This is a genomic window from Mesorhizobium sp. M0590, from assembly GCF_040320905.1.
Taxonomy (GTDB): domain Bacteria; phylum Pseudomonadota; class Alphaproteobacteria; order Rhizobiales; family Rhizobiaceae; genus Mesorhizobium.
In genome coordinates, this window is the sequence record NZ_JAMYQN010000002.1 from 115344 (window position 1) to 172370 (window position 57027).

Below are 57027 nucleotides of genomic sequence, written 5' to 3' on the forward strand. Positions count from 1 at the left end.
CCGGGAGACGCCGACCGGCAGCGTGACGTCTCGGTCAGCCACGATACGATAGGCGACCTGCTGCGCGAACGCGGCGACGCCGCCGGGGCGCTGGCGGCCTACAAGGAAGGTCTGGCGATCGTCAAACAACTGGCGAAACGCGATCCGGACGACACCGAGTTGAAGCGCGACCTGTCGGTCGGCAACGCCAAGATCGGCAATGCGCTGAGCGACCAGCAGAATTGGCCGGCGGCACTTTCGGCTTATCGTGAGGCACTTTCGCAGGCCAGCGCGCTCGCCGCCGGCGACCCGAACAACACCGAATGGCAGCGCGACCTGTCCGTGTGCATCGAGAAAGTCGCCGGCGTCCTGGCGATACAGGGCGACCACAAAGGCGCGCTGAAAGCCTATCTGGACAGCTACGCGATTGCGCAGAGGCTGGCCAAGCTCGATCCCGCAAATTCCGACTGGCAGCGGGACTTGTCGATAACGCTGTCCGAAGTCGCCACGCTGCGCCTCAGGCAGCGCGACGTCAGGGGCGCCCGGCAAGCCCTTCAGGACAGCCTGGCCATTCGCGAGAAACTTGCCCGGTCCGATCCGGACAACGCCACCTGGCAGCGCGACCTGGTGGTCGCCTATATCGACTACGCCCAAGTCGCAAAGGACCCGAAGGCTGTGCTTTCCAAGGCGCTCGACATGACGCTCGAGCTCGACCGGAGCGGGCGGTTGGCACCGCGCCACAAGTTCATGATCAAGTTTTTACGTGAGCGGCTGGCCAGGATCGAAGCCAGGCGCCGGTAGCCGGCTCACGCGATGGTCATTCCGTTCCGAAATGCCTGCAAACCTTGGAAAAACCGCCTTTTGCGCCTATATCTACGACATTAGAAATGCGCGATTCGAAGCCGATTTTTCGCGCTCTGCACACGGCATCAATCAGACAGGTTTTCATGAGCGACCAGACCGACATCGCCAACGGCGTTGAAGCCGAATACGGCGCCGATTCCATCAAGGTTTTGAAGGGCTTGGATGCCGTTCGCAAGCGGCCGGGCATGTATATCGGCGATACCGACGACGGCTCGGGCCTGCACCACATGGTCTACGAAGTCGTCGACAACGCCATCGACGAAGCACTGGCCGGCCATGCCGACCTGGTGACGGTGACGCTCAATCCGGACGGATCGGTGACGGTCATCGACAATGGCCGCGGCATTCCGACCGATATCCACACCGGCGAAGGCATTTCGGCGGCCGAAGTGATCATGACGCAGCTGCATGCCGGCGGCAAGTTCGACCAGAACTCCTACAAGGTGTCAGGCGGCCTGCACGGCGTCGGCGTGTCGGTCGTCAACGCCCTGTCGGCCTGGCTGAAACTGAAGATCCGCCGCAACGGCCAGATCTACGAGATGAGTTTCACGCATGGCAATGCCGACGCGCCGCTGCGCATCACCGGCAGTTATGAACAAGACAAGGTCCCCGGCACCTATCAGGGGCGCAGCGGCAGCGAAATCACGTTTTTGCCGTCGTCCGAGACTTTCACCATGGTCGAATTCGACTACGGTACGCTGGAGCATCGGCTGCGCGAACTCGCCTTCCTGAACTCCGGCGTGCGCATCGTTTTGACCGATGCCCGCCATGCCGACATCATGCGCCATGAATTGCACTACGATGGCGGCCTCGAAGAGTTCGTCCGATATCTCGACCGGACGAAGAAGCCGTTGCTCGACAAGCCGATCTCGATCCGCGCCGAGCGCGACGGCATCACGGTCGAAGTCGCCATGTGGTGGAACGACAGCTACCATGAAAACGTGCTGGCCTTCACCAACAACATCCCGCAACGCGACGGCGGCACGCATTTGGCAGGCTTCCGCGGTGCGCTGACGCGCCAGATAACCGGCTATGGCGACTCCTCGGGCCTGACCAAGAAGGAAAAAGTGGCGCTGATCGGCGATGATTGCCGCGAAGGGCTGACCGCGGTGCTGTCGGTCAAGGTTCCCGACCCGAAATTCTCCTCGCAGACCAAGGACAAGCTGGTGTCGTCCGAGGTCCGCCCGGTGGTCGAAGGGCTTGTCAACGAAGCGCTCGGCACCTGGCTCGAGGAGCACCCGACCGAGGGCAAGGCGGTCATCGAGAAGGTCATCCAGGCCGCTGCCGCGCGCGAAGCCGCGCGCAAGGCACGCGACATCACCCGCAAGAGTTCGCTCGGCGTCACCTCGTTGCCCGGCAAGCTGGCCGATTGCCAGGAGCGCGATCCGGCGAAATCCGAGATCTTCATCGTCGAGGGCGACAGCGCCGGCGGCTCGGCCAAGGGCGGCCGTTCGCGCCAGAACCAGGCCATTCTTCCGCTGCGCGGCAAGATCCTCAATGTCGAGCGCGCCCGCTTCGACCGCATGCTCGGCTCCGACATGATCGGCACGCTGATCACCGCGCTCGGCACCTCGATCGGCAAGGACGAGTTCAACGCCGACAAGCTGCGCTACCACAAGATCATCCTGATGACCGACGCCGATGTCGACGGCGCCCACATCCGCACCTTGCTGCTGACCTTCTTCTTCCGCCAGATGCCGGAACTGATCGAACGCGGTCATCTCTACATCGCGCAGCCGCCGCTCTACAAGGTGACGCGCGGGAAGAGCTCGCAATACATCAAGGACGAAGCCGCCTTCGAGGAATTCCTGATCGGCTCCGGGCTGGAAGAAGCGTCGCTTGCGCTCAGCACAGGCGAGGTGCGGGCCGGGCAGGACCTGCGCAGTGCCATCGACGACGCCTTGGCTGTCCGCCAGCTCATCAACGGATTGCACACGCGCTATAACAGAGGCGTGGTCGAGCAGGCAGCGATTGCCGGCGCGCTCAACCCGGAGATCTTCACCGACCTCCGCCGCGCCAACGAGACGGCCGAGCGTGTTGCCCGTCGTCTCGACATTATCGCCGAGGATACCGAGCGCGGCTGGATCGGCCGCATGTCGACCTCGAACGAGGGCATTGGCGGCTATGTCTTCGAGCGAACGGTGCGCAGCGTCAAGGAGTTCGCGCATCTCGACCTGGCGCTGATCAATTCCGCCGACGCACGCCAGCTCGACCGCTATGCGCCGCGCCTGGCGGAAATCTACAGCGAGCCGCCGGTGCTGCGCCGCAAGGATGTCTCGGAAACCATTTCGGGGCCGCTGGCACTGCTCAACGCCGTGTTTGCCACCGGCCGCAAGGGCCTGACCATGCAGCGCTACAAGGGCCTTGGCGAAATGAACGCCGAGCAGCTCTGGGAAACGACGCTCGACCCGAATGTGCGCTCGCTGTTACAGGTCAAGGTTAATGACGCGACTGATGCGGACAGCTTGTTTTCACGGCTGATGGGCGACGAGGTCGAGCCAAGGCGCGAATTCATCCAGGAAAACGCGCTGTCGGTTGCCAATCTGGACATCTGAGCCGCCATCCAGATACCCAGCCAGCAGGCATGAAGTGTATTGGTGCGCCTTGGCGCACCAATACGACTGCTGCAACGCAACAAAGATCACCAGGACCGCCGGAACGGAAAGGCTTTCAAGGCATTGTAGTTGATCACAATCGCCGCAGGAGGCATCCATGGGACGTGGCATTTTGCTCTGGCTTCTCGGAGTCCCAATTCCGATCATTATTCTGATCATGCTGTTCGCACGGTAGGGAGGCTTCGATGCAGTCCACCGTAACAGCTGTCGACGTTTCCGCCCCGACGGAATCCGCTTCCACTGCTGTCAGCTGGGGGCCAATCGTCGCCGGCGCCTTTGCTGCGTCAACGCTTACCTTCATCTTGATGCTGCTCGGCTCCGGGCTTGGGCTGAGCATGGTGTCGCCATGGTCCGGCTCGGGTGCGTCAGTCACCACTTTCGCCGTTTCCACCGCCGTCTGGCTGATCGTCGTGCAGTGGCTGTCGTCGGCCCTGGGCGGCTACCTCGCCGGACGCCTGCGCACCAAATGGGTCGGCATCCACACCGATGAAGTCTTCTTCCGCGATACCGCTCACGGCTTCCTGGCCTGGGCGCTGGCGACGCTGCTCGTCGCCGGCGTGCTCGGCACGGCGCTTTCGGCCGCGATAGGTACCGGTGTCCAGGCTGCTTCGACTGTGGCATCGGGCGCGGCAATGGGCGCTTCGGCAGGTGCTGCTGCAAACGCGGGTAGCGCCTCGACTGACAACGCCACATCGTATTTCGTCGATACGCTGTTCCGCCCGGCCGATCCGGCAAGGCTCGCTGCCGCCAATCCGGAGAGCGACGCTGCGGCAACGGCGCAGGCATCGCGCATTCTAATCGCGAGTGCCACAGCAGGCGAAATATCGGCCGACGACAAGACCTATCTGTCGCGGCTGGTGGCCGCCCGCACAGGCCTGTCCGAAGCGGATGCCACCGCTCGCGTCGATACGGTAATCGCCAGAGCGCAGGACGCCAAGGTCAAGGCCCAGCAGGCGGCCGACACCGCCAGAAAGGCAGGCGCCACCTTCTCGCTGATTGGCGCGCTGTCGCTGGTCGTCGGGGCCTTCATTGCCAGCGCGGCTGCAGCACTTGGCGGCAGGCAGCGCGACGACGAGGAAGCGATTTTCCTGACCAATCGTTGATCGGTGACTAAGTGAACTCGGTCCGCTTCGGGAAGATTACGCCCGAAGGGGACCTTGCTTTGAACTGCCGCCGCGGCATTGTCGTGCGCTGCTCGCCGCCTACAGCTCAGCTTCCAGTTTGCGGCCGAGATCGACCGCATCGCGCAGCACGGCAAGGTGCGAGCGCGGCTGTACGCCGGCCGGCGCGTTGACCTCGACGCCGCTCGCCGTCAGCGACCAGTAGAGCCTGTGCGTGAAGACGCGGCCGCCCGAGCCGCGCAGCTCGACCTGGATGTTTTCCACGCCGGGACCAAAATTTTCCGTCATCCGCCCTGAAATCGGGTCGCCGGTCAGCCAGCCATTGCCCCTGTCGAAAATATTGGTCCAGCGCGTCGCGGCAAACACCGCGCCATGATGCACCGCCCGCTGCGGCTTGCCGGAATGGCTGCGCCCTTCCTGGTAGAGCATGGTCCCGCCCGCCGCCCTGTCGGCGATCGGCGGGCATGCCGAAAACAGGCGCTCGGCGATGCCGCGCCTGAATTCGGCGAGGTTGTAGGTCACCAGAAACTCGCTGTGGGTCAGCGGACTGCCGAGCGTGACGAAATCGCTGATCTTCCACGGCAGCGGATGATCGGCGTCGCCGACGCGAAGCTGCCGGTAGAGCTCCCATTGGCTGCGCCGGAATGCGGGGAGGTCATCGAGGCTGTCGGGCCAAGCGGAGGCATCGGCGGCCAGCGTCGCCTTGTCGACGGCGTGGATCGCCTTCAGCCTCGCTTTGTCGCGAATGGCTTCCAACTTTCTAGGCCTGAAATCGGCCCACAATATCTGCAACAGATCATAGGCGATGATCGACCCGAGGCTGTGCGAGACCAGCACGATGCGGTCATAGGCATCGTCCATCATGAGACGCTTCAGCAGCTTGAGGCCACGCTGGCGGACCAGCGCCCGCTTCTCGACCGTTGCCGCTTCGGCCCGCACATAGGCGGCGACGTCGCCGAAATAAGGCAAGCCAAACTGGTCCACCGACCAGATGACGAACGACGCCAGAACCGTGACAAGCACACCGGTCGTCCAGGAGATGTAGCCTTGCCAGGTCGACGTTGCGAGCGCCAGCGCCGCGCCGAGGACGACGATGGTGGCCAAAAGCGTGACGACATAGAGTTTGAGCACATCGCGCGGAATATCGGCCGGCTTCCGCCAGAGCAGGGTCGTCACCCAGGCAGCAAGGCGGCTTCGGGTCGTGCCCTGGGTGATGTCGGCCCAGTAAAGCTCGTAGAAATCGGTGCGGCGGCCATCGACATCATAGGGCGTGGTGATCCGGCGGAGTTCGTGCGAATTGGTCCGGCTGTCGGGCGTGATCCAGCTCTGGTTGATCTTCGCACCCATCGGGTCGGCCGGATCGGGGACATGGGCATAGAACGGTGCACGGGCCGGATCGTGGCTCCATACGGCCTGGACAAATTCCCTCAACGTGTCCATGGGCCGCTGCTCGCCCATGCCGTGCACGACCACTACCGCCTGGCTGCGCTTGCGTGGCGCCTTCTCTGCTGCGGTCAGATCGGCGGCCGGCGATGCAGCAGAACCAGGGTCGGGCACCAGCACCTCCACGATGACGCCGTTAGCAAGACAACGGGTCGGCATCGTAGCTTCAGAACCGGTAACAGCCAAGAAAAAGCCCGGCGCGGAGCCGGGCTGTATTCGACGATCGGCAGTGAGTTGGCAGCGACGCCGTTTCAGTGATCCATCGCTTTGACGATCTCCTCGGTCATCTTCTTGGCGTCGCCGAGCAGCATCATGGTGCCGTCCTTGTAGAACAGCGTGTTGTCGATGCCGGCATAGCCGGAACCGAGCGATCGCTTGACGAACAGGCAGGTGCGCGCCTTGTCGACGTCGAGGATTGGCATGCCGTAGATAGGTGAGGACTTGTCGTCACGAGCCGAGGGATTGGTGACGTCATTGGCCCCGATGACATAGGCGACGTCGGCCTGCGCGAACTCAGAGTTGATGTCCTCCAGCTCGAACACTTCGTCATAAGGCACGTTGGCTTCGGCCAAGAGCACGTTCATGTGGCCGGGCATGCGGCCGGCAACCGGGTGGATGGCGTATTTGACGTCGACGCCGTTGGCCTTGAGCTTGTCGGCCATCTCGCGCAGCGCGTGCTGCGCCTGGGCGACGGCCATGCCGTAGCCCGGCACGATGATGACCTTTTGCGCATTCATCATCAGATAGGCGGCATCCTCGGCCGAGCCCTGCTTGACCGTGCGCTCGATGCCGTCGTTGGCAATGGCTGATGTCTCGCCACCGAAGCCGCCGAGGATGACCGAGATGAAGCTCCGGTTCATGCCTTTGCACATGATGTAAGACAGGATGGCGCCCGACGAGCCGACCAGCGCGCCGGTGATGATCAGCGCCAGATTGCCGAGCGTGAAGCCCAGGGCGGCCGCGGCCCAGCCCGAATAGGAATTCAGCATCGACACGACCACCGGCATATCGGCGCCACCGATCGGGATGATGAGAAGCACACCCAGCACCAGCGAGGCGGCAACGATCAGCCAGAACACCACCTTGGACTCGGCGGTGACCAGCAGCACGATCAGCACGATCAGCGCAATGCCCAGGGCCGCGTTGATGAAGTGGCGGCCACCGATCATGATCGGCTTGCCCGACATGCGGCCGTCGAGCTTCAAAAAGGCGATGACCGAGCCGGTGAAGGTGATGGCACCTATGGCAACGCCGAGGCTCATCTCGATCAGTGCCTGGGCATGAATATCGGCGACGGTGCCGATGCCGAAGCTTTCCGGTGCATAGATGGCGGCGGCCGCCACCATGACCGCGGCAAGACCGACCAGCGAGTGGAAGGCGGCGACCAGCTGCGGCATCGAGGTCATGGCAATGCGCCGTGCCGTGACCGCACCGGCCGAGCCGCCTATCAGCAGCCCGAGCACTATGAGGCCGAAGCGCCCGGCCGAAGGGGTCGCCAGCGCCAGCGTCGTGGCGATGGCGATGCCCATGCCGATCATGCCGTACATGTTGCCCTGGCGGCTGGTGGTCGGATGCGACAGGCCGCGCAATGCCAGGATGAACAGGATGCCGGAGACCAGATAGAGGAAGGAGGCGAAGTTGGCGTTCATAGCGGCCTACTTTTCCTTCTTCTTGTACATGGCCAGCATGCGCTGGGTGACGAGAAAGCCGCCGAAGATGTTGACCGATACCAGCATCAGCGCAACGAAGCCGAAGCCGGTGGCAAGCCCTGAGGCCGAGATGCCGACGGCCAGCAGCGCGCCGACGACGATGACGGAGGAAATGGCGTTGGTGACCGCCATCAGCGGCGTGTGCAGTGCCGGCGTGACGGACCACACGACGTAGTAGCCGACGAAGATCGCCAGGACAAAGATGGCGAAGCGAAAGACGAAGGGATCGATGGCACCGCCGGACAGCGCGTGAGCGGCGTCACCCGCCGCCTCGGTGCCGGGCGCGGCCGCCAGGTTCTGCACCGCGAGCCGCACGGCAGCTGTCGCCTGGTCGAGCTGGTCGAGGGCTTTCTGCAGAGTCTGATCCATCACGCGATCCCTCCGGTGGTCTTGGGCTTCCTCGAAGCGGCCGTTTTCTTCGCAGCCGGCTTCGCCGAAGCCTCGGCAACCATCGTCCTGGCCGGAATGGCCGGTGGTTCGACATATTGGCCCTTTGGCGGCTCCTGCTCAGCCTTTGCGAAAGCCGGATGCACGATCTTGCCAGCATCGGTCAGCATCGTCGCCTTGACCAGTTCGTCGTCGTGGTTGATGGCAAGCGTCTTCGCCGCCTTGTCGACCAGCGTCTCGAGGAAGGCATAGAGGTTCCTGGCATAGAGAAGCGAAGCGGAGGCGGCGACGCGACCGGGAACGTTGAGATGGCCGACGATCTTTACCCCGTTGGCCGTGGTCACCACCTTGCCGGCTTCGGCGCCCTCGACATTGCCGCCGCGCTCGACCGCGAGGTCGACGATCACCGAGCCGGGTTTCATCGAAGCGACCATCGCTGCAGAAACAAGCTTCGGCGCCGGCCGGCCGGGTATCAGCGCGGTGGTGATGACGATGTCCTGCTTGGCGATGTGCTCGGCGGTCAACGCCGCCTGCTTGGCCTGATACTCCTTCGACATTTCCTTGGCGTAGCCGCCGGCCGTCTCGGCCGCCTTGAACTCCTCGTCCTCGACGGCCAGGAATTTTGCGCCGAGCGAGGCAACCTGCTCCTTGGCAGCCGGGCGCACATCGGTGGCGGTGACCACGGCGCCGAGGCGGCGCGCGGTGGCGATGGCCTGCAGACCGGCGACGCCGACGCCCATGATGAAGGCCTTCGCCGCCGGTACCGTGCCGGCGGCCGTCATCATCATCGGCAGTGCCCGGTCATATTCGGCAGCCGCGTCGACCACTGCCTGATAGCCGGCGAGGTTCGCCTGGCTGGACAGGACGTCCATCGACTGGGCACGGGTGATGCGCGGCATGAACTCCATGGAAAAGGCAGTAACACCAACCTTGGCCAGCGCGGCGACGGCAGCATCGTTGCCATATGGATCCATGATGGCAATGACGGCAGTGCCCGGCCGATAGGCTTTCAGCTCGGCATCGCTCGGCCGGCGCACCTTCAGCACGACATCAGCCCTGGAAACATCGCCGGCCTTGCCGATCGCGGCGCCGGCCTTGGCAAACTCCTCGTCGGGAATGCGCGAAGCAGTGCCTGCGCCGGCTTCGACGACCACGCCGAAACCCAGCGCCGCCAGCCGTTTCACCGTGTCGGGCGAGGCCGCGACGCGCGGCTCGTTCGCGTCGAGCTCACGAGGGATGAAAACCGTCTGTCCCACCGCATGATCCTTTCGGCCGGAACCCGTTACCCAAGACGCCGGCCGGCCACCGGCGGCGCCCTCGACAAAGGTTGGAGGAGTCTATCGGAGAATAAAGGCGCCGACGGCCAGGATCAGCACGAACAGGATAGTCCCCGAGAAGAAGCCGCCCACAAAGAAGCCGAACGCCATGGCCAGAAGCACGGCGGCGCAAAATAGCGACCCATATTTGGCCAGCATCACAAAGCCGGCATAGGTGCGGTCGTGCTCGGCATAGTCCATCTTCGCGCCCAGTTCGACAGGACCGGTCGGCGTGTGTTCAGCCATAGGAATACCCCTTCGAAGACATCTTTCAGGCACATAGCGAAAAGCCGCGTTAAGGGCAATGGCGCTATTGCCGCATCGCCGCAGCCAACTGTCTCAAGCGAAACTGGAAATCGCTGCGTCAATGATGTGGCGCAACATGCGCAGCGGTTATGACTGACCCGAGCCTGAAAACGAGGCGGAGCGGAGCGCGGCGATACCAATCACAATGGACGGCAGGTCCGCTATTGCCAATGTCGTTAGCCGGCGAGATGCGGGAACAGACCGAGCAGGCCGACAACGATCAGATAAAGGGCGACGATATAATTGAGCAGCCGCGGCATCACCAGGATCAGCACGCCTGCAATCAGCGAGATAAGCGGGGTAAGGGCGAGCGTGGAAATGGTCATATCGGTTCCTTTGATCGGATCGCTATCGAAGCGATGCTTGGCGGACGCCGGCGATGCCGACCTACCACCAGCACCCTTGCCCAGAACGCCGAAGCGACCGGAAGGCTCCATGGGCTCGTTCAGGCGGCTTCGCGAAAATACTTGGCGGTGGGCAGGATGGTCAGCGGGGCGAGTTCGCCGGCACCGGGCGTATCGAACAACATGCGCTGCTCCATTGGCGTCGAACGGAAGAACGGAAAGCGAGCGTAGGTTTCATTCTTGATCGCCAGGACATCGGCTTGATAAAGCAGCGCGAAACAGTTGATCACGCCGGCATAGGGCCGCGCATCGCCGATCGGTCGCGCCCGATAGATGCGCTTGTAGAAAGCCGCATGGTCCTCGCGGATCATGGATATGCAATAAGGCGCGCCGAAATGGAAGCAAGCCATGCCCGCAAGGCGCAGCGTCACATACGGGATCTGCGGGTAAAGCCGTGACCATTCGGCGTCCACGGCAAAACGGCTCGGGTCGATAAAGACTTCGCCGGCCGCCAGACGCGGCATCAACAAGTCCTTGTAGACGCTGAGCGCTGGTGATGTGGCGTTATCAGCAGACACGTTATGCAGGCGCATTGTGCTGACCAGCCGCCCCTCGATGTAGATTCCGAACGTATGGCAATTGGGCAGTTCGTCAAACTCGTCATGGACCTGACGGGACGCATTCTCGGGCACGAGATCGTTCATCCGATAGGAATTGTAGCGCAGCCTGTAAATGCTTTCGAAGTCCTCGCCGCTTTCACAGCGTCGGTACTCCGTCCGGTCAAGCAGCGCATAAACATGTTGCGCGAAGCTGGACATGGTCTCGGACGCATCTTTCCCACCAGCGCCCGCCGCATGGCCGAGCGAACTCAACTGGGCACACATGAACTCTATTCCCCGCGATTACCGCCACCAGCCGACACTACGGACGGGTCATGAGATGTAAAGATGAAAATAAGTAGGAGCTCGTTTACCGGTCATTAAGGTTAACAATTAATAAAATTATACTAAAATACGCGGTCTTTCAGCGCGAAGTCAGCGCCGCGGCGCCTTCCTTGCCGTCTGGATGTCCTTGGCGAAGGGCCAGACGGTGCTCGACATCGTCTCGATGCCGGACGCGCTGAGTGCCGACCCGAACAGAAAGCCCTGGACCAGGTCCGGCTTGACCTGCAATGCCAGGATCTTGAGCTGTTCGAAGGTCTCGACACCTTCGACGGTAACCGAAAGTCCCAGCGGCCGTGACAGGTTGACGATGCCCTTGAGCAATTCGAGCGACCGGCTGTTCTGAGTGACATCCATCAGGAACGAGCGGTCGATCTTGATTTTGTCGAGCGGCAGTTTGTGGAGATAGCTGAGGCTCGAATACCCGGTACCGAAATCGTCGAGCGCAATGCGCACGCCGAGCCGCTTCAACTCCTCGATATATTGGCGTGTCAGCGACTTGTCGTCGAGCAGCGCCGTCTCGGTGACCTCGATCTCCAGACGTCCGGCGGAGAGACCGGATTCAGCCAGCGCGTCGCGAACCTTCTGGATGACATCACGGTTGCGGAAATCCTTGGCCGAGAGATTGACCGACACGCTGGTCTGGGCCGGCCATTTGGCGCATTCCGTGCAGGCCGCATGCAGGACGAAGGTGCTGATGTCGGAAATAATCCCCATTTCCTCCGCCAGCGGAATAAAGATACCGGGGGAAATCGGCCCGAGATCGGGATGATCCCAGCGGCACAGCGCTTCGCAACTGGCGATACGCATCGTGCTCATCGCCACGATCGGCTGATAGACCACCCGCAATTCTTTGTTTTCCACGGCGCTGCGCAGGTCCGCCTTCATCAGCTGACGGCTGCGGAAGGCAGCATCCATGGAGGCCTCGAACAGCCGCCAACCGTTCTTGCCAAGCTCCTTGGCCTTGTAGAGTGCAAGGTCGGCTTTGACGATCATGGCGTCAACGTCGGTATCCTTGACCCGCGACAGCACCGCGCCGCCGCTGGCCTGGATGCGTAATCCGTGGCCGGCGACATCGACCTCGCCCTGTAGATTGACAAAGATCTCATCAACCTGGCCGGTCAGGTGGCTTTCATCCTCGATGCGCTCGAAGAAGATCATGAACTCGTCGCCGCCAAAGCGGCTAACGGTGATGCCTGGCCCAGCGACTGCCGCCAGCCGCTCGGCAACGGCGTAGATCAATCCGTCGCCGACCGGATGGCCGAGCGTGTCGTTGACGCTCTTGAAATCATCGAGATCGAGCACCACCAGCCCGCAGAGACGCTCGGGATCCCCTGAGGCCATGGCTTCCACCACCAACTCGTGGAAGTAGGCGCGGTTGGGCAGGCCGGTGAGACTGTCGTAGCGCGCCATGAAGCGGATCTTGTCTTCCGCCTCGACCCGGGCGGTCACATCCTCGAAAGTGACGACGCCCAGTTCCTGGCTGCCTTCGCGCGCCGAAAATTCATAGTGCTGGCCGTTGGTGAGCGAGACCAGGACCTTGCGGTCGCGGCCCTCGCGCAACGCACGCGTCAGCTGGGCTTCGATGTAACGGCAATCTTTCGGCGCCAGCATGCCGCCTGCAGCGCCGCGCATCAGCAGACCGTGGATCGAGCGGCCTAGCAGCGCATCGGCCGATTTGAGCGACATCAGGTGCGCGGCTTCGGCATTGGCCACCGCCACCCGGCCGTCGGGACCAAGCATGACAAGGCCATGCGACATGGTGTTGAGCGCGCGGTTGAAACGCTGCGCGATGCGGTTCGCCTTCTTTTCCTCCGACAGGGCGGTAAACAGGACTTCGCGGACGATGTCGGCGAACCGCTTGATCGCAAACAGAAAAGGGGCCGACATCAGACCGAGGATGATGTGGTAGATATCGCCGCGCAGGATAAAGCCAAGCGATATGGGCCATGTGGTGGTTATGATAAAAATCATAACCATGCGCGGCGACCCATAATTGCGGCCGGCAATCGACGTGACCGATGCCAGAGTGACGCAGACAGAGGCTATTTCGGCATAGTTGTCGTGGCTGTCATTTGCCAGATAGATACTGACGAAACAGAACGCGCCAAGCATGAAACCATGCATCGAACCGAAAATTATGTAATCGTTTTCGCGATCATGGGCTTCTTCCCACGTCGTCGGGGAAGGAAGTCGCCCGTATTTTCGGATGTTGCGAAGGCGCAGAGTACCGACAATGATGAGCCCAGCGGCAACTAGAAGATACGCCAAGTCCATGGTCTTCCAATAGACCAGAATGACGAGGAGCGTCTGCGCAACAAGGCCGATCGACAGCGTGAACCCGTCGCGAAACAGCGTTTCCACGAACGGAATGTAAACGTCGACCGGAATCTCGTTTTTTCGTCTCAGATTCACGCCTGGATCCCAACCCTGGGGAACCCAGCAGTGTCACATTGGCCTTAAGAAAGGTTTAGAGCAGCGGTTCTGGCTCTATTGGCATTCATTGGTGACGCAGCGGAAGCAGGGAAACTACAGTTCAGGTAAACAAGGCGTATCACAGCGCTGAATTATTCGGCGGCTTGAAGTTGCGGCCGCAGCGGCGCCGTCGAGAGGCGGTCGAGCAGACGCTGGCGTTCGCCGGCGGCTTTTTCGGCACTGGCCTGCTTGACGTGGCCAAAGCCGCGGATGAGCGCCGGCACCGAAACAAGCGCGGCAGCAACCTCGATCTTGCCCGGCGCCAGCGCGCCGGCGACAAGCTCCAGGTCGGCTTCATAGAGGGCAAGAAGCTGCCGCTCCATACGCCTCTCGGCGCTGTAGCCGAACAGGTCGAAAGCGGTGCCGCGCAGGCCCTTCATCGCCGCCAGCAGGCGGAACCCGTTCATCGTCCACGGGCCAAAGCTCGATTTCTTCGGCTTGCCGTCACTGCCGCGCCTGCCCATGATCGGCGGTGCGAGATGGAATTCAAGCTTGCCGTAGCTCTGGAACTGCTTTGCGATCTCTGCGGCAAAGGAGCCGTCCGTATAAAGCCGCGCCACCTCGTATTCGTCCTTGATCGCCATCAGCTTGAACAGGTTCTTTGCGGCAGCCTCGGTCACCACGGTCGACCCGGGCACAGCATTGGTTTCGGCCTTGTGCAGCGCCGCCAGTCTGTCGGCATAGCGCTTGCCATAGGCGGCGTTCTGATAGGCGGTCAGGAAGGCGACGCGGCGAGCAATGATATCGTCCAGCGTCTCGGCAATGGCGGCATGCTGCGTGGCCTTGCCCGGCTGGGCAAGAAGGCTGCGCACGAAATCCGGCTGGTGGGCGGCGCGGCGGCCCCAGCGAAATGCCGCGATATTCATCGCTATCGCCTCGCCGTTGAGCTCGATCGCCTTCTCGACCGCCTCCGCCGACAGCGGCAAGCCGCCGTGCTGGAAGGCGAAGCCGAGCATGAACATGTTGGCGCCAAGCGAGCTGCCGAACAGCGCGGTGGCGGTGCGGGTAGCGTCGAAGAAATGCGTCCTGTCGTCGCCCGCGGCCGTTCTTATCGCTTTCTTCAGCCGCTCGACGGGCAGCGAGAAATCGGCCGAACGGGCGAACTCGCCCGGCATGATCTCGGCAGTGTTGGCGAGGAAGATGGTATGGCCTTCGCGCACCGCGGCCAACACCTTCTTGGCACCCGAAACGACGAGATCGCAGCCGAGCACGAGATCGGCCTTGCCGGCCGATACCCGAATGGCGTGGATGTCGTCCGGCGTGCGGGCGATGCGGACATGGGTGAACACCGAGCCGCCCTTCTGGGCGAGGCCGGCCATGTCGATCATGCCGCAGCCCTTGCCTTCCAAGTGCGCGGCCATGCCGAGCACCGCGCCTATTGTGACGACGCCGGTGCCGCCGACACCGTCGATGATCGCCGCCCAGCCTTGTTCACCGAGCGTAAATTGCGCCGGCGCCGGCACCCCCGCGAGCGGGTCGGCCGCGCCGGCTATGCCTTCGGCTTTCCTGATTTTGGCGCCGTGGACGGTGACGAAGGAGGGGCAGAAACCGTTGACGCACGAGAAGTCCTTGTTGCAACTCGACTGGTCGATCTTGCGCTTGCGGCCGAATTCGGTCTCGACCGGCTGGATCGAGACGCAATTCGACTGCACGCCGCAATCGCCGCAGCCTTCGCAGACCAGCTCGTTGATGAAGATACGCTTGTCGGGATCGGGGAAGGTGCCGCGCTTGCGGCGGCGACGCTTCTCGGCGGCGCAGGTCTGGTCGTAGAGCAGCACCGAGACGCCTTTGACCGAACGCAACTCGCGCTGGACGAGATCGAGGTCGTCGCGGTGATGGATGGTGGCGCCGGCGGGAAATTCCACCTTGCCGGTATATTTGTCCGGCTCGTCGGTGACGATGGCGATGCGCTCCACGCCCTCGGCGCGCACCTGCCTTGCGATCATGTCCACCGTCAGGCCGCCCTCGTGCGGTTGCCCGCCGGTCATCGCGACGGCGTCATTGTAGAGGATCTTGTAGGTGATGTTGGCGTCGGTCGACAGCGCGAAGCGGATCGCCAGCACACCCGAGTGGTTGTAAGTGCCATCGCCCAGATTCTGGAAGATGTGCTCGCGCTTCGAGAACGGCGCCTGGCCGACCCACTGCGCGCCCTCGCCGCCCATGGCCGTGAAGCCGACGGTGTTGCGGTCCATCCACAGCGCCATGAAATGACAGCCGATTCCGGCGGCGGCGAGCGAGCCGTCCGGCACCTTGGTCGAGGAATTGTGTGGGCAGCCGGAGCAGAAGAAGGGCGTGCGCGAGGCGATGTCTGACGTGTCGGCCAGCATCGCCTGGAACTGGCGCAACTTCGCCACCCGCGCGGCGATTTCTTCCGACGGGCCGATCGTTCGCAAAATCCTCTCGCCGAGCGCGATGGCAATATCGTTGGGGTCGAGCGCGCCCTTGGCCGGGAACAGCCAGTCGCCGCGCTCGTCCTTCTTGCCGACGATGATCGGCTGCGTCGCGGTGCCGTAAAGGTTCTCGCGCAGTTGCACCTCGATCAGCGAGCGTTTCTCCTCGACGACGACGATGGTATCGAGGCCGCGAGCAAAGTCGGCGATGTGCTGCAGGTCGAGCGGCCACGGGCAGCCGACCTTGAACAGCCTGATACCGATGCGACTGGCGGCCGCTTCGTCGATGCCGATATCCTCCAGCGCCTGGCGAACATCGAGATAACTCTTGCCGATGGTGACGATGCCAAGCTTGGCGCTGCTGCCGCCCGAATAGACGATCCGGTTCAGCCCATTGGCGTGGATGAAGGCCGAAGCGGCGGCGCGCTTGTGTTCATGCAGCCGCTCCTCCTGGCCGAGCATGTCGATCTCGTTACGGATATTGAGGCCGCCGGGCGGCATGTCGAAGTCCGGCACGATGATGTTCAGCCGTTCGAGCGCGGCATCGACCGAGGCCGTCGATTCGATGTTGTCCTTGACGCATTTGATCGCCGCCCAGGTGCCGGCAAAACGCGACATGGCAAAGCCGTAGAGGCCGTAGTCGATGATCTCCTGGACGCCGGCCGGATTAAGGATCGGCACCATGGTGTCGACGAACAGGAACTCGGTGGCATGCGCGTTGGTCGAGGATTCGGCCATGTGGTCGTCACCCATCAGGGCCAGCACGCCGCCATGTTTCGACGACCCGGCGAGATTGGCGTGGCGGAACACGTCGCCGGAGCGGTCGACGCCCGGACCCTTGCCGTACCAGACCGAAAAAACGCCGTCATGGGTACCCTCGCCCAGCAATTCGGCCTGCTGCGAGCCCCAGCAGGCGGTGGCGGCGAGCTCCTCGTTGAGACCGGGCTGGAAGACGATGTCCGACTGCGCGAGCTGGTTCCTGGCCTTCCACAGCTGCATGTCGAGGCCGCCGAGCGGCGAGCCGCGATAGCCGGAGACGAAACCGGCGGTGTTCAGGCCAGCCCGGCGGTCGCGCTCGCGCTGCATCAGAAGCATGCGGATGACTGCCTGGGCACCCGACAGGAAGATGCGCTCCTTTGCCAGGTCGAACTTGTCGTCGAGCGCGACATTGTGCAGCGTCATCAGGCATTTCCTGTGCGGAGGCCGCGCCTGGTGGTGCGCGGCCAACGTCGGAGTCGAGTGCCCACAGTCTTTCTTCCCTTGCCGGGGAGGTCAAACAAAATCGAAGGTGCCAGGCGGTCCGCAACAAACGATCCGTGCGCGGCCGTGTGGCGCCACGAAACGCCTGTCGGGGAGGATGGCCGAGCATGAAAAATTCCGGCGGCGGTCAGTGCCGCTGGTGATGCATCATGCAGCCTTTGGGCAACTGGGCTTCGGTTCACCGGGCAGCTTGCCGTCGACATGGCCGGCCAAGTCCTTGTTGAGCTCGTAGACTGGCCCGACCACCAGAGGCCGGTCGGGCAGGACCGACTGGTCGAGCGAGGACGTCAGAGTGGTCGCGAAACTCTGCAGCAACTTGCCGCTGGAATCCTCGATGCGGATCGACACCGCATAGGGCTTGTCCTTGACAACGCAGGTAAGCGGCGGGCTGGTGAGCGTCACATGCGGCAGCTTCGGCCATATTTTCTGGGTGACGATGATCGGATCACCACCGGCCGGGTTCTGGAAGGAGACCACAGCGACCTGCCCCTCACCCACCGGCCGCAGCGGATTGAGGGTGATGACATAGGTGGCGATACCCAGCCGGTAGTTGAACTCGAACAGCTTCCCGGAAATGGCGAACAGCTGGTCCTTGCCGGAATCACGGCAGGCGCCGAGCGCGGCCGCCGCGAACAACGCCGCGACGACAATCATCGCGCGTGAGAATCTTCTAGACATTGGTGACCTCCCTGGCCGCGGTCCGGCGGCGATAGTGTCGGTTTGCCTTCTGGCGGTTGCCGCACACCGCCATGTCGCACCAGAGGCGGCTGGAATTGCGGCTTTTGTCGACAAACAGCCAGCTGCAGTTCGGACATATCCGCAGCCTGGCGATGGTGTCGCTACGCAGCAGCGACAGCGCCGAGACCGCAAGCGCGGCCTCGAAGGCAATCGGCGTCGCCGGATCACCGAACGGTTTTCCAGGCGTGCCGATTTCGGTGCGGCTATGAGCAAGGCCATCGGCGCAGGCTTCCAAGAATTTCGGCATATCGCCGGTCGCGATCGCACCTTTCGATACCGCGCCGCGAAACAGCCGATCGGTCGTCTCCCGGATCGACAGCACCACCGGTGCGATCTTTTCAGGCGCCGGCGCTACGAGCCGCCTGCCGCCGAGCTCGGCGGCGCGAAAGGCACTCGCGGCTTCGGCAAAGCGGGCGATCTCGGCCGGATCGTCGAAACGGTCGAAAGTTTTCTTCGGATCGTTCCGCAAAACGACGGTGTTCGCCGTATCGAGCGCCAGCATGCCACCGGTAAAGCGGTGCGGAGTCCAGGATACTGTCATATGGCGAATCTAACTGATAACTCGCGTTTGACAAGTTAGATTCCGGGTGCAACGCTCGTCACTGAGGCGATCGCCGTACTGAGAATATCGTTCGTCCCAAACCTCTGCCCCGATTGCGGGGCATGCATAGAGGGTCTTGCATGCTCTATTTCTTCCAGCAGGTTCTGAACGGGCTGCATTCGGGCGCGCTCTACGCATTGCTTGCCTTCGGCTACGTGCTGACCAACGGCATCCTGCACCGTACCAATCTTGCCTATGGCGCGCTGTTCGCCTTTTGCGGGCATACGATGATCCTCACCGCGGCGTTCGGCTATCAGGCGCTGTGGCTGACGCTGTTTGCATCGGTCGCGCTCGGCGTAGCTGCGGCATTCCTTTATGCGGCGCTGCTCAGCCATGTCCTGTCGCGAAGTATCTTCGAACCGCTGGCCGACCGCTCGCCCAACGCCATCGTGGTGACGACGCTCGGCATATTGCTGGTCTTGTCGGAAGCCAGCCGCATCGCCGCCGATACCCATGACCTATGGTTGCCGCCAATGCTGGCCCAGACCATCGTCTTCGCGCAGAATGCCAGCTTCAAGGCGACGTTGACGCTGATCCAATTGCTCGATTGCGCCGCCGTACTGGCGGCCATAGCGCTGGCTGCTTGGGGCTTCGCATATTCGAGCTTCGGCCGGAGCTGGCGCGCCGTATCCGACGATCCCAAGGCGGCTGCGATGTGCGGCGTCGATGTCCGTGCGGTGTTTCGGCGTGCGGTGCTTTTCGGCGGCCTTTGCGCGGCACTGGCTGGCGTGCTCGCCGCCTTCTACTACGGTAACATCAGCTTCGGCACAGGGTTGGTCTACGGGTTGAAAATCCTGTTCGTGACCGCAGTGGGCGGCTATCTTTCGCCTTTGCGGGCGGCACTGGGCGCCGCCGCTTTCGGCATGGCCGAATCGCTATGGGCCGGCTATTTTCCGCTCGAATGGCGGGACGGCTGGATGTACCTGTTCCTCGTCGCCATGCTTGTGCTGATCGGCGCCGGCCGCGACCAACAGAAGATCGCCTGAGCCGCACCCGACTTTGCTTGGGTGAAAGCGCCGCATGTCCTTGGACATGCAAAGGATGCGGCAGCATTTTGCCGCCCGTCATCTCACAACTGTGTTTATGCGGGCTGTCCCGTGTTGACCCGCCGGACCACGCACTGCATACCGTTGGTCCACAGCGACGCGACGGACAGGGAACCGCCGCGCTCTGACACAAGGGAGGAATGCATGGCAGGGCTTCTCGCTCTTTCCAGAACCATTGACCGTTTGAACGAATTCATCGGCAAATGGGTTTCGTGGCTGATCCTGCTGGCGATCCTGGTAAGCGCCGCCAACGCCGTCATCCGCAAGGTGTTCGACATGTCCTCGAACGCCTGGCTGGAATTGCAATGGTATCTGTTCGGCGCCGCCTTCATGCTGGCCGCCGCCTACACGCTGAAGCAGAACGACCATATCCGCATCGATATCGTCTACGGCATGTTCTCGCGCCGCGTGCAGCACTGGATCGACCTTTTCGGTCACGTCTTCTTCCTGATGCCGTTCGTGACGTTGATGGTGGTCTATTTCGTTCCCTATGTGTCGCTGTCGTATCGCAGCGGGGAGATGTCGAACAATTCCGGCGGGCTGATCATCTGGCCGGCGAAGGCGATCCTGCTGGTCGGCTTTTTTCTGCTCGCGCTGCAGGGCATTTCAGAAATCATCAAGAAAATCGCCATCATGCGCGGTCAGATGGACGATCCCACTCCGTTCATATCGGTGCATGAGCAGGCCGAGCTAGAAGCCAAGGCGCTCGTCGAAGAGGTGCGCTCGTGATCGAGTTCATCGCCCAGAACATGGCGCCGATCATGTTCGCCTCGCTGGTCGTCTTCCTGCTGATCGGCTATCCCGTCGCCTTCTCGCTCGCCGCCAACGGCCTGATGTTCTTCTTCATCGGCGTGCTTCTGTCGCCCTATTCGGGCGGCTCGATCAATCTCGCCTGGCCGTTGCTGCACGCGTTGCCGGATAATTTCTATGGCAGCCGGGTGATGTCGAACGATACGCTGCTGGCGATCCCGTTCTTCACCTTCATGGGCATCGTGCTCGAACGATCCGGCATGGCCGAAGACCTGCTCGACACGATCGGCCAGTTGTTCGGACCTGTCCGTGGTGGCCTCGCCTATGCCGTGATTTTCGTCGGCGCGCTGCTCGCCGCGACGACCGGCGTGGTGGCGGCCTCCGTCATTGCCATGGGTCTGATTTCGCTGCCGATCATGCTGCGCTACGGCTACGACCGGCGGCTGGCATCCGGCGTCATTGCCGCGTCCGGGACGCTCGCCCAGATCATCCCGCCGTCACTGGTGCTGATCGTCCTGGCCGACCAGCTCGGCCGCTCGGTCGGCGATATGTATAAGGGAGCGCTGATCCCCGGGCTCATTTTGACCGGCATCTACATGCTCTACATTCTGCTCATGTCGATCTTCCGGCCGAAGTCGATGCCGGCCCTGCCGCTGGAGGCCCGCACGCTCGGCCACGGCGTGCTGTCGCTGCTGGCGGCGCTGCTGGCGGCGGTGGTGGTTTCCTATGCGGCGTATCGCTACCTTGCGCCGAACCATGGCGGCAACGCCGATATCCTCGGCGCCACCATCGGCGTCATCTTCATCTATGTCGTGGCGATCGTCGACCAGCGCCTGAAGATCAGCCTGATGTCCAGACTGGCACAGCAGGTGATCATCGTGCTGATCCCGCCGCTGGCGCTGATCTTCCTGGTGCTGGGCACCATCTTCCTTGGCATCGCCACGCCGACGGAAGGCGGCGCCATGGGCGCCGTCGGCGCGCTGGCAATGGCGGCGATGAAGGGGCGGCTGTCGCTCGACGTGGTCAAGCAGGCGCTGGCCTCGACGACCAGGCTGTCGTCCTTCGTTCTGTTCATCCTGATCGGCGCGCGGGTGTTCTCGCTGACCTTCTACGGCGTCAATGGCCACATCTGGGTCGAGCACCTGTTGACGTCGCTGCCGGGCGGTGAAGTCGGTTTCCTGATTGGCGTCAACATCCTCGTCTTCGTGCTCGCCTTCTTCCTCGACTTTTTCGAGCTTGCCTTCATCATCGTGCCGCTTTTGGCGCCAGCGGCTGACAAACTCGGCATCGACCTGATCTGGTTTGGCGTGCTTTTGGGCGTCAACATGCAGACCTCCTTCATGCATCCGCCCTTCGGTTTCGCGCTGTTTTATCTGCGCTCGGTCGCCGCGCGCGTGCCCTATCTCGACCGACTCACCGGCAAGCAGATCGCGCCCGTCACCACAGGGCAGATCTATTGGGGCGCAGTGCCCTTCGTCTGCATCCAGGTGATCATGATCGGCCTGACCATCGCCTTCCCGCAGATGGTGATGCACTACAAAGGCACTGTCGTCGATCCTGGCACCATCAACTACCAGGTGCCGGAAACGCCTGGCATCGGCTTGTCGCCGCTTGGCACGCCGCCGGCCAACGGCGGCACTGCCCCAGCCTCACCTTCCACACCGGATTTGTCGCAGCCGCCGAGCTTCGACGAAAAGCCGCCCGCGAAACCGGCGGCGCCGGCGATCGATCTGTCGCAACCACCGAGTTTCAACTGAGGAAGGCCCGGCAGCCATGAAGGCGGTTCGGTTGGAGCGAGTGGGCAGCCTCGCCGTGTGCGAGGCCGAGAAACCGACCGCCGGGCCGAACGATCTGCTGGTGCGCATCGAGGCGTGCGGCGTCTGCGGCACCGACAGGCATCTTTTCCATGGTGAATTCCCGTGCACGCCGCCGGTGACGCTCGGGCATGAATTCTCCGGCATCGTCGAGGCGGTCGGACCTGGCGTATCCGGCTTTTCCGTCGGCGACCGCGTCACCGGCGATCCCAACATTGCCTGTGGCCGATGCGAGCATTGTCAGGCCGGCCGGGTCAATCTCTGCGGCAATCTACGCGCCATCGGCATCCATTGCGATGGCGGCTTTGCCGAATATCTTGTCCTGCCACAGAAACAGGCCTTCGTCTTGCCAGGCGATCTGAAGCCTACGCATGGTGCTTTCTGCGAGCCGCTCGGCTGCTGCCTGCATGGCGTGGACCTTGCCGCGATCAAACCAGGCTCGTCGGTCGCGGTGCTCGGCGGCGGCGTGATCGGCCTGCTCACCGTTCAGCTGGCAAAGCTCGCCGGTGCGACGACCATTATCTTGTCGACCCGTCAGGCCTCGCGGCGGGCTCTTGCCGAGCAATTTGGCGCAACGGCGACGCTCGATCCCAGCGCCTTCGATGTCATCGATGCGATCGTCGGCCGGTCGGGTTTGATGCCGGGCGGCGTCGACGTGGTGTTCGAATGCGCCGGCGTGAAAGACACTGTTGAGCAGGCGATGCGGCTGGCCAAAGCGGGCGGCACCGTCGTCGTCGTCGGCGTGATGCCGCAAGGCATGAAAGTGGCGTTCGAACCGTTCGATCTCCTATTCCGTGAGTTGAAGGTCCTGGGTTCCTTCCTCAACCCCTTTACCCATCGCCGGGCCGCCGATCTTATCGCCTCGGGGGCGATCGAAGTAGATCGGCTGATATCACGACAAGTCAGCCTCGACGAGGCGGTGGCGATCATTGCCAACCCGCCGGCGGCAGGTGAGGTCAAAGTCGTGGTGGTGCCCGGCTGATCGCAAATGAATGCACTACGGCCCCAGTGTCCCGAAAGGAACGCTGGCGCCGCGGAGCAACAGGATCAGAGCTTGCTGTTGCGCTGCTGGACCATCATGAAGGTGTCATAGTTGTACTCGGCCACCTGCGCCCAGAGATAATGCTCCTTGCGGAACGCCTTGATCGAATCCCAGATCTTCTTGAACGGCGCGTTCGAGGCTTCCATCTCGGCATAGACTTCGTTGGCCTTTTCGAAACAGGCGGCCATGATCTCCTGGCTGAATGGGCTCAACTTGGCACCGCCGGCAACCAGCCGCTTCACCGCCGCCGGGTTGAGGTAGTCGTATTTCTGCAGCATGTTGGCATCGGCCGCCTGGGCGGCAGTGTGCACCAGCGACTTGTAAGCCGGCGAAAGTTCGTCGTATTTCGCCTTGTTGAACATCAGATGGACGGTCGGTCCACCTTCCCACCAGCCGGGATAGTAGTAATAGGGCGCAACCTTATAGAAGCCGAGCTTCTCGTCGTCGTAAGGGCCGACCCATTCGGCGGCGTCGATCGTGCCTTTTTCCAACGCCGGATAAATGTCGCCACCGGCGATCTGCTGCGGAACCACCCCGAGCCTTTGCACCACTTTGCCGGCAAAACCACCGATACGCATCTTGAGGCCGGAAAGGTCGGCGACCGTTTTGATCTCCTTGCGGAACCAGCCACCCATCTGCACGCCGGTATTGCCGCCCGGCAGCCCGAACAGACCCTGCGTCGCCAGGAACTCGTTGAACAGATCGATGCCGCCGCCATGATAGTGCCAGGCGTTGATGCCGCGCGCGTTGAGCGAAAACGGAACCGCCGCTCCCAGCGCCCACGTCGGGTCCTTGCCCCAGTAATAGTATGCCACGGTATGGCAGGCCTCGACCGTGCCGGCTGTGGTGGCATCGGCGGCCTGCAGGCCGGGAACGAGTTCGCCGGAGGCGAAGACCTGGACCTGGAAGTTGCCGTCGGTCGCCTCCGACAGCATCTTGGAAAACACTTCGGCGCCGCCATAGATCGTATCGAGCGACTTCGGGAAGGACGACGCCAGTCGCCAGGTCACTTTCGGATTGGACTGGGCGATGGCCGGCGCGGCAAGTGTCGCGGCAGCGGCCGCAGCGCCGAAACCGGTGGTGCCGGCCTTGCGGATGAACGAACGACGATCCATGAAGTTCCTCCCTTTTGGATCCACTGACCGACATTCGGGACACTTCGGCGCCCGGATCGGCTTCGAGCCGACAATACACAGGCAAGGAGTCGAGTCCAGCACGGTAGCCCGGTTTGAGCGCCGCATTTCGGGGAAATTCACGGCGTTGGGCCAGATCTTGCAACTATAGTCTAAGGTCGATTAACTGGCCTACGCGACACGCCGAAACTTGCCATGGAAATGCGCCTTCGGATCGCCTATTTTGCAGGCAGATAATTCGTTGCACCCGATGGGATCCGGACCAAATGCACCAGCCGCTCGTCGCCGTATCGACCGATGTCCGCCAGTTCGACAATTACACCTGGCATGCCGCGCCACAGCAATATCTCGAAGCGGCGCTTTCGGGTGCAGGCGTGTTCCCGCTGCTGGTACCATCCTTCGCCGACCGGCTCGACTTCGACGAACTGCTTTCCGCCGTCGACGGCGTCATGGTCACCGGCTCCAAATCGAACGTTCATCCCTCGCTCTATGGCGGTGACGCCAGCGAAGCCAATGGTCCCTACGACCCCGCCCGCGACGCCACCACGCTGCCGCTGATCCGCCGGGCGGTGGAGCGCGGGGTGCCATTGCTCGCCATCTGCCGCGGCATCCAGGAGATGAATGTGGCGCTGGGTGGCACGCTGGCCACCGAAATCCAGGAACGCGCCGGTTCGCTCGATCATCGTGCGCCGGCAAGCGACAATCAGGACGAACGCTTCGCCATCCGCCAGAGCGTGGCGATAAAACCCGGCAGCTGCCTGGCCGGGGTCTTCGGCGCCGGCGACATCATGGTCAATTCGGTGCATCGCCAGGCCATCGACCGGCTTGGCCCAAAGCTGCAGGTCGAAGCGGTCGCCGCCGACGGCACTGTCGAGGCGGTTTCGGTGCGCGATGCACGGGCTTTCGCCGTCGGCGTCCAGTGGCATCCCGAATACTGGGTCAAATCGGACAGTATCTCGGTAAAGATATTTCGCGCATTCGGCGATGCGGTGCGCCTGCATCAGGCGGCGAAATCGGGTGCGCGCGCAGCCGCGGAATAGTCCTGCCGCGCTCGCTAGTTGCCGGCCGACGCCAGCGTCAGCAGCGGCAGCGCCGGCGCGTAGGATTCGTAACCATCGCCGTCGGCGACTGAGAACATGACGATCGGATCGGTGCCGTTGGCGCTGAAGGTGACCGTGCCGTCATCCTGCTCTCGCCAGAACTTCGCCTGCTCGACGCCGGGCAACACCCGGCGGCAATTTGCTGCGACCGTCAACAGCGACAGACCTTGCGAAATCTCGGCGCCGCGGCTGACCGCACAAGACCCCTCGTCGCCATGGGCTACCAGCCTGTAGTTGCCGGATGAAGGCGGTGACTCACTGGCTGCACGGCTTTCACCGCTACCGGCGTAAAACAGCTGGGCGCTGCCGAACAGCACAGCGACTGCCATCAATGCAGGAAGCGTCTTCATCCTGGTTCTCCGCGCATTTCAAGCGCGCCGGTTCGAAGAGATCAGGGAGGCGCGCTTCATCTTGCTGTCATGTCCTGTCAGGCGGACATACACCGCGAAGGGACCAGAATGATTCCGAAGGGTTAAGCTGAAGTTAATAGATATGGCAGCCCGCTTACGGCCTTGCCTTGACATTTGCCGTCTCCGGCACCGGCGTCAGCGCCTTTCGCTGCGAAAACCACGAGACCAGATTGTCGACGCACAGGTCCGCCATGGCGCGGCGGGTGTGCTGCGAGGCTGAGCCGACATGCGGCAAAAGCGAGGTGTTGGGCGCGGCAAGCAACGCCGCTGGCACATTCGGCTCGTCGGCAAAGACGTCTAGCCCGGCAGCGGCGATGCTGCCGCTGGCAAGTGCGGCGGCAAGGGCTGGTTCGTCGACCGTGCTGCCCCGGCCGATGTTGACAAAGACGCCGTTCGGCCCAAGAGCCGAGAGAATTTCGGCATTGACGGCCTTTTCCGTCGAAGCCCCGCCGGGCGCCACCGAGATCAGTGTGTCGACCGCCTCGGCGAGACCTTTCAGCGTCGGGTGATAGTCATAGGACAGGCCTTCGACGCGGCGCCGGTTGTGATAGGCAATGGGCAGCCCAAAAGCGTCGAGCCGGCGGGCAATGGCGAGGCCGATGCGGCCCATGCCAAAGATACCGACATGGCGCCCGCGCAAGGTCAGCCGGCTCAGCGGATAGTTGCCGTTGCGCAGCCAGCTTCCGTGGCGTAGCCAGGCCTCGGCGCGCGGCAGTTCGCGGATGGTATTGATCAACAGGCCGAGCGCCGTATCGGCGACCTCTTCGGTCAGCACATCCGGTGTGTTGGTGACCATGATGCCGCGCTGTGCGGCGTGGCGGACATCGACCGAATCATAGCCGACGCCGAAATTGGCGATAATCTCGAGCTTTGGCAGCGCGTCCATTAACGCGGCGCTTATGCCGCCAAAGGCGGCTATGCCGCGCACCGTAAGGCGCATCTCGTCGGTGACCAGCGACGGATCGGCGCGTTCGATCCGGACGCGGCTGAACACCCCGTCGATGCGGCCGACCGCATGATCGTTGAACTGGCCCGGCACCAGAATGGCGACAGCTTGCTGTTTGGTTTTTGTCATGCACGTTCCACCGGTTTGCCGGTCGACTGGCGCACATGCAGTTCCGGCTTGATCAGTTCCTGCGACGGCCGCACCGTCTGTCCGTTGAGTTTGTCGAGCAGCGCGCTGGCGGCGCGGCGGCCAACCTCGCGCTGGCCGTTCCAGACGGTGGTTAGCGCAGGCGTCGCGATCGCCGCCTCCTCGAGGTCGTCATAGCCGGTAACGGAGATGTCGATGCCCGGCACCAGACCAGCGCGCGCGATGCCGTTCATCAGGCCGATGGCGACGAGGTCATTCCAGCAGCAGGCCGCGGTCGGCCTGTCCTTCAGCGCCAGGAACTGCCCGGCAGCCTCGAAGCCGGCCTGCTTGGTGCGCGGGCCGGCGATGCGCCAGGACGGCCTGACCTCAAGCCCTGCCGCCTCCATGGCGTTGACATATCCCTGATAGCGGTCGCGGCCGGTCGAGGTCTGGTCGGTACCGCCGATCATTGCGATGCGCTTGTGGCCAAGCGAGATCAGATGATTGGTAGCAAGCCCGGTGCCATAGGCATCGTCGCCGCGAAACACCGGCACGTCGGCACCTTCGACGGTGCGTGCAATCAGCACTGCCGGGAGACCGTTCTCCTCGGCCATGATTATGTCTTCGGGCGGCGTGCCGATGGCCGGCGACATGATGACGCCGTCGGCGCCGAGTTGCAGAAGCGTGTCGATGAAGGTGCGTTGTTTCTCGAGCTGGTCGTAGTGGTTCGACAGGATGAAGGTTTGCCGGCTGCGGTCGAGTTCGCTCTCGATCGAACGCAATATCTCGGCAAAGAACGGGTTCATGATGTCATGGACGACGACGCCGACAATACCCGAGCGCGAGGTGCGCAGGCTGGCGGCGCGGCGGTTGTAGATATAGCCGATGGCGCGGGCATGTTCCTTGATGCGATCGCGGGTGCCGCCGGCGACCAGCGGGCTGTCGCGCAAGGCCAGCGAGACCGTGGCCGTGGACACGCCGAGCGCATCCGCGATGGTGGAAAGCTTGATCTTCTGTGCCAGCGGCCTGCGCTCCCGAAGCAATTTAAACTGTTTAAAGGCCGGCTCTTATGCCATCGATCCCGCGCAAATCAAAGTTTTTTTGCCAGCGCTTCCGCCTCCGCGTCCAGCGTCGCGCGGTTGCGCAAGCGAAGCCGGTGCTCGCGGTGAACGATGTAGAGGCCGCTGGCGACGATGACTGTGGCACCGACCAGCGTCCAGCGATCGGGAAACTGGTTGAAGACGATCAGGCCGGAGATGATCATCCAGATCATCTGCGAATAGGGATAGGGAGCCAGGGCCGTGGTGGTGGCAAGGCGATAGGCCTGCACAAGAAGCCAATGACCGATGGCGCCGAAGACGCCAAGCATCAGCAATATGAACCAGTGCCAGCCATCCTGCGGCAGCGAAGGCGAAAACGGCAGTGTCGGCAGCAGCAGCACGGCCGGCGCCAGCGCCGAAAACAGGATGAGGCTTTCCGAGGTTTCCGTAGCCGACATGCGGCGCGTCATGATGACGTAGAAACTGTTCGATAGCATCGAGCCGAGCGCAAAGAGATGGCCGACGCCAAAAACCCCGATGCCCGGCCGGGTGATGATGAGGACGCCGACAAAGCCGCTCATGATCGCCAGCCAACGCCGCCAGCCGGCCCATTCCCCTAGCAACGGACCGGCAAGCGCGGTGATCACCATCGGGCCGAAGAAGTAGATCGAGGTGGTTTCCGCCAGCTGCAGCGTCCGCAGCGCGAGAATGTTGCATATCGTCGATCCGAACAGGAGCAGACCGCGCGTGAGATGCGCCGGCAGGTTGGCGGGACGAAAGCGCAGCGGCTCACGCCATCCGTGCAGAAAGACGCCGACGATCAGCACATGGACCGCGAAGCGGGTCCAGGCGACGATCAGCGCCGAGACGCCGGCCAGCACAAGGTACTTGCTGCTGGTGTCGAGGAAGGTGAAAAACACATAGACGGAAAGCATGCACAGGATCGCCGCCGGCGATGTCGCGCTTTCGTCTTGTCTTGGGGGAGCATTCAATTTCAGGCCGGACGGGAAGCAAGGCGGTCCCTCACCAATGCGGCAATTGTCGCCTGCGGGCAAGCCAAAACAGTCTGGCACAACGACAGCCGCCGACAGGCTCAGTTTGTTTCCCAGTGGCCGACCTAGTGGCCGACGACTCAGGCGTGCATGCGGGCGCCCTTGGTGATCTTGTCGACGAGCTTCTTTTCGGCGCGAAGCGCGATGCCGACCACCTTGGCATCCTCCGGCGCAAATTCGGCAAAGACGGCGCGGTTGGCCAGATCATACCCGGTCGAAAACATATCCTCGACATAGAGCGAAACCGTCACACCACGCTCCAGCGCCCGCCGCTGGATCGCGCCGAGCGTCTGGCCGTCCGCCGAAAGCACGATGACCGGCTGGATCGACAGCGGGTTGTAGATATTGCCGGCGCGATCACGGTAGGGGTGGCCGATAATGTCGGGAAATTGCGCGACGATGCCGCTGGTCAGAAAGGCGGTGACATTGAGCTTTTGCCAGACGGGAAGATCATCCTTGAGCACGATTGCAAATTTCGTATCGAACATGCGACAGTTTCCAATCCGAAAAGGGGGCCAATCCGAGGCTGCGAGTGAAGCGATGGCGCACGATCTAGACCGGGAAGCCTTTCAGGGTCTTGGACGTTTGTGCGTGGATGCAGCCGAGAACTGCATCGTACCGGCACCCGGTGCTGCCGGGATGGAACGCATCGAGGCCCGGTTCCACGGCAATGCCTTCGATCTCCATCGCCACGACACCTATGCGATCGGGGTGACGCTTTATGGCGTGCAGCGCTTCCGCTATCGCGGCCAAACGCATCAGAGCCTGCCTGGCCAGATCATTATCCTTCATCCCGACGAACTGCACGATGGCGGTGCCGGCACCGAAGACGGCTTGCGATACAGAATGCTCTATTTGGAGCCGTCCCTGATGCTCGATTGTCTCGGCGGCGGATCACTACCATTCGTCGGGAATGCCGTGGTGACAGACCGCGATCTCCGGGCGACGCTGCTTTCGGCGCTCGGGCCGTTGAATCAGGAACTGGACGAGCTGTTTGTCGTCGATTTCATGACGCAGCTTATGCAAAGCTTGGCCCGGCACGCCGGTCAGCCGACGAAACCGGTAGCGAAAACTGCGTGGCGCGCCGCCAGCCTGGCGCGCGACTATCTGGAGGAAAATGTCGCGCGGATCGTACGTTCGGATGAATTGGAGGCGATAACCGGATTGGACCGTTATGCCCTGTCGCGGCATTTCCGCGCCACCTTCTCCACCAGCCCGCACCGGTTCCTGTTGATGCGCCGGCTTCAACGAGCCCGTCGGATGATCGAAGCCGACGAGCCACTGGCGCAAATCGCCATCGCAGCCGGCTTCAGTGACCAAAGCCATTTCAATCGGCATTTCAAAAAGGCGTTCGGCGTCACACCGGGACGCTGGTCGGCACTGACGCGACGGCCGTCAGCGGCGAACGCGTGACCTTATTCAAGCATCTTGTCCTCGATATCCAGTTCGTCATCTGGGAGCACCATTTCGCCGTTCGACAGGTTCGCCTCGACGCGGGCAAGCAGCTTGAACAGCGCTTTCTGATCCTTCTTGTCGAGACCCTTCAATGCCTGCTTTTCGGTCTTCTTCACCGACTTCTCGATGGCGTGGATGATTTCGCGGCCGGTGTCGGTGAGGAAAATATGCGCCTGGCGGGCATCGGCGGACGAGGCCCGCTTCTCCAGAAAGCCCTGCGCCTGCAGCCGGTTGATGGTCTTGGTGATGGTCGGCGGACGCACGCCGAGGCGGCCGGCAAGGTTGCCGGGCGTCTGCCCGTCCTCGCGGTCGAGCGCCAGCATGATCTGGTCCTGGCCGGCATAGAAACCATGCGCCAGAAGCCGGGCGGCGAGCGCCGTGCGCGCCAGCCGCGCCGCCGAATGCAGCCGGCTCATTGTTGCAGTCTTGTCCGCCTTGGCCATGCTCATCCCTCCTCGGCCGAACCGGAGCGGACAGCATAGAAGCAGGCCGCCGATTGGCAATGACGATCGAAAACATTCCGGCTCGGAAAATAGCTTTGCCGGCAAGCTTCGCGGTGTTCGCCGTGGCTAATGCCAGATGTTTATTTCAGTTAGATGACAAACGACTTTCCGCAATGGCTGGATGGGGACGTGACGAGGTGTTCTCAACCGGCTTTCACCGCGACCACCATCAACGCCTGATAGGCGTCCGCCATTTCCCGCAGCGCTGCCTGCGACAGCGGCCCGGCCTGCCGCGCAATGCCGTCCCGCGCGTTCGATGTATCGCGTTTGCCGGGGCGATCTTTATAAGGCGCGACGGTGGCGAATATCTGCTCGCTGAGGCTGTCGGGGAAGAACATCTGGCCGGTCATCACCGAGCGGTCGTCGGGGAAGATCTTGAAATGGATGTGGGTGGTGCGGCCGCGATACCAGCCGGGATAGATGGTGGCGAAAGAAGCGATGCCGCTTTCATCGGTTCTCTGCCAGCCGCGGAGAAAGCTCTGGCCGGACGTGTCGATATCCTGCCCGTCGCCCTGTCCGGGATAGCCGGAATAGCTGCCTTGGGCGTCGCAATGCCAGATATCGACGCGTGCGCCGGGAAGCGGCTGGCAGGCGGCGTCGACGATTTGCAGCCGCACATTGAGGCCGATGCCCTTCTTGCCCTCGGTGATATCGGCGCGTTCGAGCTTCGGGTCGAAATAGAACGGCCCTTCGGTGACCTCGGGCGTGATGGCGCAGACGCCGGCACCGGCTTCGAACAAAGCAAGCCCGGCATAGGGCGAAACCTGCCCGGCCCTTGCACCGGCGGGCAGGAATATGCCGCCAGCGGTAACCGCAACGAGACCGAGCGCCTGCCGACGGCTTAGTGGCAACGACTTGTCGGACATCTGGCGCCTCTTCAACGCGAACAGCTCCGCAAATGACCCCGCCTATCTAGGGCCCGCTGTCAGGCGGCGCCAATGAAAGTTCGGTAATGTGAGGAAAGTTCGGCAATACCAGCCCCTCTTTGGCCCACCGGTTTGCCTCGTGCAAAAGCCGAGCACACATCCTATATGGAGCCGACAATCCCTATTCGAGGCACAATATGAGCGACGCACAGACGCAGATCCCCGTAACCGTCCTCACCGGCTATCTCGGCGCCGGCAAGACGACACTGCTCAACCGCATCCTTTCGGAAAACCATGGCAAGCGCTACGCCGTCATCGTCAATGAATTCGGCGAGATCGGCATCGACAACGAGCTGATCGTGGAATCCGACGAGGAAATCTACGAGATGAACAATGGCTGCGTCTGCTGCACCGTGCGCGGCGACCTGATCCGCGTCGTCGAAGGCCTGATGCGCAGGCCTGGCCGCTTCGACGCCATCATCGTCGAGACCACAGGCCTCGCCGATCCCGTGCCGGTGGCGCAGACCTTCTTCATGGACGACGACGTGCGTTCCAAGACCAGGCTCGATGCGGTGGTGGCGCTGGTCGACGCCAAGCACCTGCCGCTGCGTCTGAAGGATTCCCGAGAGGCCGAGGACCAGATCGCCTTTGCCGATGTCGTCGTACTCAACAAGACCGATCTGGTCACCCCCGAAGAGCTGAGCAAGGTGGAGGCGACGATCCGCGCCATCAACCCGGCGGCACGAATCCATCGCACCACACGCGCCAGCGTGGCGCTGTCCGAGGTGCTCGATCGCGGTGCGTTCGACCTGTCCCGGGCGCTGGAGAACGATCCGCACTTCCTCGAGGCGCATGACGATCACGACCATCATGATCATGATCATGACCACCATCACCATGATCACGACGGCCATGATCACCACGATCATGACGGGCATCATCACGCGCATCCTTCCGACATCCATGACGTGTCGGTGCAGTCGGTGTCGCTGCGCGGCGGCGAGATGGATCCGAAGAAATTCTTCCCCTGGATCGAGAAGATCACCCAGATGGAAGGCCCGAACATCCTGCGGCTGAAGGGTATCATCGCGCTCAAGGGCGATGACGAGCGCTATGTCATCCAGGGCGTGCACATGATCATCGAGGGCGACCACCAGCGCGCCTGGAAGGATGGCGAGAAACACGAGAGCCGGCTGGTGTTCATCGGCCGCGATCTCGACGCCGAGCGGCTGAAGAAGAGTTTCGAGGCCTGCCAGGCGGCTTGATTTCCAGATCTTATAACGTTAGCGCTGCCCCTTCTGTCCTTCTCCCCTTGTGGGAGAAGGTGGCCGAGCGAAGCTCGGTCGGATGAGGGGTGCTCCAGCTTGGCATCGACGGCGCTCGTTCCAGCACCCCTCATCCGTCTTGGCGCTGCGCGCCAATCCACCTTCTCCCACAACAAGGGGAGAAGGTCGCGTCGAACCTAGCCACGCTTTCCTCCAATGGCGGCAAGGCGACCAAACAATCTAATGGAACAGTTCGCATGCCCACCGTCGCCCCGCTTGATCTCGAAGGCCACTGCGTTGCCGCCGTCTTCCTCGGCGACGTGCCGCATTTCGCGCTGGCCGACGGCGCGATCCACCGGCTCGACCATGGCCACAAGACGGTGCAGGCCAATGACGGGCTGCTCGCCGCCTTCCATGACGTGGCCAACGACCGGCTGATCACCGGCGGCGAGGACGGCAAGGTCTTTGCCGTCACCGCTGGCGGCGAGGCCGGGGAATTGGCGAGCGCCGGCAAGAAATGGATCACCAGCGTCGCTGCAGGGCCGCAAGGCGCCATCGCCTTCGCGTCGGGCAAGACCGCCTATGTGCGCTTTGCCGACGGCAAGACGAAAGAATTCGCGCATCCGCGCTCCGTCGAGGGACTGGCCTTTTCGCCCAAGGGTATGCGCTTTGGCGTCGCCCGCTACAATGGCGCGACGCTGCATTTCCCGGCGGCCGAGGGCAAGCCGGTCGAGCTCGAATGGGCCGGCGCGCATACCGGCATCACTTTCTCGCCGGACGGCGCCTTCCTCGTCACCACCATGCAGGAAAACGCGCTGCATGGCTGGAAGCTCGCGGACGGCAAGCACATGCGCATGAGCGGCTATCCCGGCAAGGTGAAAAGCCTGTCATGGGCGCCCAAGGGCAAATGGCTGGCCAGCTCCGGCGCGCCGGCGGCGATCGTCTGGCCGTTTTCGGGCAAGGACGGCCCGATGGGCAAGGCGCCGCTGGAGCTCGGCACGCGCGGCAACGCCATGGTGACCACCGTCGCCTGCCATCCGAGCCAGGATGTCGTCGCTGTCGGCTATGACGACGGCATGGTGATGGCGGTGCGCTTCGCCGACGCCAAGGAGGTGCTTCTGCGCCGGCCCGGCAAAGGCGCCATCACCGCGATGATGTGGGACAGGCAGGAGCGCCGCGTCGCCTTCGGCAGCGCTGCCGGCGACTGCGGCGTCATCGATATTTCGGCTTAGATCGAGAAAAGTTACTCGGCTCCGCAGGATACCTTGCCGTTGAGTTCAACCGGCTTGCCATCCTTGTCCGTGTCCGCCGCGGCGTCATAAATAGCCAGCGTGTATTGGCCGTCATAGACGCCTTCGTCGCTGGTCTTGGTCAGGATTGTCAGTTCGACATAATTGTAGGTGTCTGCGACCTGGTGTTCGCGGTAGATGTTCAGCCGCAATTCCTTACCGTCGAGCCAGTATTGCGTCAGGTTTGAATCCTCGAAGACCGTCTTGCGCAGACTGTCGCCGGCCGGCCGCGCCTTGATTTCGAGATCGCCGCGAAAGTTGAAGGTCGGCCCACCCATGCCCCTTGTAACGCCAGCCTCGACCTGGAATTCCACGGCCGTGTCGTCGGCGGAGCACCAGATGCCGCCGCTCGCCAAGGCCGTGCCGACCGACGACAGCAGCACTGCCGCGCAGATGATTCCCCGCATTTTCTTTCCCCAAAGGCACGAACCCTGCCCCATTGATCCCCTAAGAAGCTTCGGGGTCAAGCATCCGTTCTCTTCACCATAGTTGCTGAACCATTGTGGGGCAGCCGCGCGGCCAATTGCCGTTCCGGACACCAACTGGCTAGAGTGACGCACGAAAGAGGCGCTCATGTCGGATCATTCGAAGACTTCCATCGGTGGCATCAACACCCGCATTCGTTCGCTGCGCGAGGCCGAGGCGGAAACCTTCCGCAAGGCGCGGCCGAAATCGGCGGCGAAGGCCGGCAACGGCCTGCCCGGTTTCTTCGGCGGCGTGCCGATGCACTGGATGAACGACTGGCCGACGCCGTTCCCGATCCTGGTCGACAGTGCCAAGGGCGCTGCGATCACCGACATCGACGGCAATCGGCTGGACGATTTCTGCCTTGGTGACACCGGCTCGATGTTCGGCCATTCGCCGCCGCCGGTCGCCCGCGCCATCCGCCGGCAGGCCGGACGAGGACTGACCTATATGCTACCTTCCGAAGACGCGCTGGCCATCGGACCGTTGCTGCAGCAGCGCTTCGGTTTGCTGTCGTGGCAGATCGCGACGACGGCGACCGATGCCAACCGCTTCGCGCTGCGGGTTGCCCGCGCCGTTACCGGCCGGGAGAAGATACTGGTCTTCAACGGCTGCTATCATGGCTCGGTCGACGAGACGATGGTGCGGCTGGTCGCCGGGAAAGCGGTGAATCGACCGGGACTGGCCGGCGAATTCCGCGACCTGACCCGGGCGACAGATGTCATCGAGTTCAACGATTTGCCGGCGCTCGAGGCGGCACTCCGGGGCAACGATGTCGCCTGCGTCATCGCCGAGCCGGTGCTGACCAATTCCTGCATGGTGCTGCCCGAAGCCGGCTTTCATGATGGCTTGCGGCGTCTCACCCGTGCGACCGGCACGCTGCTTCTAATCGACGAGACGCATACAATTTCGACCGGTCCCGGCGGCTATACAAGCAAATACGGGCTGGAGCCGGACCTGTTCGTGCTGGGCAAGCCGATTGCCGGCGGCGTACCGGCGAGCGTCTGGGGCATGAGCGAAGACGTTGCCGCCCGCTATGCCGCTTATATCAGCCGGAAAGAGCCCGGCTACTCCGGCATGGGGACAACGCTGTCGGCCAATCCGCTGCAATTCGCAGCGATGCGCGCCACGCTCGAATACGTCATGACCGACGAGAACTACAGCCATATGGACCATCTGGCGCGGCGGCTCGACGCCGGGCTGACCGCCGTCATCGATCGCTATCGTCTGCCCTGGCATGTTGCTCGCGTCGGTGCCCGTGTCGAGTTCATCTGCGCGCCGGGCCCGCTGAGGAACGGCGGCGAAGCGGAAGCTGCGCACGTGCCGGAGCTCGAGGCGGCAATCCATGTCGCGCTGGTCAATCGCGGCGTGCTGATCGCACCCTTCCACAACATGATGCTGATCTCTCCTGCGACCAGCGCCGCCCAGGTGAACCGGCTGATCACTGCCTTCGGCGCGGTTGCGGCAAAGCTTACGGCGTGAGACAAGCTTGCGGCATGAAACAAGCGCCCAAGCAAAGTTTGAACCTGGTCACGACATCCCCTTCCGGCTCGACGCCCGCCGAGGCGCAGGCCTTTCTCGACGCTCATCCCGAGATCGAAGCGTTCGACATCGTGCTGACCGACGCCAATGGCGTCGGGCGCGGCAAGATCGTGCGCCGGCATGAGTTGATGAGCATCTTCGAGGGGGGCCGGCACATGCCGATCTCGATCCTCGGCCTCGACATCACCGGCGAGGATGTTCACGAGACCGGGCTGATCTGGACGACGGGCGACGGCGACCTGCGGGCGTGGCCGATCCCCGGCACACTGGTGCCGCTGTTCGCCACCCAGCCGCCGCGCGGCCAGGTGCTGATGGCGATGTACCATCTCGATGGCCAGCCGATGTCGTCCGACCCGCGGCTGGCACTCGCCCGCCAGGTAGACATCCTCGCGGCCAAGGGCCTGCATCCGGCCGGCGCCTTCGAGCTCGAATTCTTCCTGCTCGCCAACGAGCGCGATGCCGAAGGCAAGGTGCAGCCGGCGCACGCGGTGCTTGACGGACGCCGCTCGGCCAAGACGGAGGTCTATTCCGTCGACCATCTACACGGCATGGAGCCGCTGTTTTCCGACATCTACGCCGCAGCCAAGGTGCAAGGCATCCCGGCCGAGACGGTCATCTCGGAATATGCGCCCGGCCAGTACGAGCTGACGCTCAACTACCGCAAGGATGTGATGCGGGCGGCCGACGATCTCGTGATGCTCAAGCGACTGGTGCGGGCGCAGGCGCGCCGTCATGGGGTCACCGCTTGCTTCATGGCCAAGCCGATCGAGAAATATGCCGGCTCGGGCATGCATTTTCATGTCTCGCTGCTGGACGATGCCGGCAAGAATGTCTTTGCCGAAACCGGCGGCGAAAGCTGGTCTCTGCCGCTGCTGCGCAGCCTCGGCGGACTGATCCAGACGATGGCGGAATCGATGCTGGTCTTCGCGCCGCATGCCAATTCATGGCGGCGCTTCGTCTCGCAATCCTATGCGCCGGTGGCGCCGACCTGGGGCGTCAACAACCGTTCGGTGGCACTGCGTGTGCCGGCCGGCGATGCCAAGAACCGCCGCATCGAGCACCGGCCATCGGGCGTCGACGCGAATCCTTACCTGGTGGCGGCAACGGTGCTGGCCGGTGTCGTCAAAGGCCTCGACGAAGGCCTCGATCCCGGTCCCGAAACCACCGGCAATGGCTACGAATCGGCCGTCACGCGCACGACGATGCCGGTCGACTGGCGTGCCGCGATCGAGGCGGCAAGGGCGTCGACCTTCCTCAAGGGCGCATTGGGCGAAGACCTGCACCGGACGTTCGTGGCGATCAAGCAATCGGAATATCTGCGCGTGGCGCGCACGGTCAGCGAACTGGATTATCACCTCTATCTGCACGAGGTGTAGGGCATCACATCGTCGGCCATCCGCCGTCGAAGGCCCATGCGGAATAATTTCAACGGAACCTTCGGCGGGCTTTGCTCATTGCGTGTCTGATTGCAGGAGCGAACAAGGCCGCCTTAGTCATGATCGCCAGGATGCAGACAACCCCGACGCCGCACCATGCCAAGGTGCAGGCAAGACGCTTGCCTGCAAGCAAGTCTCCGGAAACGACAGAAATCGACGCCAGGACGATTCCTGAACTGCGCGAAACGGCCAAGATCTGCCGCCGCTGTCCGCTATGGCACGACGCCACGCAGACCGTGTTCGGTGAAGGCCCTGATAAAGCCAAGGTGATCTTCGTCGGCGAACAGCCGGGCGACCAGGAGGACCTGGCGGGCAAGCCCTTCGTCGGTCCGGCGGGCAAGGTGTTTGACGCGATCCTGGACGATGCCGGCGTCGATCGGCTGAAAGTCTACGTCACCAACGCGGTCAAGCATTTCAAGTTCGAGCCGCGCGGCAAGCGGCGCATCCACTCCAAGCCGAACGCCGGCGAGGTGCAGGCTTGCCGCTGGTGGCTCGACAAGGAAATCGATCTGATCAAGCCCAATCTGGCGGTGGCGCTCGGCGCAACGGCGGCGCAGGCGCTGCTTGGCAAGGTGGTGCCGATCATGAAGATGCGCGGGGCCGTCGTGGAGCGCGACGATGGCTTGCGTGTCTTCGTCACCATCCACCCGTCCTTCATCCTGCGCATTCGCGAGCCGGCGGACAAGCAGGCAGAACGCGACCGGTTCCTGCAGGATATGAGAGCGGTGAAAAAGCTGATGGCCGCCTGAGCTATTTGATCAATATAGCCCGGAGATCGTTGACGTTTGTGCCGGTCGGACCGGGTACGAAAAGGTCATCTACGGCACTGAATGCCGTCCAGGCGTTGTTGCCGGCAAGCATGGCCTTGGCATCGACGCCCGCCTTACGCATCCGCGACACTGTCGAGCCGTCGGCGAAGGCGCCGGCATTGTCTTCCGAACCGTCAATGCCGTCGGTGTCGGCGGCCAGTGCGTGGACGCCCGCCATGCCGCTGATCCCAATGGCGAAGGCGAGCAGGAATTCCGAGTTGCGGCCGCCTTTGCCTTTCGCGCGCAAGGTCACGGTCGTCTCGCCGCCCGACAGGATCAGCACCGGTTTTGCGAATGGCCGGTTGCGCGTCGCCACTTCGCGCGCGATTGCAGCGTGGACGCCGCCGACCTCACGCGCCTCGCCCTCGATGGAATCGGAGAGAATGACCGCTTCGATACCTTGGTACCCGGCTTCGGCCGCAGCCGCTTCCAGCGATACGCCGGCCGAGGCGATCAGATGTACCTCGTTGCGCGAAAAACGCGGATCATCGACGCGCGGTGCATCGGCGGCCGGCGAATTGATGTGCGCCATCACTGAAGCCGGTAATTTCATGTCATAGGCGGCGATCGACGCTAATGCATCTTCGCGGCTGCCGGAATCGGGAACGGTCGGGCCGGAAGCGACCAGCGCCGGGTTATCGCCCGGAATGTCGGAGACCACCAGCGACACCACCTTGGCTGGATAGGCAGCGGCCGCCAGCCTGCCGCCCTTGATCGTGGAAACATGTTTGCGGATGGTGTTCATCGCGGCGATCGGCGCGCCGGAGGCGAGCAGCGCCTCGTTGACAGCGACCTCATCGGCCAGCGTCAGACCTTCGGCAGGTGACGGCAGCAGCGCCGAGCCGCCGCCCGAAATGAGCGCCACGACGAGGTCGTCCGCAGTCAGTCCCTGGACCTTTTCGAGCAGCCGTCGCGAGGCCTCCAGCCCCGCGGCATCCGGCACCGGATGCGCCGCCTCGATGATCTCGATGCGCCGGCAGGCCGCGCCATAGCCGTAGCGGGTGACGACCAAACCTTCGATCGGCCGGTCCCACACTTTCTCGAAAGCCGCCGCCATCTGCGCCGAGCCTTTTCCTGCACCGATGACGATCATCCGTCCCTTCGGCCTTGCGGGCAAATGATCCTTGATCGTCCTCTGGGGATCGGCGGCGGCAACGGCGGCGTTGAAGATCGAAATGAGAAAGGACTTGGGATCGAGCGCGGTCATACTGAGCTACCACGGACGCTGTGCGAGCTTCTGCGGCGTTTGCGCTGCCCCTCACCCTTACCCTCTCCCCGTATAGAGACGGGGAGAGGGGATCGCCAGCGTTGGAGCGTTTCCCTTCTCCCCGTCACTACGCGGGGAGAAGGTGCCGGCAGGCGGATGAGGGGCAGCGCCAACGTCACGATGTTGCCTCCGGCGGCAGGACCAACTCCTGGCTATCGACGCCCAAGTAGCTACACAGCGTATCGACGACCACTCCGTGGTCCTCGCGCTCCGGTAGACCGGAGACGGCGATCACGCCGATGACGCCAGCGCCCTTGACAGTGATGGGAAAGCCGCCACCGGCCAGCACATAGTCGGCAACGTCCAGCCCCTCGCCGGGCTTGAAGCTGCGGTCGGGGCGCTGCTGCTCCAGCACAATGCGGTAGGTGCTTTTCAGGAACCGCCGCACGACGTTGATCTTGCGCCGCGCCCAGTCCGGATTGGAGGCGTTCGAGCCGGGCATTGCCGCATAGAACAACGGCCGGTCGAAAGTTCTGATATCGACGATGATCGGCAGGTTTTCCTTGAGAGCCCGGTCGCGGATCGCCGAGCCGATCTCGAAAGCGACGGCTTCATCGAAGGCCGAAAAGACAAGCGTGGCTTCCTGTTTCTTGATCAGAGCGATGTCGTCCGCAACGGCCATGTCGTTCCCCTTGTCGATCTCGCCTGTTGCTTTGGCGGATGGCTGCCGCCCGGTCAAGCCGGCCGCATACGACGGCTAAACCGCTATATCCGCCTTGGCCGCCCGGCCGGCGACATAGACCTCGCGCACGGCGCGGTCGTCGCCGAGCGTCTGCAGCAGAAACAATTCCTCGGCGAGCGTGTCCGCCGTCTCCACCCGCAGCCGCATCGCCGGCGTGGCGCAGGCGTCGAGCACGATGATATCGGCGTCGCTGCCTTCCTCCAGGGTGCCGATCTTTTCCGCAAGCGACAGCGCCTCGGCATTGCCGCGGGTCAGCTGCCAGAAGGACTGGAACGGATTGAGCTTCTCGCCGTTCAGCGCGATCACCTTGTAGCCCTCGTCCATGGTGCGCAGCATCGAATAGTTGGTGCCACCGCCGACATCGGTGGCGGCGGCGATGCGAAGCGGCTTCTCGCGGCGGCTATAGCGCTGATAATCGAACAGGCCCGAGCCGAGAAACAGGTTGGAGGTCGGGCAGAACACCGCCACCGAGCCGCTATCCGAAAGCGCATCCGCCTCGCGTTCCGACAGGTGGATGCAATGGCCGAACAGGCTTCTGCGCCCGAGCAGCCCATAGTGTTCGTAGACGTCGGTGTAGTCCCGCGTCTGCGGGTACAATTGCTGCGTGAAGGCGATCTCGGCGTGGTTTTCCGACAGATGCGTCTGCATGTGCAGATCAGGATATTCGCGGCAGAGCGCGCCCGCCATCTCCAATTGCTCGGGCGACGAGGTGATGGCGAAGCGCGGCGTGATGGCATAGTGCTGGCGCCCCTTGCCGTGCCACTCATCGATCAACGCCTTGCTGTCGTCATAGCCCGATTGCGGCGTGTCGAGCACGCCGTCCGGCGCGTTGCGGTCCATCATCACCTTGCCGGCGATGTTGAGCATGTTGCGGTCGTGCGACTCGGCAAAGAACGCCTCGGCAGATTCCTTGTGTACCGAGCAATAGGCCGCGACTGTCGTGGTGCCATGCCGCAATACTTCATCCAGGAACAGCCTGGCGATACGGCGGCCATGCTGGGCGTTCTGGAATTTTGTCTCTTCCGGAAAAGTGTAGGTGTTCAGCCAGTCGAGCAGCTCGGCGCCGAAGGAAGCGATGACCTGCATCTGCGGAAAATGCGCGTGCGCATCGATGAATCCGGGCAGCAGCAGATGCGGCCTGTGGTCGATTTTTTTTGTTCCCTCGCCCGCCTTTTTCTCGACCTCGGCATAGGCGCCCGCGGCAACGATCCTGCCGTCGCGCATCAGCAGGCCGCCATCTTGCTCGTAATGCCAGGCGGAATGGTCGTCGATGGTTTCTGGCCAGCGCAAAAACGACAGCGTGCGGCCGCGCAGGAGCGTGCTGGTCATGCTATTTCCCCGCGCCTTCGAACCAGGCTACCAGCAGTGCCCGTTCCTTGTCGGTGATCTGGGTGACGTTGGCGGGCGGCATGGCGTGGCTGCGGCCGGCCTGCAGGTAGATCTCGCCGGCGTGCTCGGCGATGCCGGCATCGGTGTCGAGCATCACGCCCTTAGGCGCGTGGTAAATGCCCGCGTAGGACGGGTCCGCCGCATGGCACATCGAACAGCGGCCAAGCACCGTATCGCGCACGGCGGGAAAATGCGCCGAGGCGACGTAGACCTGTGCAGCCGACGAGGCCCTCACCTCGCCGGTCAGCAGCTTCGGTGCCGTCGACAGCCAGATGATGACGACGAACAGGACGGCGGCCGCCAGCCAGGTCCAGGTCGGATTGCCTTTGCGCGCATGCCTGGTGTTGAAATAGTGCCGGATCAGCACGCCGATGATGAACACCAGCGAGGCGATGACCCAGTTGAACTCTGTGCCGAACGCCAGCGGATAATGGTTCGACAGCATCAGGAACAAAACCGGCAGCGTCAGGTAGTTGTTGTGCAGCGAGCGCTGTTTGGCGATCTTGCCGTATTTCGGATCGGGCTTACGGCCGGCGATCAGGTCGGCGACGACGATCTTCTGGTTGGGGATGATGACCATGAAAACGTTGGCCGACATGATCGTCGCGGTGATGGCGCCGAGATGCAGGAAAGCGGCGCGGCCGGTGAACAGGTGGGTCAGGCCCCAGGCGATGAACACCAGCACGCCGTAGAGCACCAGCATCAGGCCGGTGTCGCTGTTGCCAAGCGGCGAACGGCACAAGAGATCGTAGACCACCCAGCCGACGCCGATCGTCGCCAGCGACAGCAAGATGCCTGTAGGCACCGACATGGCAAGGACATTCGGATCGATCAGGAACAGGTCCGCCCCGGCATAGTAGACGACGCACAGCATGGCGAAGCCCGACAGCCAGGTGGCGTAGGATTCCCACTTGAACCAGGTCAGATGCTCGGGCATCTCAGCCGGCGCCACCAGATATTTCTGCACATGGTAGAAGCCGCCGCCATGCACCTGCCATTCCTCGCCGAAGGCTCCGGCAGGCATGCCCGGACGCTGGCGCAGCCCGAGATCGAGCGCGACGAAATAAAAGGACGATCCAATCCAGGCGATACCGGTGACGACATGCAGCCAGCGCACGGCGAAACTCAGCCAATCCCAGAATATCGCGAAATCCATCATGAAAAAATCGTCCCTGCCGATCCACTGACTTTACGGACTGGAGCGCAAACGGAAAGAGCCGAGCTGCACGATGACTTTCAAAAAAATTTGGAAAATACTAGGCTCGTTACACGCTGCCACATGAGAGCCACGAAAGCCGCATGGCCTATCTCGACAACATCGCCGTTTTCGTCCGCGTCGTCGAGCTCGGGAATTTATCGGCGGCTGGGCGCGACATGCGCATTTCGCCGGCAGTCGCTTCCAATCGCATCAAGGAGCTCGAGAAGCATCTCGGTGTCAGGCTGTTCAACCGCACGACGCGGCAGTTGATGCCGACCGAGCACGGCACGGTGTTCTACTCCGGCGCCAAGCAGGTGCTGGAGGCGGTCACCGAGGCCGAAGCTGCGGTCAGCGCGTTATCCGGGCAGCCGCGCGGCACCATAAAGGTGACAGCGCCGCTCGGCCTCGGGCGGCGGCTGGTGGCATCCGGCATCCCGGATTTCCACGACAGATACCCCGATATCGAGGTGCGGCTCCGGTTATCCGACCACAATGTGGATATCATGAAGGAAGGCATCGACGTTGCCTTCCGGCTGGGCATCATCGAGGATTCCAGCCTCAGGATGCGCGGCATCATGGAATGCGAGCGCATTCTGGTGGCGGCTCCGCAATATCTGGAAGCGCGCGGCGAGCCCACCGAGCCGCAGGAGTTGATCGGCAAGAAGCACGATTGCCTGATGCTGCGCTATTCCGGCGCGCGCGAATATGTCTGGACGCTGCAGACGCCGAACGGACCGCAAAAGTTCGAGGTGCACGGCCCCTACGATACCGATGATGGCGACGTGCTGACCGGCTGGGCGCTGTCCGGCCGCGGCATCATCAACAAGCCGCGCTTCGAGGTCGAGCCGTTTATCCGCGACCAGCGGCTGAAGGTGATCCTGAGCAACACGCCGCCGACGCCGGTGCAGTTCGCCGCCGTCTACCCTCATAAGAAGCTGCAGGATCCGAAGGTGCGGCTGCTGCTCGATTTCATGGCCGAGCGCTGCCAGCGGCTGATCAGGGATATTCTGGCCGGCAAATGATCGCCGGCTGGCCGGTTGCTTTCCGTCCAGCCGGCGAGATAATTCTCAAGGAATCTCGCTCAACAGGGAAAAGCGATGGCCAACGGCGCCACAATGTGTCTCGCCGTTTCACTGTCTCCGGAAGCCGCCCCTTCCCATCCGCCCGACGCCGGCTCGGACTTCAGTCTGCTGACGCGGTTCGTGCAAGAAGCCGAAGCGGCCGGTCTGGATATGGTGTTGCTCGCCGATTCCGCGCCGGTTGCAGGCGGGCCGAACCGGCAAATGCGCTTCGAAGCAACGACCTTGGTGGCGGCGCTGGCGACGGTGACAAGCAGGATCGGCCTTGCCGCCGCGGCGTCGACGGTCGCCCACCAGCCCTACAACCTCGCACGCCGTTTCGCCTCGCTCGATATTATCAGCCATGGCCGCGCCGGCTGGAACGCGAGCATGTTTCCCGATCCGCGCGAGGCGGCCAATTTCAGCCGACCGGAAGGGTTTTCCGGCGACGATTTCCGCCTGCGCGTCGAGGAATTCATCGGCATCGTGCAAGGCTTGTGGAAAGGCTGGGACGCAGACGCGCTGCTGTTCGACAAAAGTGGCGGCCGCTTCTTCGATCCTGAAAAGATGCATTTGCTCGACCACAAGGGCGAATATTTTTCCGTGCGCGGGCCGCTCAACGTGGCGCGGTCGCCGCAGGACACGCCGGTGCTGGTCATGTCCGGCCTGTCCGAGCCCGACACGGATATCGCCGCCCGCACCGCCGATGTCGTCCTGCTGGATGAGGCATCGATCGAGCCGGCGAAGGCTGGCGATCTGAAGCGCCGTGCGCTTGCCTTCGGGCGCAGTCCGGAGGCGCTGAAAGTGCTGATGAACGTTACCGTCAGCGCCGAAATAACCGCCGCGCCGGACCTGTTTGCGGACGGGCTCGAAGAGTGCTTTCGCTCGAAAGCCTGCGACGGTTTCAACATCGCCATGCCGTTCACATCGGCGCTCGACGATTTCGTCGGTCTCGTGCTGCCGGAGCTTCGCCGCCGCGGCCTTGTCCGGTCCGGCTACAGCGCGGCGACACTGCGCGCCCATCTCGGGCTTGCAGGGGAGGATCGGCAATGAGCGCCGGTCGAGGCCAGATGAAGCTCGGCGCCTTCCTGTGGGCGACAGGCCACCACATCGCCGCCTGGCGCCATCCGCAAGCGGATGTCACGGCCGGCATCGACATCGATCATTACATCCAGCTGGCGCGGACGGCGGAAGCAGCCAAATTCGACATGATCTTCTGCGAGGACGCCGCCGGCGTGCGCGAGGCCAATGGCAACATCGCCAGCCAAACGTCGCGCTCGATCGGCTTCGAGCCGATAAGCCTGCTTGCCGCGCTCGCCGTCCAGACGGAGCGCATCGGCCTCGTCTCCACGGCGTCGACGAGCTATAACGAGCCTTACGGACTGGCGCGGACCTTCCTGTCGCTCGACCATCTGAGCGGTGGCCGAGCCGGCTGGAACCTCGTCACTTCGGCGAGCCAGATCGAGGCCGCCAATTTCGGCTCGACCGGACTGCGCCCACATGCGGACCGCTACGAACGCGCGCGCGAATTCGCTGCCGTGGTTACCGGCCTTTGGCGAGGCCAGGGTGGACACGAAGGCAGAAGTTTTTCGGTGCGCGACCCGCTCGATCTGCCGCGCTCGCCACAAGGTGCGCCGGTCATGGTTCAGGCAGGAGCGTCGGACGAGGGCCGCGATCTCGCCGCCCGGACCGCCGATGTGGTGTTCACTGCGGCGCAAACATTCGAGGAGGCAAAGGCCTTCTACGACGACCTCAAGGGACGGCTGGCGCCCCATGGGCGCGAGCCGGAGGACGTCAAGATCATGCCCGGCGTCGCGCCGGTCGTCGCGGCAAGCGAAGCGGAAGCCCGGGCAAAACATGATGAACTGCAGGAGCTGATACCGGACGATGTCGGCGTCGCGCTGCTTTCCAGCTATCTCAGCATATCCGATCTCGCGCGCTATCCCATCGACGGACCGCTGCCCGAGCTGCCGGCCAGCGAAGGCATGCAGAGCCGGCAGGCGCTCGTCATCGAGCAATCCCGCCGCGACAAGCTGTCCATCCGCCAGCTTGCCCGTCATTTCGCCGGCGCGCGCGGTCATTGGCGCGTCGTCGGAACTCCGGCCCAGATCGCCGACCAGCTCGAGGCACGCTTCGAGGGCGGCGCGGCAGACGGTTTCAACGTCATGCCATCCTATTTTCCCGGCGAACTCGAAGCCTTTGCCACGCTTGTCGTGCCGGAGCTGCAGCGGCGCGGGCTTTTCCGGAAGGATTATGAAGGTAGCACGCTGCGCGACCATCTGGGCTTGAAAACGCCGGCGTAAAACGACGAGCGGAACGAAAGTCGGAGATCGCCGTTTTGGGATGCTGTGCCGCGGCGATGAGGGCGTCTGCGCGCATATTCGATTGACCATCCCAAACTTCGCCCTCTTTTCAAACCACGCGGACGCAACCGCCACAGGAGCCGATCATGGATGCCATCGCCACCCGCAATGACCTGCAATCCAATGCCAAGAAAGAGTGTATCGATCTTCTCAATGCCCGCCTCGCCGACGCCATCGATCTGGCCTTGATCACCAAGCAGGCGCACTGGAACGTCAAGGGACCGCAATTCATCGCCATCCACGAGATGCTCGACACGTTCCGCGAGGAGATCGACGGCCATGTCGACACCATTGCCGAGCGCGCCGTACAGCTCGGCGGCACGGCGCTCGGCACCTCGCAGGAGGTGTCGAAGGCGACTATGCTGGAGGCCTATCCGACCGACATCCACAAGACCCGAGACCATCTAGCGGCGCTGATCGACCGCTATGCCGCAACCGCCAAGCGGGCACGCGCGGCGATCGACGAGGCGGCTGGCGCGGGCGATGCCGACACCGCCGACATCTTCACCGCCTATTCGCGCTCGCTCGACAAATTGCTGTGGTTCCTTGAGGCGCACACGCAGGAGAAGGAATAGCTCTTTTTGGACGGCGCTATTTGCTCGGCGCGCCGGGGTTCGATTAGAAATTCCTCTCGAACTTCGGCACCTCAAGCTTCACCCGGCGATTTAGCTCATCGTGTCCGCCCTGGAACGCGGTGTAGCCAATGCTGATTTTCTTGGAACGAAGCTGGAAATCTCCTGTCCATTTGCGACCAGCCCATTCGATGTCTTCCCACCGAATAAATCGAGGCGGCATGAATGGCTGCCGGATTCCTATTCCCTCGACATTCCAAAAGACTACGCGAACATAAAAGAACCAAATCCACCCGATCAGGCTCAGACCAAAGCCAACCAGTAGACCAAAAATCCAGGGAAGTTGCTCGCTCGGTGTTTCGCTGTGTCCGGCAACCACAACGACCGCGATAAAGCCCGCAAGCAGGACCGCAAACACATGCACAAACCAGGTGGCGCGGAGTGTTTGCTCGCCGGCGTGTCGCGCAGCGGGCGTTCGCGATCCTATTGTAGACGCCAAGAAAACTGCAAAAGCAGCCAGAAGAGCTATGACAAGCTGTTTCATCAATATGCGCTGCTCGTGTTTTTCTCGGCCTTACGCGCCAACTGCTCCAGTCTTTCGTTCATAGCATCAAAAAGTCTGCGACGATGATGCGGTCGACCGACCACCGCCCGGTGATTGGGAATATTTTGGCCCGTCGACGGGTAAATAATACCTCGCCAATGCCGTTATGATTTCGGCCGCGGCGAGCGCTGCAATGACTTGCGGACGCTTGTCTTTCACCGCATCGCCGCCGATCGGCGAGACGAGGCGGGCAAATTCCGCCTCGCTTCCGTCCGCCGACTTAAGGAACCAGTTCCGGAACGTCGCCTTCTTGGTTCTGGAGCCGATCATGCCGACATAGGCGGCATCCCGGCGTTTCAGCGCCTCGGCGATGATCAGGAAGTCCAGCGCATGGTCATGTGTAAGGACGACGAAGGCGGATCCAGCCGGGGCTTCGCGCACCATCGCCTCAGGCATCGGCGTCAGCTTGGTTTCGACCGCTTCCGGCATGCCTTCGAGCGCCTCGGCTCGCGTCTCGACAACGACGACATGCACCGGCAGCAAGGCCACCGCGGAGGCCAGCGCCTGGCCGACATGGCCGCCGCCGAAGATGTAAACATGCGGCAGGTGCGCCGCCTCGGCCTCCGCCTCCGCAACAAGCTTGGCCTCAAGCGCGGGGTCGACCAGCCGGATCAGCAGCTCGACTCTGCCGCCGCAGCACTGCCCGATCTCCGGGCCGAGCGCGATGTCGAGCGTGGCGACAGCGTTGCGGCCAGCCCCCTTCTCCCCGTCACTATACGGGGAGAAGGTGCCGGCAGGCGGATGAGGGGCGGCGCCAACCTCGCCAGGGCCTGCGGCAGATCGACCAAGCATCTGCCGCGCTTTGTCGGTCGCCATGTATTCGAGCTGGCCGCCGCCGATCGTGCCGAAAGTGGCCGATCCCGAGACGAGCATGAAGGCACCCGTCTCGCGCGGCGTCGAACCTTTTGTCCCGGCCACCTCAACGAAGGCGACCCGGCCGGCGCCGGCAAGAAAGGCTTTCAGGCTCTGCACTTTCGCGTTCATCATTCGCGTTCCCTATCGGGAAATATAGAGTTTTTCGGCCTGAATTGCACGTTTTCCGGGATTCAAGCGCCGGTCCTGGCTTCCCGCTTCAGCCGTTCGATCGCCATCAGCACACGCTCCGGCGTGGCCGGCGGGTCGAGGCGTGGGCAGATCTTGTGGCTGGCAACGCTCGCAACTGCGTCCGACAGCGCATGCAGCACCGACATTGCGAGCGGAAAGGGCGGCTCGCCGACCGCCTTGGAGCGGTGCACCGTCGGCTCGCCTGCTTGCGCCCAGTCGGCCAAAGTCACATTAAAAATCTTCGGCCGGTCCGACGCGAGCGGGATCTTGTAGGTCGATGGAGCATGGGTACGCAGCCGCCCCTTGTCGTCCCACCACAGTTCCTCCGTCGTCAGCCAGCCCATGCCCTGGATGAAGCCGCCCTCGATCTGGCCGAGGTCGATGGCGCGGTTCAGCGAGCGGCCGGTTTCGTGCAGGATGTCGGTGCGCTCGACGACATATTCGCCGGTCAGCGTATCGACCGAAACTTCCGAGCACGCGGCGCCATAGGCGAAATAGTAGAAGGGATGGCCCTCGCCCTTGTCGCGGTCCCAATGGATTTTCGGCGTCTTGTAGAAACCCGCCGCCGAAAGCTGGATGCGCGCCATATAGGCCTGCCTGACGAGATCGGCGAAGGCGATCTCCTGGTTGCCGATGCGCACGCGGTTGGGCAGGAACAGCACCTGGTCCCGCGGCACCTGGTATCTCTCGACGGCAAAATTGATCAACCGGTCCTTGATCTGGCGGGCGGCATTCTGCGCCGCCATGCCGTTGAGGTCGGAGCCGGAAGACGCGGCGGTGGCCGAGGTATTCGGCACCTTGCCGGTCGTCGTCGCGGTGATCTTGACCTGATCGAGGTCGATCTGGAACTCTTCCGCCACGACCTGCGCCACCTTGACATAGAGGCCCTGCCCCATCTCGGTGCCGCCGTGGTTCAGATGCACCGAACCATCGGTATAGACATGCACCAGCGCGCCGGCCTGGTTGTAGTGGGTGGCGGTGAACGAGATGCCGAACTTGACCGGCGTCAGCGCCAGTCCGCGCTTGATGAAGGGGCTGTTGGCATTGAAAGCATCGATGGTGCGGCGGCGCCTCGCATAGTCGGAACTCGCCTCCAGTTCGGCGACGATGCGGTGGATGATGTTGTCCTCGACCGTCTGGTGATAGGGCGTGATGTTGCGGTCGCTGGTGCCGTAGAAATTCTTCTTGCGGATTTCGAGCGGGTCCTTGCCGACGGCAAACGCGACTTCGTCGATGACGCGCTCGGCGCCGACCATGCCTTGCGGGCCGCCGAAGCCGCGAAAGGCAGTGTTCGATACCGTGTTGGTGTAGAGCGGCGCCGATTGCGCGTGCACCGCCGGCCAGAAATAGGTGTTGTCGCAATGGAACAGCGCGCGGTCAGTGACCGGGCCGGAGAGGTCGGCCGAGAAGCCGCAGCGCGCCGCGAACATGAAATCTACGCCCAGAATATTGCCCTCGTCGTCGAAGCCGACCTCGTAGTCGACGAGGAAATCGTGGCGTTTGCCGGTGGCGATCATGTCGTCGTCGCGGTCGGGCCGGATTTTCACGGCCCGATGATGTTTCTTCGCGGCGATAGCGGCCAATGCCGCAAACTGATTGCCTTGCGTTTCCTTACCGCCGAAAGCGCCGCCCATCCGGCGGATTTCCACCGTCACCGCGTGGCTCGGAACACCGAGCGCGTGGCTGACCATGTGCTGGATTTCGCTCGGGTGTTGGGTCGAGGAATAGATGGTGACGTCGTGGTCCTCGCCGGGGATGGCCAAGGCGATATGGCCTTCGAGATAGAAATGCTCCTGGCCGCCTATGCGCATCTTTCCCTTCAGCCGGCGCGGCGCCGCCTTGATCGCAACCGCTGCATCACCGCGCTTCAGCGTCAGCGGCGGCGTGACCAGCTTATCCATCCGTGGATCGAGCTCACCGACATCGGCGACGAACGGCAATTCCTTGTATTCGACCTTGGCCAGCCTCGTTGCACGGCGCGCCTGCTCGCGGGTTTCGGCAATGACGCAGAAGATCGGCTGGCCAAAGAATTGCACCTTGCCGTCGGCCAGCACCGGCTCGTCGTGACGGCCGGTCGGCGAAATGTCGTTCTCGCCTGGCACGTCGCTCGCCGTCAGCACGTCGATGACGCCGGGTGCGGCGCGCACCGCCGAAAGGTCCATGCTGGTGATGGTGGCATGCGTCGCCGTCGAAAGCCCAAGGCAGCCATGCAGCGTGCCGGCCGGTTCCGGCATGTCGTCGATATAGACGGCCGTGCCACTGACATGCTTGTGCGCGGAATCATGGCGCTGGTCGGTGGCGACGCCGCCGGCGATTTTTTTTGCCTTCAGGTTTGGGGTGGCGTGCTTGTTCATCATGCCGCCTCGTGCCGTGATACCTGGATCGGCGCCCGGGTGCCGGTGGTTTCGGCAAAGAAGCGCAGCAGCAGGTTGCGCGCCGCCAGCGCCCGGTATTCGGCGCTTGCCCGCATGTCGGTCAGCGGCGTGAAATCGTCGGCATACGCGGCCATCGCCGCCTCGACCGTCGCTTCCGTCCAGGGCCTGCCAAGCAATGCCTTTTCGACGCCAAAGGCTCGCTTCGGCGTTGCCGCCATGCCGCCATAGGCGATGCGCACATCCGCCACCGTGCCATGCTCGGCGAGCTTCAGGAAAAACGCGCCTAGCGCTGCTGTGATGTCTTCGTCGCGGCGCTTGGTGATCTTGTAGACGGCAAATTTCGTCTCGCTACCCGGCACCGGAACATGCACGGCCTCGACGAATTCGCCGGGCTGCCTGTCCTGTCGGCCATAAGCGATGAAAAAATCCTCGAGTGGGATCGTCCGCAGCTTGTCGCCGCGGCGCAGCGTCAGGCGGGCACCGAGTGCGATCAGCGGCGGCGGCGTATCGCCGATCGGCGAACCGTTGGCGATATTGCCGCCGATGGTGCCCATGTTGCGCACCTGATCGCCGCCGATTCGATCGAATAGCGGGCCGAGCGCCGGGATGCGTTTCGCCAGCGTCGAGAAGGCTTCGCTATAGGTGACACCGGCGCCGATCGAGACGACGCCCTTGTCCTCGGAAATCCCGCACAGACCATCGAGATTGCCGATGAAAACCGCCGGCGCAATATCGCGCATGTGCTTGGTCACCCAAAGGCCGACATCGGTCGAACCCGCGACGACAGTGGCGCCCGGCTCCTTGACGAGTACGCTGGCCAGATCGTCGGCATTGGCCGGCACGATCAGCCGCTTGTTGCCGGAGCCGATCTCGATGCGCGAACCGTCCTTCATCGCTTCGAGCTTGGCCGTGACTGCCTTGCGCTCCGCCGCCAACGGATCCTTTGCCGCCGTGCCGTAGCTGGAGATGGCACGTGCGGCGCGCATTATCGCCTCGTAGCCGGTGCAGCGGCAGAGATTGCCTTGCAGCGCCTTTTCGATGGCGGCGTCCGACGGCTCCGGCGCCCGCATCCACAGAGCATAAAGCGACATGACGAAACCCGGTGTGCAGAAGCCGCATTGCGAGCCGTGGAAATCGACCATCGCCTGCTGCACGGGATGCAGTTTTCCTGCGTCGCCGCGCAGATGCTCGACGGTCACGACATGTGTGCCGTCTAGCGAGCCAAGGAAGCGGATGCAGGCATTGACGCTTTCATAGACCAGTGTTCCACCGGAGAGCCTGCCGACCAGCACCGTGCAGGCGCCACAGTCGCCCTCGGCGCAACCTTCCTTGGTGCCGCGCAGCGAGCGGTCGAGCCGCAACCAATCGAGCAGGGTCTGGTCGGGTGCAACCGTGCTGAGCGCGACGTCCTCGCCATTGAGGATGAACCGGATTTCGTTGCGTGTCTTGATCCCGGCCATCTCAGCTTCCCCGGTAAGTCGAATAGCCGTACGGGGACAGAAGCAGCGGCACATGATAGTGCACCGGCTCGGCCATACCGAAGCGGATCGGCACATGGTCGAGGAAGGCCGGTTCCGGCAGTTTTGTCCCTTGCCGGCGCAGATAATCGCCAGCCGCAAAGACCAGCTCGTATTCGCCGGTACGGAATTCCGCGCCGGCAAGCAGCGGAGCATCGCAACGGCCGTCATCATCGGTGACGACCGTTTTCAGATGCGTCCGGGCCTGACCGTCAAGATGATAGAGCTCGATCGACAGACCGGCCGCCGGTTTGCCGGCCGCAGTGTCGAGGACGTGGGTCGTCAGGCGCCCGCCTTCGGCTTTCGACGTTTCCGCCACTGGCTGCTCCATTCCCTGAACGGTCGAACACTATTCATGAATTGTGCGCCAATTAAAGGCGATGCATAAGTCCCGGTCGAGCGGAGCGCGACAAAAACACTTTCAAAAATTTCGGGGGAATGCGCAGGCACTCCTTTCGACTATCCTGATCACAATTTCCGGCAGGAGCGAGAATGCGTTACGAACGAGACATGCGCGGCTACGGAGCCAATCCGCCGGATCCGAAATGGCCCGGCGGCGCGCATGTCGCGGTGCAGTTCGTCGTCAATTACGAAGAGGGCGGCGAGAATTGCGTCCTGCACGGCGACAAGGCTTCGGAGGCTTTCCTGTCGGAGATCGTCGGCGCCGCGCCCTGGCCCGGCCAGCGCCACTGGAACATGGAATCGATCTACGAATACGGCGCCCGTTCCGGCTTCTGGCGATTGCTGCGCCTGTTCAGCGCGGCGCAAGTGCCGGTCACCTGCTACGGCGTCGCCACGGCCCTGGCGCGTTCGCCCGATCAGGTTGCGGCGATGCAGGAGGCCGGCTGGGAGATCGCCTCGCACGGGCTGAAATGGATCGACTACCGCGACCATGCGCCAGAAGACGAGCGCCGCGACATGGAAGCGGCGATCCGGCTGCATTATGAGGTCACAGGCGCGCGGCCGACCGGCTGGTACACCGGGCGCACCTCGATCAACACGGTGCGGCTGGCGGCGGAAGAGGGCGGCTTCGACTATGCGTCGGACACCTATGACGACGAACTGCCCTACTGGTTCGAGCATGTGGCACCGGACGGGTCGGCGAAGCCGCAGCTGGTCATCCCCTATACGCTCGACGCCAACGACATGCGCTTTGCCACGCCGCAAGGCTTCAACTCGGGCGACCAGTTCTTTGCCTATCTCAGGGATAGTTTCGATACGCTCTATGCCGAGGGCAAGGCAGGACGGCCGCGCATGATGAACATCGGCCTGCACTGCCGCCTCGTCGGCCGGCCGGGCCGGGTCGCGGCACTGAAGCGCTTCATCGACTACGTCAAATCACACGACAAGGTCTGGCTGGCACGGCGCATCGACATCGCAAAACATTGGCAGGAGACGCATCCGTTCCGGTTGCCGGCGCTGCGCCCGTCGAAAATGGAATTCGAGGCCTTCGTCCATACATTTGGCGGCGTGTTCGAGCATTCGCCGTGGATTGCCGAGCGCGCTTATGAGCTGGAGCTCGGCCCGGCGCATGAAAGTGCCGGCGGCCTGCACAATGCGCTCTGCCGCGTCTTTCGCGCGGCAAGCGAGGCCGATCGGCTTTCCGTGCTCAATGCGCATCCCGACCTTGCCGGAAAACTGGCGCAGGCCAAGCGGCTGACGGCGGAATCGTCGAGGGAACAGGCTTCGGCCGGCCTCGACGCGCTGACCGACAAGGAGCGCGAGCTGTTCGCAAAACTCAATGCCGCCTACGTCACCAGTTTCGGTTTCCCCTTCATTATTGCGGTGAAAGACAAGACCAAGGGGGAGATCCTGGCCGAGTTCGAGGCGCGTATTGGCAACAGCCACGATGTCGAATTCGAAACCGCCTGCAGACAGGTCGAGCGCATCGCGCTGCTTCGTCTCAAGGACATGCTTCCGCAATAGGCTTTGGCTGCCGCGATAGGCCTTGGCGTCCGCAACAGGCTTGAATTTATGGATATGATGAAAATGGCCGAGCGAACCTATTATGCGCCGCAGGGCGGACATCCCGGCCAGAGCGAATTGCTGACCGGCCGCGCTGTGTTCACACAGGCCTATGCCGTCATCCCCAAGGGCGTGATGCAGGACATCGTCACCAGCGCCTTGCCGTTCTGGGATGGGACACGCGTCTGGGTGCTGTCGCGGCCGCTGTCGGGTTTTGCCGAGACGTTTTCGCAATATATCGTCGAGCTCGCGCCTGGCGGCGGCAGCGACCACCCTGAGCTTGACGCCGCCGCCGAAGGTGCGCTGTTCGTGGTCGAAGGCGAGCTAAGCGTTTCGCTTGCCGGCAAGAAACATAGCTTAATGCCGGGCGGCTTTGCCTTCCTGCCGCCGGCGAGTGGGTGGACGGTGCACAATGAAAGCGGCGCCGCCGTCCGCTTCCACTGGATCCGCAAGACTTATGATGCAGTCGACGGCATCGAGCCGCCGCAAGCGTTCTTCGTCAACGAACAGGAAATCGCGCCGACGCCGATGCCGGGTACCGAAGGCCGATGGGCGACCACGCGCTTCGTCGATCCGGCCGACATGCGTCACGACATGCATGTCACCATCGTCACGCTCGAGCCGGGCGCGGTCATTCCTTTCGCCGAGACGCATGTCATGGAGCACGGGCTCTATGTGCTGGAGGGCAAGGCGGTCTATCGTCTCAACCAGGATTGGGTCGAGGTCGAGGCTGGCGATTATATGTGGCTGCGCGCCTTCTGCCCGCAGGCTTGTTATGCCGGCGGGCCAGGCAAATTCCGCTATCTCCTCTACAAGGACGTCAACCGCCACGCCAAGCTTGGCAGCGCCGGCGTCGCGAGACCTACACCATGACCCGCATCGTCGCGCGGCCGCTGACCCGCGAGAATTTCGCCGAATTCGGCGACGTCATCGATATGGGCGGCGACAACCACTATCCGATCAATGGCGGCAAGGCCGAGCGCTACCATGACCTCGCCACCGCGGAAGCACGAGGGCCGAATGCGCGCGTGCTGATCTCGATGGTGCGTGGCACGCCCTATGAGCTGCCGTTGAAGCTTACCATGGTGGAGCGCCATCCGTTTGGCAGCCAGGCCTTCATCCCGCTGTCACCACGGCCGTTCCTGGTCGTCGTCTGCCATGACGGCGAGGGGGGCCCGGGCGAGCCGCAGGCCTTCATCACCGCGCCCGGGCAAGGCATCAACTATCCGCGCAATTTGTGGCACGGCGTGCTGACGCCGATCGGCGAGCCGCAGGACTTCCTGGTCGTCGACCGTGGCGGTGACGGCTCCAACCTCGAAGAGTGCCACTTCTCTCACGCCTACGAGATACATCTTCCCGATGGGAGCCGGTGGTGACCGACATTTCGCTGATCGACCGCCTGCTCGATGTCATAGAGCACGACATCGTGCCGAAGACGGCCGAGGGCGTCGCGCATGGCAACAAGTTGTTCGGCGCGGCGATCCTGCGCAAGGACGACCGTTCGCTGGTGCTTGCCGAAACCAACAACGAGACCGAAAACCCGCTCTGGCACGGCGAGGTGCACTGCCTGAAGCGCTTCTACGAAATGCCGAAGGCCGAGCGCGTCGATACCAAGGACGCGATCTTTCTTGCCACGCACGAACCTTGCTCGCTCTGCCTGTCGGCGATCACCTGGACCGGCTTCGACAATTTCTTCTATCTGTTCAGCCACGAGGACTCGCGCGACAGCTTCGACATCCCGCACGATTTGAAGATCCTGAAAGAGGTCTTCACCCTCGATCCCGGCGGCTACAATGCCGAGAATGCCTATTGGAAGAGCTTTTCGATCCGCAAATTGGTGCGCTCGCTGCCGGACCCCGAGCGCGGTCGGCTGGAAGCGCGCATCCACACAATATCAACGCGCTATGACGAATTGTCCGGCGCCTATCAGGCCGGCAAGGACGAAAACGACATTCCGCTGAATTGACGCGGATTGACCAGCCGAATTCGTTGACTGGCCCATGACGCGCTCTCACGGGCTCCATCATCTGGCGCTCCTGGAGTTCGCCCGCATGAAAATCGTCACTGAATTCCCCCGAAAGATCGTCGAATTTCCGGATATGGGGATCATCATGCCGGACGGCTGCCGGCTGTCGGCGCGGGTGTGGATGCCGGCCGATGCTGCCGACGACCCAGTGCCGGCAATCCTCGAACACCTGCCCTATCGCAAGCGCGACGGCACGATCTATCGTGATCAGCTGACGCATCCCTATTTTGCCGGCCACGGCTACGCCTCGATCCGCGTCGACATGCGCGGCAATGGCGATTCCGAAGGGCTGATGGACGACGAATATTCCGAGCAGGAATTGCAGGACGCTTGCGACGTCATCGCCTGGGCGGCGGACCAGCCCTGGTGCAACGGCAATGTCGGCATGA

At 62.9% G+C, this 57027-nt stretch carries 52 protein-coding genes (2 of these 52 running past the window's edge); 23 read left to right on the forward strand and 29 right to left on the reverse strand.

From position 1 onward, the window contains the following. From NKI52_RS04260 to NKI52_RS04270, 3 genes are all read left to right on the forward strand, one after another. Positions 1-780 carry the final stretch of a caspase family protein gene (locus NKI52_RS04260; RefSeq protein ID WP_352697128.1) on the forward strand. 1887 nt of this gene lie to the left of the window's left edge, so 780 of the gene's 2667 nt are visible here — the last part of the coding sequence; its start codon lies beyond the left edge, outside the window; it ends in the stop codon at positions 778-780. Positions 781-926: 146 nt separating this feature from the next. Further along, entirely contained in the window at positions 927-3398 is a 2472-nt protein-coding gene (gene gyrB / locus NKI52_RS04265; protein WP_352697130.1) for a DNA topoisomerase (ATP-hydrolyzing) subunit B, read from the forward strand. 245 nt (positions 3399-3643) lie between these two features. After that, on the forward strand, positions 3644-4561 hold the full coding sequence (locus NKI52_RS04270) for a hypothetical protein (protein WP_023676264.1): 918 nt from the start codon (positions 3644-3646) through the stop codon (positions 4559-4561). 99 nt (positions 4562-4660) lie between these two features. Here NKI52_RS04270 and NKI52_RS04275 read toward each other — a convergent pair whose 3' ends face one another. From NKI52_RS04275 to NKI52_RS04325, 11 genes are all read right to left on the reverse strand, one after another. Next, positions 4661-6181 carry a hypothetical protein gene (locus NKI52_RS04275; RefSeq protein WP_352697132.1) on the reverse strand — a complete coding sequence of 507 codons (1521 nt, stop codon included), beginning with the start codon at positions 6179-6181 and terminating at the stop codon, positions 4661-4663. Positions 6182-6273: 92 nt separating this feature from the next. Next, positions 6274-7671 (reverse strand): NAD(P)(+) transhydrogenase (Re/Si-specific) subunit beta, encoded by a 1398-nt coding sequence (locus NKI52_RS04280; protein WP_352454727.1) that lies wholly within the window; start codon positions 7669-7671, stop codon positions 6274-6276. 6 nt (positions 7672-7677) lie between these two features. Then, the gene (locus NKI52_RS04285) at positions 7678-8100 is read right to left on the reverse strand and encodes an NAD(P) transhydrogenase subunit alpha part 2 (protein ID WP_036238371.1); all 423 of its coding nucleotides are present in this window, start codon (positions 8098-8100) and stop codon (positions 7678-7680) included. Further along, entirely contained in the window at positions 8100-9374 is a 1275-nt protein-coding gene (locus tag NKI52_RS04290; protein WP_352578573.1) for a Re/Si-specific NAD(P)(+) transhydrogenase subunit alpha, read from the reverse strand. The genes NKI52_RS04285 and NKI52_RS04290 overlap by 1 nt, the downstream gene beginning before the upstream one ends. Before the next feature lie 81 nt (positions 9375-9455). Next, entirely contained in the window at positions 9456-9680 is a 225-nt protein-coding gene (locus tag NKI52_RS04295) for an aa3-type cytochrome c oxidase subunit IV (protein WP_352522521.1), read from the reverse strand. 236 nt (positions 9681-9916) lie between these two features. Next, complete coding sequence (locus NKI52_RS04300) at positions 9917-10066, reverse strand: DUF3096 domain-containing protein (protein WP_013528205.1); 150 nt, start codon at positions 10064-10066, stop codon at positions 9917-9919. A 119-nt stretch (positions 10067-10185) separates the two neighbouring features. Beyond that, complete coding sequence (locus NKI52_RS04305; RefSeq protein WP_023676258.1) at positions 10186-10968, reverse strand: N-acyl amino acid synthase FeeM domain-containing protein; 783 nt, start codon at positions 10966-10968, stop codon at positions 10186-10188. A gap of 150 nt (positions 10969-11118) precedes the next feature. Continuing rightward, positions 11119-13440, reverse strand: a complete 2322-nt coding sequence (locus NKI52_RS04310; RefSeq protein ID WP_352620723.1) for a putative bifunctional diguanylate cyclase/phosphodiesterase — start codon at positions 13438-13440, stop codon at positions 11119-11121. 152 nt (positions 13441-13592) lie between these two features. Then, positions 13593-17072 (reverse strand): indolepyruvate ferredoxin oxidoreductase family protein, encoded by a 3480-nt coding sequence (locus NKI52_RS04315; RefSeq protein WP_352697134.1) that lies wholly within the window; start codon positions 17070-17072, stop codon positions 13593-13595. A 225-nt stretch (positions 17073-17297) separates the two neighbouring features. Beyond that, positions 17298-17828, reverse strand: a complete 531-nt coding sequence (locus NKI52_RS04320) for a hypothetical protein (protein ID WP_352452209.1) — start codon at positions 17826-17828, stop codon at positions 17298-17300. Continuing rightward, positions 17821-18429 carry a CGNR zinc finger domain-containing protein gene (locus NKI52_RS04325; RefSeq protein WP_352454730.1) on the reverse strand — a complete coding sequence of 203 codons (609 nt, stop codon included), beginning with the start codon at positions 18427-18429 and terminating at the stop codon, positions 17821-17823. Before NKI52_RS04325 ends, NKI52_RS04320 begins: the two co-directional genes overlap by 8 nt. Positions 18430-18569: 140 nt before the next feature. Here NKI52_RS04325 and NKI52_RS04330 point away from each other — a divergent pair, with 140 nt between their 5' ends. The 4 genes from NKI52_RS04330 to NKI52_RS04345 all read left to right on the forward strand — a co-directional run bounded on the left by NKI52_RS04330 (position 18570) and on the right by NKI52_RS04345 (position 23081). Then, on the forward strand, positions 18570-19475 hold the full coding sequence (locus tag NKI52_RS04330; RefSeq protein WP_023676253.1) for a branched-chain amino acid ABC transporter permease: 906 nt from the start codon (positions 18570-18572) through the stop codon (positions 19473-19475). A 204-nt stretch (positions 19476-19679) separates the two neighbouring features. Then, positions 19680-20264, forward strand: a complete 585-nt coding sequence (locus NKI52_RS04335; RefSeq protein WP_023676252.1) for a TRAP transporter small permease subunit — start codon at positions 19680-19682, stop codon at positions 20262-20264. Then, positions 20264-22042: a TRAP transporter large permease gene (locus tag NKI52_RS04340; RefSeq protein WP_352620745.1), complete on the forward strand. Its 1779-nt coding sequence runs from the start codon at positions 20264-20266 to the stop codon at positions 22040-22042. The genes NKI52_RS04335 and NKI52_RS04340 overlap by 1 nt, the downstream gene beginning before the upstream one ends. A 16-nt stretch (positions 22043-22058) precedes the next feature. Continuing rightward, complete coding sequence (locus NKI52_RS04345) at positions 22059-23081, forward strand: zinc-dependent alcohol dehydrogenase family protein (RefSeq protein ID WP_352697136.1); 1023 nt, start codon at positions 22059-22061, stop codon at positions 23079-23081. 65 nt (positions 23082-23146) lie between these two features. Here the strand turns inward: NKI52_RS04345 and NKI52_RS04350 are convergent, their stop codons facing one another. After that, positions 23147-24256, reverse strand: a complete 1110-nt coding sequence (locus NKI52_RS04350) for a TRAP transporter substrate-binding protein (RefSeq protein ID WP_352469878.1) — start codon at positions 24254-24256, stop codon at positions 23147-23149. A 284-nt stretch (positions 24257-24540) separates the two neighbouring features. Between NKI52_RS04350 and NKI52_RS04355 the strand changes: the two genes are divergently transcribed. After that, a complete protein-coding gene (locus tag NKI52_RS04355) occupies positions 24541-25314 on the forward strand; it encodes a gamma-glutamyl-gamma-aminobutyrate hydrolase family protein (protein WP_352620718.1) in 774 nt (257 codons plus the stop codon). A 14-nt stretch (positions 25315-25328) separates the two neighbouring features. Here the strand turns inward: NKI52_RS04355 and NKI52_RS04360 are convergent, their stop codons facing one another. The 5 genes from NKI52_RS04360 to NKI52_RS04380 form a co-directional block, all read right to left on the reverse strand. Beyond that, positions 25329-25724: a hypothetical protein gene (locus tag NKI52_RS04360; protein WP_352454732.1), complete on the reverse strand. Its 396-nt coding sequence runs from the start codon at positions 25722-25724 to the stop codon at positions 25329-25331. A 154-nt stretch (positions 25725-25878) separates the two neighbouring features. After that, complete coding sequence (locus NKI52_RS04365; protein ID WP_352620716.1) at positions 25879-26859, reverse strand: 2-hydroxyacid dehydrogenase; 981 nt, start codon at positions 26857-26859, stop codon at positions 25879-25881. Beyond that, positions 26856-27878 carry a LacI family DNA-binding transcriptional regulator gene (locus NKI52_RS04370; RefSeq protein ID WP_023676245.1) on the reverse strand — a complete coding sequence of 341 codons (1023 nt, stop codon included), beginning with the start codon at positions 27876-27878 and terminating at the stop codon, positions 26856-26858. Before NKI52_RS04370 ends, NKI52_RS04365 begins: the two co-directional genes overlap by 4 nt. A gap of 68 nt (positions 27879-27946) precedes the next feature. After that, entirely contained in the window at positions 27947-28831 is an 885-nt protein-coding gene (locus NKI52_RS04375; protein ID WP_352620714.1) for a DMT family transporter, read from the reverse strand. Positions 28832-29028: 197 nt separating this feature from the next. After that, positions 29029-29436, reverse strand: coding sequence for a DUF2000 family protein (locus NKI52_RS04380; protein WP_352620712.1), 408 nt, complete (start codon positions 29434-29436; stop codon positions 29029-29031). 52 nt (positions 29437-29488) lie between these two features. Between NKI52_RS04380 and NKI52_RS04385 the strand changes: the two genes are divergently transcribed. Beyond that, positions 29489-30361 carry an AraC family transcriptional regulator gene (locus NKI52_RS04385; RefSeq protein ID WP_023676242.1) on the forward strand — a complete coding sequence of 291 codons (873 nt, stop codon included), beginning with the start codon at positions 29489-29491 and terminating at the stop codon, positions 30359-30361. 2 nt (positions 30362-30363) lie between these two features. Here the strand turns inward: NKI52_RS04385 and NKI52_RS04390 are convergent, their stop codons facing one another. After that, positions 30364-30846 (reverse strand): MarR family winged helix-turn-helix transcriptional regulator, encoded by a 483-nt coding sequence (locus NKI52_RS04390; RefSeq protein ID WP_254816029.1) that lies wholly within the window; start codon positions 30844-30846, stop codon positions 30364-30366. A 203-nt stretch (positions 30847-31049) separates the two neighbouring features. Further along, on the reverse strand, positions 31050-31772 hold the full coding sequence (locus NKI52_RS04395; RefSeq protein ID WP_352620710.1) for an intradiol ring-cleavage dioxygenase: 723 nt from the start codon (positions 31770-31772) through the stop codon (positions 31050-31052). A gap of 197 nt (positions 31773-31969) precedes the next feature. Here NKI52_RS04395 and NKI52_RS04400 point away from each other — a divergent pair, with 197 nt between their 5' ends. Next, positions 31970-33037 carry a CobW family GTP-binding protein gene (locus NKI52_RS04400; protein ID WP_352697138.1) on the forward strand — a complete coding sequence of 356 codons (1068 nt, stop codon included), beginning with the start codon at positions 31970-31972 and terminating at the stop codon, positions 33035-33037. A 257-nt stretch (positions 33038-33294) separates the two neighbouring features. Then, positions 33295-34269, forward strand: coding sequence for a WD40 repeat domain-containing protein (locus NKI52_RS04405; RefSeq protein ID WP_352697140.1), 975 nt, complete (start codon positions 33295-33297; stop codon positions 34267-34269). An 11-nt stretch (positions 34270-34280) separates the two neighbouring features. Here the strand turns inward: NKI52_RS04405 and NKI52_RS04410 are convergent, their stop codons facing one another. Further along, a complete protein-coding gene (locus tag NKI52_RS04410; protein WP_352697142.1) occupies positions 34281-34733 on the reverse strand; it encodes a hypothetical protein in 453 nt (150 codons plus the stop codon). A 166-nt stretch (positions 34734-34899) separates the two neighbouring features. On the opposite strand from NKI52_RS04410, the gene NKI52_RS04415 reads away from it, so the two are divergent. The 3 genes from NKI52_RS04415 (at position 34900) to NKI52_RS04425 (ending at position 38518) form a co-directional block, all read left to right on the forward strand. Beyond that, the gene (locus NKI52_RS04415; RefSeq protein ID WP_352697144.1) at positions 34900-36273 is read left to right on the forward strand and encodes an aspartate aminotransferase family protein; all 1374 of its coding nucleotides are present in this window, start codon (positions 34900-34902) and stop codon (positions 36271-36273) included. 14 nt (positions 36274-36287) lie between these two features. Then, the gene (locus NKI52_RS04420; RefSeq protein WP_352697146.1) at positions 36288-37709 is read left to right on the forward strand and encodes a glutamine synthetase family protein; all 1422 of its coding nucleotides are present in this window, start codon (positions 36288-36290) and stop codon (positions 37707-37709) included. Between the two features lie 86 nt (positions 37710-37795). Next, positions 37796-38518: a UdgX family uracil-DNA binding protein gene (locus tag NKI52_RS04425; RefSeq protein WP_352697429.1), complete on the forward strand. Its 723-nt coding sequence runs from the start codon at positions 37796-37798 to the stop codon at positions 38516-38518. A 1-nt stretch (position 38519) separates the two neighbouring features. Here NKI52_RS04425 and NKI52_RS04430 read toward each other — a convergent pair whose 3' ends face one another. The 4 genes from NKI52_RS04430 to NKI52_RS04445 form a co-directional block, all read right to left on the reverse strand. Beyond that, positions 38520-39785 (reverse strand): glycerate kinase type-2 family protein, encoded by a 1266-nt coding sequence (locus NKI52_RS04430; protein WP_352697148.1) that lies wholly within the window; start codon positions 39783-39785, stop codon positions 38520-38522. A gap of 175 nt (positions 39786-39960) precedes the next feature. Further along, entirely contained in the window at positions 39961-40467 is a 507-nt protein-coding gene (locus NKI52_RS04435; RefSeq protein ID WP_352697149.1) for a heme-degrading domain-containing protein, read from the reverse strand. 75 nt (positions 40468-40542) lie between these two features. Beyond that, positions 40543-41856: a guanine deaminase gene (guaD, locus tag NKI52_RS04440; RefSeq protein ID WP_352697151.1), complete on the reverse strand. Its 1314-nt coding sequence runs from the start codon at positions 41854-41856 to the stop codon at positions 40543-40545. Position 41857: 1 nt separating this feature from the next. Further along, a complete protein-coding gene (locus tag NKI52_RS04445; RefSeq protein ID WP_352697153.1) occupies positions 41858-43075 on the reverse strand; it encodes a urate hydroxylase PuuD in 1218 nt (405 codons plus the stop codon). A gap of 140 nt (positions 43076-43215) precedes the next feature. Between NKI52_RS04445 and NKI52_RS04450 the strand changes: the two genes are divergently transcribed. The 4 genes from NKI52_RS04450 (at position 43216) to dps (ending at position 47110) form a co-directional block, all read left to right on the forward strand. Next, positions 43216-44136: a LysR family transcriptional regulator gene (locus tag NKI52_RS04450; RefSeq protein ID WP_352697155.1), complete on the forward strand. Its 921-nt coding sequence runs from the start codon at positions 43216-43218 to the stop codon at positions 44134-44136. A 75-nt stretch (positions 44137-44211) separates the two neighbouring features. Further along, positions 44212-45225, forward strand: a complete 1014-nt coding sequence (locus NKI52_RS04455) for an LLM class flavin-dependent oxidoreductase (RefSeq protein ID WP_352697157.1) — start codon at positions 44212-44214, stop codon at positions 45223-45225. Then, complete coding sequence (locus tag NKI52_RS04460) at positions 45222-46475, forward strand: LLM class flavin-dependent oxidoreductase (RefSeq protein ID WP_352697159.1); 1254 nt, start codon at positions 45222-45224, stop codon at positions 46473-46475. The genes NKI52_RS04455 and NKI52_RS04460 overlap by 4 nt, the downstream gene beginning before the upstream one ends. 146 nt (positions 46476-46621) lie before the next feature. Next, positions 46622-47110, forward strand: a complete 489-nt coding sequence (gene dps, locus NKI52_RS04465; RefSeq protein ID WP_023676226.1) for a DNA starvation/stationary phase protection protein Dps — start codon at positions 46622-46624, stop codon at positions 47108-47110. A gap of 43 nt (positions 47111-47153) precedes the next feature. On the opposite strand, the gene NKI52_RS04470 is transcribed toward dps, so the two are convergent. From NKI52_RS04470 to uraH, 5 genes are all read right to left on the reverse strand, one after another. Next, positions 47154-47651 carry a hypothetical protein gene (locus NKI52_RS04470; RefSeq protein WP_352697161.1) on the reverse strand — a complete coding sequence of 166 codons (498 nt, stop codon included), beginning with the start codon at positions 47649-47651 and terminating at the stop codon, positions 47154-47156. Positions 47652-47717: 66 nt separating this feature from the next. Continuing rightward, positions 47718-48695, reverse strand: coding sequence for a xanthine dehydrogenase accessory protein XdhC (gene xdhC / locus NKI52_RS04475; RefSeq protein WP_352697430.1), 978 nt, complete (start codon positions 48693-48695; stop codon positions 47718-47720). Between the two features lie 62 nt (positions 48696-48757). Continuing rightward, positions 48758-51109 (reverse strand): xanthine dehydrogenase molybdopterin binding subunit, encoded by a 2352-nt coding sequence (gene xdhB, locus NKI52_RS04480; protein WP_352697163.1) that lies wholly within the window; start codon positions 51107-51109, stop codon positions 48758-48760. Continuing rightward, complete coding sequence (gene xdhA / locus NKI52_RS04485; protein ID WP_352697165.1) at positions 51109-52590, reverse strand: xanthine dehydrogenase small subunit; 1482 nt, start codon at positions 52588-52590, stop codon at positions 51109-51111. Before xdhA ends, xdhB begins: the two co-directional genes overlap by 1 nt. A gap of 1 nt (position 52591) precedes the next feature. After that, the gene (gene uraH / locus NKI52_RS04490) at positions 52592-52966 is read right to left on the reverse strand and encodes a hydroxyisourate hydrolase (protein WP_352697167.1); all 375 of its coding nucleotides are present in this window, start codon (positions 52964-52966) and stop codon (positions 52592-52594) included. 173 nt (positions 52967-53139) lie between these two features. Here uraH and puuE point away from each other — a divergent pair, with 173 nt between their 5' ends. The 5 genes from puuE to NKI52_RS04515 all read left to right on the forward strand — a co-directional run. Beyond that, positions 53140-54573, forward strand: coding sequence for an allantoinase PuuE (puuE, locus tag NKI52_RS04495; RefSeq protein WP_352697169.1), 1434 nt, complete (start codon positions 53140-53142; stop codon positions 54571-54573). A gap of 63 nt (positions 54574-54636) precedes the next feature. Next, on the forward strand, positions 54637-55485 hold the full coding sequence (locus NKI52_RS04500) for a bifunctional allantoicase/(S)-ureidoglycine aminohydrolase (protein WP_502896636.1): 849 nt from the start codon (positions 54637-54639) through the stop codon (positions 55483-55485). Further along, positions 55482-55988, forward strand: coding sequence for an ureidoglycolate lyase (locus tag NKI52_RS04505; RefSeq protein WP_352697172.1), 507 nt, complete (start codon positions 55482-55484; stop codon positions 55986-55988). The genes NKI52_RS04500 and NKI52_RS04505 overlap by 4 nt, the downstream gene beginning before the upstream one ends. Then, complete coding sequence (locus NKI52_RS04510) at positions 55985-56578, forward strand: nucleoside deaminase (RefSeq protein ID WP_352697174.1); 594 nt, start codon at positions 55985-55987, stop codon at positions 56576-56578. The genes NKI52_RS04505 and NKI52_RS04510 overlap by 4 nt, the downstream gene beginning before the upstream one ends. 85 nt (positions 56579-56663) lie before the next feature. Continuing rightward, a protein-coding gene (locus NKI52_RS04515) for a CocE/NonD family hydrolase (RefSeq protein ID WP_352568401.1) crosses the window boundary here: on the forward strand, positions 56664-57027 show its start. Its footprint extends 1619 nt past the window's final position; only the first 364 of its 1983 coding nucleotides appear in the window; the start codon lies at positions 56664-56666; the stop codon falls past the right edge of the window.

Excerpts from the sequence above, each read along its gene's own strand:
- gyrB (WP_352697130.1), top strand. The coding sequence starts at position 927 with ATGAGCGACCAGACCGACATCGCCAACGGCGTTGAAGCCGAATACGGC.
- NKI52_RS04270 (WP_023676264.1), top strand. The coding sequence starts at position 3,644 with ATGCAGTCCACCGTAACAGCTGTCGACGTTTCCGCCCCGACGGAATCC.
- NKI52_RS04275 (WP_352697132.1), bottom strand. The coding sequence starts at position 6,181 with ATGCCGACCCGTTGTCTTGCTAACGGCGTCATCGTGGAGGTGCTGGTG.
- NKI52_RS04280 (WP_352454727.1), bottom strand. The coding sequence starts at position 7,671 with ATGAACGCCAACTTCGCCTCCTTCCTCTATCTGGTCTCCGGCATCCTG.
- NKI52_RS04285 (WP_036238371.1), bottom strand. The coding sequence starts at position 8,100 with ATGGATCAGACTCTGCAGAAAGCCCTCGACCAGCTCGACCAGGCGACA.
- NKI52_RS04295 (WP_352522521.1), bottom strand. The coding sequence starts at position 9,680 with ATGGCTGAACACACGCCGACCGGTCCTGTCGAACTGGGCGCGAAGATG.
- NKI52_RS04300 (WP_013528205.1), bottom strand. The coding sequence starts at position 10,066 with ATGACCATTTCCACGCTCGCCCTTACCCCGCTTATCTCGCTGATTGCA.
- NKI52_RS04305 (WP_023676258.1), bottom strand. The coding sequence starts at position 10,968 with ATGTGTGCCCAGTTGAGTTCGCTCGGCCATGCGGCGGGCGCTGGTGGG.
- NKI52_RS04315 (WP_352697134.1), bottom strand. The coding sequence starts at position 17,072 with ATGACGCTGCACAATGTCGCGCTCGACGACAAGTTCGACCTGGCAAAG.
- NKI52_RS04320 (WP_352452209.1), bottom strand. The coding sequence starts at position 17,828 with ATGTCTAGAAGATTCTCACGCGCGATGATTGTCGTCGCGGCGTTGTTC.
- NKI52_RS04325 (WP_352454730.1), bottom strand. The coding sequence starts at position 18,429 with ATGACAGTATCCTGGACTCCGCACCGCTTTACCGGTGGCATGCTGGCG.
- NKI52_RS04330 (WP_023676253.1), top strand. The coding sequence starts at position 18,570 with ATGCTCTATTTCTTCCAGCAGGTTCTGAACGGGCTGCATTCGGGCGCG.
- NKI52_RS04335 (WP_023676252.1), top strand. The coding sequence starts at position 19,680 with ATGGCAGGGCTTCTCGCTCTTTCCAGAACCATTGACCGTTTGAACGAA.
- NKI52_RS04345 (WP_352697136.1), top strand. The coding sequence starts at position 22,059 with ATGAAGGCGGTTCGGTTGGAGCGAGTGGGCAGCCTCGCCGTGTGCGAG.
- NKI52_RS04350 (WP_352469878.1), bottom strand. The coding sequence starts at position 24,256 with ATGGATCGTCGTTCGTTCATCCGCAAGGCCGGCACCACCGGTTTCGGC.
- NKI52_RS04355 (WP_352620718.1), top strand. The coding sequence starts at position 24,541 with ATGCACCAGCCGCTCGTCGCCGTATCGACCGATGTCCGCCAGTTCGAC.
- NKI52_RS04360 (WP_352454732.1), bottom strand. The coding sequence starts at position 25,724 with ATGAAGACGCTTCCTGCATTGATGGCAGTCGCTGTGCTGTTCGGCAGC.
- NKI52_RS04365 (WP_352620716.1), bottom strand. The coding sequence starts at position 26,859 with ATGACAAAAACCAAACAGCAAGCTGTCGCCATTCTGGTGCCGGGCCAG.
- NKI52_RS04375 (WP_352620714.1), bottom strand. The coding sequence starts at position 28,831 with ATGCTTTCCGTCTATGTGTTTTTCACCTTCCTCGACACCAGCAGCAAG.
- NKI52_RS04380 (WP_352620712.1), bottom strand. The coding sequence starts at position 29,436 with ATGTTCGATACGAAATTTGCAATCGTGCTCAAGGATGATCTTCCCGTC.
- NKI52_RS04385 (WP_023676242.1), top strand. The coding sequence starts at position 29,489 with ATGGCGCACGATCTAGACCGGGAAGCCTTTCAGGGTCTTGGACGTTTG.
- NKI52_RS04390 (WP_254816029.1), bottom strand. The coding sequence starts at position 30,846 with ATGGCCAAGGCGGACAAGACTGCAACAATGAGCCGGCTGCATTCGGCG.
- NKI52_RS04395 (WP_352620710.1), bottom strand. The coding sequence starts at position 31,772 with ATGTCCGACAAGTCGTTGCCACTAAGCCGTCGGCAGGCGCTCGGTCTC.
- NKI52_RS04400 (WP_352697138.1), top strand. The coding sequence starts at position 31,970 with ATGAGCGACGCACAGACGCAGATCCCCGTAACCGTCCTCACCGGCTAT.
- NKI52_RS04405 (WP_352697140.1), top strand. The coding sequence starts at position 33,295 with ATGCCCACCGTCGCCCCGCTTGATCTCGAAGGCCACTGCGTTGCCGCC.
- NKI52_RS04410 (WP_352697142.1), bottom strand. The coding sequence starts at position 34,733 with ATGCGGGGAATCATCTGCGCGGCAGTGCTGCTGTCGTCGGTCGGCACG.
- NKI52_RS04415 (WP_352697144.1), top strand. The coding sequence starts at position 34,900 with ATGTCGGATCATTCGAAGACTTCCATCGGTGGCATCAACACCCGCATT.
- NKI52_RS04420 (WP_352697146.1), top strand. The coding sequence starts at position 36,288 with ATGAAACAAGCGCCCAAGCAAAGTTTGAACCTGGTCACGACATCCCCT.
- NKI52_RS04430 (WP_352697148.1), bottom strand. The coding sequence starts at position 39,785 with ATGACCGCGCTCGATCCCAAGTCCTTTCTCATTTCGATCTTCAACGCC.
- NKI52_RS04435 (WP_352697149.1), bottom strand. The coding sequence starts at position 40,467 with ATGGCCGTTGCGGACGACATCGCTCTGATCAAGAAACAGGAAGCCACG.
- guaD (WP_352697151.1), bottom strand. The coding sequence starts at position 41,856 with ATGACCAGCACGCTCCTGCGCGGCCGCACGCTGTCGTTTTTGCGCTGG.
- NKI52_RS04445 (WP_352697153.1), bottom strand. The coding sequence starts at position 43,075 with ATGATGGATTTCGCGATATTCTGGGATTGGCTGAGTTTCGCCGTGCGC.
- NKI52_RS04450 (WP_352697155.1), top strand. The coding sequence starts at position 43,216 with ATGGCCTATCTCGACAACATCGCCGTTTTCGTCCGCGTCGTCGAGCTC.
- NKI52_RS04455 (WP_352697157.1), top strand. The coding sequence starts at position 44,212 with ATGGCCAACGGCGCCACAATGTGTCTCGCCGTTTCACTGTCTCCGGAA.
- NKI52_RS04460 (WP_352697159.1), top strand. The coding sequence starts at position 45,222 with ATGAGCGCCGGTCGAGGCCAGATGAAGCTCGGCGCCTTCCTGTGGGCG.
- dps (WP_023676226.1), top strand. The coding sequence starts at position 46,622 with ATGGATGCCATCGCCACCCGCAATGACCTGCAATCCAATGCCAAGAAA.
- NKI52_RS04470 (WP_352697161.1), bottom strand. The coding sequence starts at position 47,651 with ATGAAACAGCTTGTCATAGCTCTTCTGGCTGCTTTTGCAGTTTTCTTG.
- xdhC (WP_352697430.1), bottom strand. The coding sequence starts at position 48,695 with ATGAACGCGAAAGTGCAGAGCCTGAAAGCCTTTCTTGCCGGCGCCGGC.
- xdhB (WP_352697163.1), bottom strand. The coding sequence starts at position 51,109 with ATGAACAAGCACGCCACCCCAAACCTGAAGGCAAAAAAAATCGCCGGC.
- xdhA (WP_352697165.1), bottom strand. The coding sequence starts at position 52,590 with ATGGCCGGGATCAAGACACGCAACGAAATCCGGTTCATCCTCAATGGC.
- puuE (WP_352697169.1), top strand. The coding sequence starts at position 53,140 with ATGCGTTACGAACGAGACATGCGCGGCTACGGAGCCAATCCGCCGGAT.
- NKI52_RS04500 (WP_502896636.1), top strand. The coding sequence starts at position 54,637 with ATGGCCGAGCGAACCTATTATGCGCCGCAGGGCGGACATCCCGGCCAG.
- NKI52_RS04505 (WP_352697172.1), top strand. The coding sequence starts at position 55,482 with ATGACCCGCATCGTCGCGCGGCCGCTGACCCGCGAGAATTTCGCCGAA.